A 53,974-nucleotide genomic window follows, 5' to 3' on the forward strand; every position below is an offset into this window, starting at 1 on the left:
GGGCGGTCGAGCCGGGCGAAGACGGGCCCGGGGGCGACGGAGGTCCCCGTCATGGTTCGGCGAGGACGTGAACGCGGTCGGTATCGAGGCCGAGCGAGACTCGCTCGCCGGTCGCGGGGGCCTCGTTCGGGTCGACGCGGAGCGTGACCGACTCCTCGTTCGGCAAGTCGGCCACGCAGCGGACGTGCTCGCCGAGGTAGAACCGCTCGCGGACGGTCGCCTCGAACGGCCCGTCGCCGAGTTCGAACGCCTCTGGGCGGGCGACGACCGTCACCTCCCCCTCGTTGCCGTTCGGGGAGCGCGTCGTCGCGTGCCCAAAGTCGAGTCTGCCGTCGCGGGCGACCGCCTGCAGCCGGTTCGACGTGCCGACGAAGTCGGCGACGAAGGCGTTCTCGGGCGTCTCATACACCTCGTCAGGCGTCCCGACCTGTTCGACGCGGCCGTCGTTCATGACGGCGATGCGGTCGCAGACCGCCATCGCCTCGGTCTGGTCGTGGGTGACGTACAGCGCCGTCACCTCGAGGTCGTCGAGGAGTTCGACCAGTTCGCGCTGGAGTCGGGTCTTCAGCTGGGCGTCGAGGCCGGTCATCGGCTCGTCGAGCAGGAGGATGGTCGGTTCGATGGCGAGCGCCCGCGCGAGGCCGACCCGCTGTTGCTGGCCGCCCGACAGCGTCGTCGGGTCGCGGTCGGCCAGTTCGCCGATGTCGAGCATCTCGAGCAGCTCGGCGGCGCGCTCGCGGCGCTCGGCCTTCGAGACGCCGCGCATCTTCGGGCCGAACTGCACGTTCTCGGCGACGGTCATGTTCTCGAAGAGGGCGTACGACTGGAAGACGAGGCCGACCGACCGCTGTTCGGGGGGGACGCGAGTCACGTCTTTGCCGTCGAACAGCACGCGCCCCTCGGTGGGCGTCTCGAAGCCGGCGATGGTCCGCAGGGTCGTCGTCTTGCCGCAGCCGGAGGGGCCGACGACCCCCAGTATCTCGCCGTCACCGACCGTGAGCGACAGGTCGTCGACGGCGGTCGCTTCGCCGAACCGCTTGGTCACGTTGTCGAGTGTGATCTCTGCCATGGATGTCAGTTCGTCGTGAACGCCCGATCGCCCAGCAGCTGGAGCGCCGCGGTGACCCCCGCGATGAGCAGGAAGAACACGGAGACCGCAGCGGCGGTCGTCAGGAAGGAGCTGTTCGAGATGTTCGCCTTGAGGAACAGGGCCAGCGGCTGCGCCCCGCGGGGATCGACCACGTAGGAGAAGTTGAACTCCGCGGCGGCCAGCGCCCAGCAGATGATCGCCCCCGAGATGATCCCCCGTTTCGCGTTCGGGACGATCACCGTCAGGAACGTCCGCGGCCACGACGCACCCAGCGACCGGGCGCTCTCTTCGAGCTGGCGCAGCGGCATCGACTCGAAGCTCGACTGGACGGCCATCACCATGAACGGCGCCTTCAGCAGCGAGTAGCCGACGATGAGCCCGAAGTCCGTCGACGAGAGCTGGGGGTACGCCCGGAGGAAGGCGACGCCGAGGACGACCCCCGGCGCCAGCGGCAGGACGGCGACCGCGTTGAGGAGGTCCCGCCCGGGGAACTCGTAGCGGGCGACGGCGTAGGCGATGGGCACGCCGACGACGAGGTTGATGAGAACGCCGCCTAGCGCCAGCCACATGCTCCGGAACAGCGGGCTCTGGCCCGGCGCGCCCAGCGGGTCCTGCGGCAGCGTGCGCAGGACGGCCCCGAGTTCCAGCGAGTAGAGCGCCTCGTCGCCGAGGCCGAGCACCTGCTGCCAGTGGGTGAACGTCACGAACCCGGAGGGGAGCACGCCGGTCCACTCGCGGGCGAACGACGCGACGAACGTCGCGACGACCGGGAAGATCAGGAACGCGAACGTCAGCACGAACACGGCCGTCACGAGCGGGCGCCCGAGGACGGCCGACGGCGAGCGGTGCCACGAGTTGACTTCCGCGTGCTCGGTCACACCGCCGTCAGTCCGCGGGGTGTCGGCGGACTGATCCTCGTCGGCAGATTGCCCCTCGTCGGCAGATTGCCCCTCGTCGGGGTCGCTCACATTCCCACCTCCGCGCTGGTGTAGCGCAGGCCGAGCGCCGTGAACGCGAGGACGAACGCGAACCAGACGGCGGCCATCGCCGCCGCGAGCTGGATGTCGAAACCGCTGCCCGTCGAGAGGGCGTAGTCGATCTCGTAGGTCCAGACCCGCAGCGCCTGGAGGATCAGGACGGTACCGAAGATGGCCAGCGCCGTCCGGAGGGTGAGGATGAACGCGCCGATGAGTCCCGGCTTGATCTGCGGGAGCGTGACGTGATAGAAGGTGCGCGCGGGCGAGGCGCCCAGCGAGCGGGCGGCCTCTTCTGTGCGCTCGTTCACCTCCGCGTAGCTCCCCTGCAACAGGAGCAGCGCCCGCGGGATCATCGAGTAGCAGTACGCGACGAACAGCCCGCTCACGCTGGTCGCGATGGCCAGATCGAGGTTGCTCCGGCCGGAGAACCACGCGAACAGGTTCGTGACCAGCCCGCTGTTGCCGAAGAGGACGATGATCATGAACGCCGCGACGATGCCCGGGAGGCTGATCGGGAACGACAGCAGCGTCACCAAGGCGCCCCGGAACGGCAGGTCGTACTTCTCCAGGGCGTGGGCCGTCGCGGTCGCGACGGCGAGGCTGACGACGGTCGTCGCGAGCGAGAACCACAGCGTGTTGACCGCCGAAGCCCGCAGGTGGGGGTCGGCGAGGAGTCGGCGGTAGGCCGACAGCGAGAACCCCTCGGTGACGTACTTCGCTTCGGAGACGCTGATCCGGAACATCTCGGTCAGCGGGTAGAGCCCCGCAACCGTCGCGAGCACGAGGAAGGGCGCACACAGCGCGACGATGCGCCGGCGCTCGCGGTCACGCTCGGTCCGTGGCAGGACGGCCCGCTCGGCGGGGTCGGGGAGCCGCCGGACGCCGTCGCGGGCGACGGTCCCCGCCGTGTCGAGGGCCGGTCCCAGCCGGCCACGGATCCCGTCGGTCGCTTCGTCGGCCGCCATCGGCCTACAGGCCCGCAGCGCGCTCGATCTCGTCGATGATGTCGCTCTGCTTCTCGACCATCGTCCCGTAGTCGACCTGGAACTCCGCCTCGTCGTAGACCGACTGGTCGGGGAACTCGTCGGGCATCTCCAGTTCGGGCGCGCGGATCGGCCGGACGTAGGCGTCGAGGAACTTCCGCTGGCCCTCCTTCGAGAGGACGTAGTCCATGAACAGCTTGCATGCCTCGGGATTCGGGGCGCCGTCGATCATGCCGAAGCCGTACGGCTGGTTGAACGCCCCCGCGTTGCCGTTCTCGCCCTTCAGGAGCGCCACGTCGACTTTCTCCTCGCTGATGTCCTCGTTGTTGTACTTGAGGTTCAGCCCGGAGTAGTCGTAGCGGACGAACGTGGCGTACTCGCCCTTGGTGAACTGCGCGATGAAGTTGTCGGTGAACTCGGCGCCGCCCTCCTGGATCTGCTCGTAGTAGTCGATCACCGGCTGGAGGTCGTCGAGCGACCCGCCGCGGGCGTTGTTGATCGAGAGCGCGGAGGCGAGGCCGACGGCCGCCGTCGGCGTCTGGAGCGCCAGGTCTTTCGTGATGTCGGGGTGGAGCAGGTCCTCCCACGTCTCCGGCGCATCGAGGCCGCGCTCTTCGTAGACGTCCTTGCGGTAGGTGACCGCGGTGGTCATCCGCCGGGTCGCGGTCATCTCCCCGTCGTCGGTCTTGAGCTTCTCGGGGACCTTGTCCCAGTTTTTGGGCTTGTAGTCGGTGAGGAAGCCGTCGTTCTTGGCGGTAATCCCGTAGGTGTAGCCGCCGTTGTACGCCGAGTGGTCGGGGCTCTGTGCGCGCTCTTTCATGTGCTTGAGCGCTTCGCCCGACGAGCGGTCGTCGTCGTTGAGCGCGACGCCGTACTCCTCCTCGAAGGCCTCCATCAACGCCGGCCAGTTCGACCAGTTCGACTGCACGCAGTAGACGTAGAGCGTCTCCGGGAACGACGAGGCGTTCAGGGTCGTCCGGTAGTCGCCGTGACCGACCTCGTACTGCTCGCCGGCGTCGGTGGACTCGCCGTCTCCGCCACCGAGGACGCCGGCACAGCCCGCCAGTCCGCCGGCCGCGACTGCACTCGCTCCGGTCAGGAATCGCCGTCGTGACGTGGTCATACGGGTGAACGCGCGACGACGACGGTTAACACGGCTTATATTTCGGACTCGTTGAGGTATCGAGCGGTACGTTCGCGACTGTCCGATAGGAGTCGCTCCCGACGGCTATTGGCGATATATAGCGGGCGGGTCAGGTGCGGTCGGCGGCGGCCTCGACGACCGCCTCGGCCAGCGCCTCGAACTCGGCGACCTCGGGGACCACGTCGACGGCGACGCCGGCGTCGGCGGCGGTCTCGGCGGTCGGATCGCCGATGACGCCGACGACGGCGTCGGCCAGTCCGTCCAGCGCCTCCTCGCGGATGCCTCGCTCGTCGGCCGCGGCGAGGAAGTGCCGGACCGTCAGCGAGGAAGTGAACACGGCGCCGTCCAGGTTGCCCGCGGCGGCGACTTCCGCCGACTCGCCGGCGTCGGCGGGCCGTTCCAGCCGGTAGAGTACAGTTTCGTGGAGGTACGCGCCGGCGTCTTCCAGGCCGGTCAGCAGGACCGCCGAGCCGTGGTCGCTGCGGGCGACTTCGACGCGGGCGCCGTCGACCTCGTCTTCGAGGGCTTCGACGAGACCCGCCGACGAGAACTCAGCCGGCACGCGGTCGACTTCGTAGCCGTGGTCGCGGAGCGCGTCGGCGGTCGACTCGCCGATGGCGCAGACGGTGGCGTCGCCGGCGTCCCACCGTTCGGTCGGGCCACCTTCGTCCGCGCGCTCGCCGGCGACGAGTTCGACACCGGTCTTGCTGGTGAAGATGACGTAGTCGGCGTCGGTGCGGGGGGCGGCGCCCGTCGGATCGACGGTCAGCATCGGGTCGGCGACGGGGTCGGCCCCGAGCGATTCGAGCAGGTCGACGGCGGCCGTCAGACGGTCGTCGGGCGGCCGGAAGACGGCGATTCGCGGTCGGTCTGCCGCGCTCATCGCTCGGTCACCTCACCGTCGGAGCGGGCGGGCTCGTCGCCGCCGTAGCCTCGCAGGAACTCGACGACGCGCTCGCGCTCGCCGGCGACCTCGCCGACGACGGTGATCGCGGGCGGTTCGATCCCGACCTCGTCGCGAGCGTCGACGATGGTCTCGAGGGTCCCGGTCGCGACCTGCTGGTCCGGCCACGTCGCGCGCTCGACGAGCGCGACGGGCGTCTCGGGGTCCATCCCGGCCTCGCGGAGCGCGGCGGTGTAGTCGGGGAGCTTGCCGACGCCCATCAGGACGACGATGGTGCCGCCGGTGGCCGCGAGCGCCTCCCAGTCGACGGCCGATTCGTCCTTGGTCGGGTCCTCGTGGCCGGTGACGAACGACACCGAGGAGGCGTGGTCGCGGTGAGTCGCCGGAATGCCCGCGACCGCCGGGCCGGCGATGGCCGACGTGACGCCGGGGACGACCTCGAACGGCACCTCGTGGTCGGCGAGATACGCCGCTTCCTCGCCGCCGCGGCCGAAGACGAACGGGTCGCCGCCCTTCAGGCGGACGACCGACTTCCCCTCGCGGGCGAGTTCGACCAGTCGCTCGTTGATAGCCGACTGCGGCGTGCGCTCGCCGCCGGCGCGCTTGCCCACGTCCTCGCGTCGCTCTTCCGGGATCAGGTCGATGATCTCGGGGCCGGGTAGCTTGTCGTGCAGCACCACGTCCGCCTCGTCCAGCAGTCGCCGCGCCTTGACGGTGAGCAGGTCCGGGTCGCCGGGGCCGGAGCCGACGAGGTAGACGGTCCCGGTCACGCGTCATTCCCTCCATCTGTATCGTTCTGGCCGTCCGCGCCATTCTCGCCGTCGATGGCGTCGGGCGTGTCCGGCGAGGCACTGGCCGCGCCGGAGTCCTCGCCGCTCCGCCGGCGGGCCTGCTCGATGAGGTCGGCGGCGCCGTCGTCGGCGAGGTCCGCGGCGAACTCCCGGGCGGCCTGCGGGTGGCGGTCGACGGGCAGCTCCCGCGTCTCGCTGACTTCCTCGTTCCCGTCGCGGTCGAGGACGCGGACGGTCGTCCGAACGACCGACCCCTGGAGCACGGCGTAGATGCCGACGGGGGCGACGCACCCGCCGCCGAGTTCTTCCAGGACCGTGCGCTCGGCGGTCGCTTCGACCCGCGTCGGCGCGTGGTCGAGCGCGCTTCGGATGTCGTCGGCGAGGTCACCGTCGCGGGCGGTGACCGCCAGCGTCCCCTGGCCCGGCGCGGGGACGAATCGGTCGGGGCCGAGTTGCTGGTGCTCGACGTGGTGGAGCAGGCCGGCGCGCTCGAGCCCCGCCTCGGCGAGGACGATGGCGTCGTACTCCACGTCCGGGTCGCGTTCGAGCGCGCGCCGCTCGAGTTCCGAGAGGTCTTCGAACCACTCCTCGACGGTGCGGTCGAACTCGCTGTCCTCGTCTTCGTCCTCGTCGTCGCTATCTTCGTCGCTGTCTGCGCCGGCTTCGGACTCGTCGTCCGCGTCGCCGGGCGTGTTGTACTTGGCGTAGTCGGTGGTCCGGGGCTGGTCCTCGCCGTCGTCGTCGGCTTCGTCGTACGCGGCGAACGACTCCGATTCTTCGTCGACTTCGGCCTCGACGCGGCGCTCGTGTTCGCGGACGAGCGGCGGTGCGAGCAGTTTCTCGATGCGCGTGTCGACGTTGCCCCGGAGCGGCTGGACGTCGAGATCCGGGCGTTCGGCGAGCAACTGGGCACCTCGCCGGAGACTGGACGTGCCGACGGTGGCGCCCTCGGGGAGCCCGGAGAGACTCGTCCCGTCACGGGTGACGAGCACGTCGCGCGGCGCGGCCCGCTCGGGGACGCCCGCGACGACCATCTCGTCGGGCATCTCCGTCGGCATGTCCTTCATCGAGTGGACGGCGGCGTCGCAGTCGCCCTCCAGCACCTCGTCGTCGAGCGCACGGACGAACGCGCCGGTCTTGCCGAGTTCGTGGATGGCCTCGTCGGTGATCTGGTCGCCGGTGGTCTCGACTTCGACGAGCTCCACGTCGAATCGTCGGTCCTCCAGCCGGTCCTTGACGAAGGCGGCCTGGCGCATGGCCAGCGCGGATCCGCGCGTCCCCAGCCGCAACGTTGTACTCATTGTCTCTCAGTGGTCGCGCCGACGTGAAAAGCACACCACTTCCGTCCCCGGGCGACGCTTGGATGAGCGTCGGTACTGGGTCGTCGATTCCGGGTGGCGGGTTGTAGCCGGAGGTTCAGTCGGTGTGGCCGCGAGTACCGAAGGACCGACTGAGGGTTGAAAGTCCTCGGCGCCCGGTGAAACCCGGGCGGGAAAAAGATGGGCTCACCAGGGTTCGTCCTTGGCGCCGATGACGTAGGCGATGCCGTTGGTGACGACGTGGAGGAGCGGGGTCGCCACGAGGACGACCGCGAGCACCGCTGGCGTGAACGTCGAGACGACCCAGTCGAAATCGAACAGCGCGGCGAGCGCGAGCGCGCCGACGACGAAGTCGAGCTGGTCGAGGCCGGGGAAGGGGGCGCCGCGCTCGCGGCCGGTCCGGCGCTTGAGGAACGAGGCGCCGATGTCGCCGCACATCGCACCGAACGCGAGCCCGACGGCGGCGGGGAGCGGGAACTCGACGGCCGCGACACCGAGGGCGTCGGAGATGGCGTCGGCGCCGGCGTTGAGCGCGAGCGCGAGCGCGACGCCGGCGAGGGTTCCGGCGGCGGTCCCGCGCCATGTCTTGCCGTCGCCGAGGATCCGGCGGCCGCCCCAGGTGCGGCCGCCGTCGATGGGGCGGCCGCCGCCGGCCAGCACTGCCGCGTTGTTGGGTACGTACGCGGGCAACATCGCCCACAGCGCCGTCACGATGGCCGCGAACAGGTTCATACCCTCGCCGACAGCCGCCCGCCTCTTAATCGCGGTGTTTCCCGACGTGGCTGCCGGCCGCTCCGGGACGTGGCCGGCAGTTCACCGCTCGCTGTCGATACCACTTTCACACTGGCGGCAAAAATTGCGGCCATGATCCCGCCGATCGCGAGCCGGTTCGTCGCCGGCGAGACGGCCCCGGTGGCGCTCGAACACGCACGCGAGGCGAACGAGCGCGGGCTCGGGGTGATCCTGAATCTACTGGGCGAACACTACCACGAGCGCGGACCGGCCGACGAGGACGCCGCGACCTATTGCCAACTGATCGAAGACCTCGCGGGGACCGACCTGCGAGCCTGCGTCTCGGTCAAACCCTCCCAGCTCGGCCTCGACGTCGGCGAGGACGTCTTCCGGGAGAACCTCGCCAGCGTCGTCGAGTGCGCCGACGAACACGGCCGATTCGTCTGGATCGACATGGAAGACCACACGACGACCGACGCGACGCTCGACGCCTTCGAGCACCACGCCCGCGAGACCGGCGGAAGCGTCGGCATCTGCGTCCAGGCGAACCTCCGGCGGACACGGGCGGACCTCGAACGGCTGGCCGACCTGCCGGGGAAGGTCCGACTCGTCAAGGGCGCCTACGACCCGCCTGCGGAGGTCGCCTACCGGGAGAAATCGCGGGTGAACGAGGCGTACCGGGACCTGCTGGCGTTCATGTTCCGGGCGTTCGACGACGGGGTGGCCGTCGGGAGCCACGACCCGGAGATGATCGATCTGGCCGCGGACCTCCACGACGAACACGGGACGCCCTACGAGGTGCAGATGCTGATGGGCGTCCGAGAGGACGCGCAGGCGGAGCTGGCCGACGATCGCGAGGTCTGGCAGTACGCCCCCTACGGTTCGAAGTGGCTGTCGTACTTCTACCGGCGCGTGCTCGAACGCAAGGAGAACCTGACGTTCGCGCTCCGAGCGGTCGTGAGCGGGTGAACGGCCGAGCGGTCGTGAGTGGGGATCAGGCGAGCGGGTGAGCACTGGCCGTCGAACGGGCCGAGACGCACGTGTTCCCCGTCCGGAAGGAACACGCTTAGTACGCTCCGGCGGGCAGATAGGCGCAGATGACCTCGGCATCCTGGAAGCGCGACTTCGCAAGCGGGTTGATCATCCTGGTGCCGCTGCTCGTGACGGCCTACATCATCCTCTGGCTGTACTTCGCACTCGCGGGCGTGCCGCTACCGGTCACGAACCAGACCGTCTATCTCGGGGGCCAGGAGGTCGACGTCGCGGACCCGCTGCGGGTCCTCCTGACGCTGGTCATCTTCGTGCTGGTCGTGTTCTCGCTGGGGTACCTGATGCGGACGGCCTTCGGCGACATCATCGAGGGGACCATCGACCGCACGATGAACCAGCTCCCGGGGCTTCGCGTCGTCTACAACGCCTCGAAGATGGCCGTCGAAACGGTCGTCTCCGGCGCGGACGAACTCCAGGAACCAGTCAAAATCGAGACCTGGCAGGGGATGCGGATGACGGCGTTCAAGACCGGGAAATCGACCGAGGACGGCCGCGACGTGCTCTTTTTGCCGACCGCACCGAACATCACCACCGGATTCGTGGTCGAAGTCGAACCAGACCAGTACGAGGAGACCAACGAGCGCGTCGAGGAGGCGCTGACGCGCGTTCTCAGCGCCGGGTTCGGTGAGGCCGAGCAGACGTCGATCCCGATGGCGCCGGACGAAGCGGGCGGCGAGTCCGAAGACATGGACGACTGACGGGAGTCAGCTGATGTGTGCGGCGATGTCGGCCTCGGTGATGATACCAACGGTATTGCCGTCGTCGACGACGAGCACGGCGTCGTTGTGGTTGAGGTAGTCGTTGATCTCGTCGATGGTCGCCTCGGGCTCGACGGTCGCGATCGACTCGCGTTTGACCTCGTCGACGGGGAAGTCGCCGACGTTCTCGGTCTCGGCGTCGTCGGAGCGCTGGCGGATGTCCGAGTGGCTGATGAGACCCAGGGGCGTCCCGTCGCGGATGACGGGCACCTGCGAGAAGCCCGGCTCGTCCATCAGCTCCTGGGCCTCGTGGACGGAGTCGTCGGGCTCGACGCTCACGATAGACGAGGTCATCAGGTCCTCGGCACGCAGGATGGCGCCCTCCGCTTCCTGCAGTGCGTTGACGATCCGCCGCAGCGTCGACAGGCGCGGATCGACGTCGCCGCCCTCGATCCGGGCGATCAGCGGCTGAGAGACGTCCGCCCTGTCGGCGAGATCGCTCTGGGTCAACCCCAGTTCGTTCCGCCGCTCCCGCAGATCCGCCGGCGTCGGTAAATCCATGCGTCGGGATAACCGTGGGTAATATAAAAAACCACCGCCGGTCGATCGGGGCCGCGGCGTCGGGCGCGAACGGTCGGTATAAACGGCTGGAGCGGCTAACGGCTGGTATGTCAGAGACAGAGGAGAGCCTACCGGAGTCGGACGAGGAGTGGCGAGAGCGACTCACGGAGGAGGAGTACAAGATCCTGCGCGAGCGCGGAACCGAGCCGAAGTTCAGCGGCGAGTTCCTCGACGTCGACGACGACGGCGAGTTCACCTGCGCCGGCTGCGGCGCGGAGCTGTTCTCGACCGACCAGCAGTTCGACTCGGGCCACGGCTGGCCGAGCTTCTTCGACGTCGTCGAGGAGGGCAACGTGGAGACGCAACTGGACACCAGCCACGGGATGCGGCGGACGGAAGTCGTCTGTGCGTCGTGTGGCGGCCACCTCGGCCACGTCTTCGACGACGGCCCCGAACCGACGGGCAAGCGGTACTGCATCAACTCGGCGGCGCTCGACTTCGACCCCAAAGAGTAACGCCGTCCGGTGGCCGTCGAACTGTAGTCGCGTTGTGCGGAGCGGAACACTCGTCGCTGTCGCCTGCCCGCTGCTGTTCGCGGCACTCGGGGAGTGGCGGGTGTCCTCGAACGGCGGGGGAACTGAGCGGCAGGCTCAGGCGTAGCTCTTGTTCAGGTACTCGACGATCTTCTCGGACTCGGCCATCGTGACGCCGCGGTCGTCGTCGATCAGGACGGGGACGCCGCGCTGGCCGGAGACCTCCTTGACCTCGTTGCGTTCGGAGTGGAGCGCGTCCACCCAGACGGTGTCGTAGTCGAGGTCGAGTTCGTCCATGCGGTCGGCGACCTTCTCGCAGTACGGGCACCCGTCGAGCTGGTAGAGCGTGAACGACATACTCGCGTGTTCGCAACCGACCCGGAAGTGCGTTGCGCCTACTGCGCGGCCCCGACACCGCTGACTTCGAAGCGTGTACCCGACTGATCCCCCGCCGCTCGGTCGCTCGAGTCGGCGAGACCGACCTCCCAGCCGTGAGCGAGCGCGACCTTCTGGACGATGGCGAGGCCCATCCCCGTGTTGTCGTCGGACGTTCCGGTCGAGTATCCAGTCTCGAAGATGTGCTGGGCGTCTTCAGGCGCGATTCCCGCGCCGTCGTCCGCGACGTAGAACCCGCCGGGGACGGTGCCGACGGCCACCGTTTCGGCGCCGTCGGCGTGGTCGACCGCGTTCCGGAAGAGGTTCTCGAACAACTGCGCGAGGAGGCCGGGATCGGCGACGACCCCCTCGCTGTCGACGATATCGAGCGTCAGGCCGTCGGTCTCGACGTGCGACCAGGCGTCGCGGGCGGCGGTGCCGAGGTCGACGCGCTCGGGGTCGACGCCGCGTGATCCGCTCGCGAGCACGAGCGCGTCGTCGACGATGGCGTTCATCCGGTCGAGTGCCGACCGGATCGGCACGATCTGTTCGGCGACCGTCGCCGGATCGATGTCGGAGTCGTCCGCAAGTCGTTCCGCGCGCCCCATCGCGACGTTCAGGGGGTTCCGGAGGTCGTGGCTGAGGACGCTCGCGACCGTCGAGAGCGTCTCGTTGTTGGCCGCGACGCGGAGTTCGGTCTCCTTCCGATCGGTGATGTCGACGTGCATGACGAGGGCGTGGGGTTCCTCGCACTCCGAAAGGGTGATCGCCCGCATCAGGAACCAGCGCCGCTCGTCCGGCGAGTGACAGGGGTATTCGAGCGTGAACTCTCCGCGCTCGCCCCCGAGAACCGACCGGATGCCAGCGGCGGCCTCGCTCGCCGTCTCGTCGTCGTCGGCGTCGCAGACTGCGAGGTAGTCCTCGCCGATCATGCCCGAATCGCCGCGGAGGCCGTTGTCCAGTCCGAACCGTCGCCAGGCGCGGTTGGTCTTCCGGATCACGCCGTCGGCATCGACGACCGCGACCTGCGCGGGGAGCGCGTCGAACGCCGCCCCGACGAGGTCGCTCCCGTCGGTGGCCGTCGGCCGCCCGTCGTCGCAGTCGGTCATCACTGCCCACGCAGACGGGCTGCAAGGGTAAAACACTGCGCACCGAGGGTGGTCGGCTTCGACCGACAACCCGGGCCGAAGCGGTGATTCGGACCCGGCAGCGCGTCGGCTCCGCTGAACCTTATTCGTTCATCAGGCCGTCTTCCTCGACGCGCATGACGGCTTCGCCGTCAGGGAGGTTCGGCGCGTCGACGAGCTTGACGATGCGCTTGTCGCCCTTGGACTTGCGCAGGTAGATGCGGAACGTGGAGGTGTGACCGAGGATGTTCCCACCGATGGGCTGGGTCGGGTCGCCGAAGAAGGAGTCGGGGTTGGACGCGACCTGGTTGGTGACGACGACGGCGGTGTTGTGGAGGTCGCCGACGCGCATCAGGTCGTGGAGGTGCTTGTTGAGTTTCTGCTGGCGCTCGGCGAGTTCGCCGCGGCCGACGTACTCCGCGCGGAAGTGGGCGGTCAGCGAGTCGACGCAGAGCAGGCGGATGGGGAACTCCCCTTCCTGGCTCTCGCTGGCGAGTTCCTGAGCCTGTTCGGCCAGCAGGATCTGGTGGTTGGAGTTGAACGCCTTCGCGACGTGGATGTTGTCGAGCATGGCCTCGACGAGGTCTTCGAGCAGCGCGTCGTCGGTGGCGTCGGCCTGCTCGTCGTCTTCGACCACGCCGTGCAGCACCATCGTGTCCTCCAGCACGTCCTCGGAGAGGCCCCGGACCATCTGGTCGATCCGCTCGGGACGGAACGTGTCCTCGGAGTCGATGAACATCGCGCTGCCCTCGAGACCGCCGTGCTCGCGGGGGAGCTGGACGGTCACGGAGATCTGGTGGGTGACCTGGGACTTGCCGGCACCGAACTCGCCGTACACCTCGGTGATCGACTGGGTCTCGATTCCGCCGCCGAGGAGTTCGTCGACCTCGTCGACGTTCCACGTGAGCTTCCCGATCTGCTCGCGGCGTTCGAGCACCGTCGCGCCGGACTCGAACCCGCCGATGTCGGCGGCCTCGCGAGCGGCGTTGATGATGTCGGCGGCGCTCGACTCCCCGACGTCGGCGGAGTTCGAGAGCTCCCCGGGGCTCGCGACCGCGATGCCCTGGTAGGAGTCGAAGCCGTTGTCTTTCAGCTTTTCCGCGGTGGCCGGGCCGACGCCCGACAGCTCTTCGAGGTCGTCTGTTGCCATACCCATCGGTTGCGCCGCCCATCATATAAACCCTCGTTAACACCAAAGTGAAAGTGAAAACGCGGGACGTGAGCGGCTTCGGATCAGAGGGGTCCGAAAGTTGATACGTGAACGGGGAGTCTGTGGCCAGCGGAGGCAAAGAGAGGCCAGAAGAGGGTGGGCGGCGACGGGCGTCAGCCACCGCGTGCGCCGAGATAGACGACGCCGAGGACGCCGAGGAAGTAGACGGCGGTGAGCACCGGTTCGGGGACCGAGAGTACGCGGTGGCCCTGATGACCCACGACGACGAGCGCGAACGCGGCGAGCGCGGCGAGCGGGTTGGCTCTGAGGCCGCCCGCAAACGCTTGAAGTTGCCAGCGGAGGTCGCCGAGGAACCCCGCGGCAGCTTCGCCGGCCGACCGATTTCCATCGGGGTTGTCCGCGGGTTCGAACCGGTCGAGGTCGTCGCGGTCGACGGTCGTCACGTCGCCCGTATTGACCCGACGGCCGTCGGCGTCGCCCACCCGGAGGAGCGTGACGCTCGACTCGTGGGTACCGACGACGCGGTAGACTCCCGATGCGACCGGGGCGTCCGCGGTGTCGGGATCTATCGGCCGGAGGTGGTCGTAGACCGCGGGATCGCTTGCGTCGGGCATCTGTCGATACGTCCCGGACGCGGCCGCCGCCGGATTAAATCTGTCGCGAGTGGTCCGACCACGGCACCACACCGAGGTGGTTGCCCGCCATCAGCGCGCCGAGGGCGACTAGGGCGACGCCGACGACCAGCGCGGCGGTACCGCCCACCGTCAGCGCGTACGCGACGCCGTAGACCAGTATTCCGGCCGCCAGTGCGACGTTGAACGTCCAGCGGTGGGACAGCGCGGGCCGGACGACGATTGCGGCCGCGAGCGCCGCGATGGCGACCGCCGCCGCCAGCACCGCCGTCGATCCGGTCTGACTCGCTGTCGCCAAAATCGCGACGCCGGCGATCACCCCTCGCACGCGCGGAGAGGCCGTCTCGTCAGTCTCAGCGTCGGGCGCGTCGCCGACGGTGGAGGGCTCGGTCGGAGACACACGTGAAATGTCGGCGGCGACGAAGAAAAGTCTGCTCCCGGAGGCCCGTTGGCGTTACTCCCACGGGTGGCCGCCGGGCCGGTCGGGCCAGAGGGGGTACCAGTACTCCTTGTCGGGCTCGACGGTGAGTTCGCCGTCGAGGACGCTCTGGAGTTTGATCTCCGTCTGGTTGTGCCGTTCGTGGTCGCCCTTCGGCGCGAAGGGGTAGTACTTCCCCCGGCGGAACGAGTACACCCAGTAGGCCCGCTGGCCGTCCTTCTCGAAGCCGAACAGCGCGGCGAGCAGCCGCGAGCCGTAGCCGCGCTCGATGAACTCGTCGGCGGCGAAGTGGATGCTCGTCACCAGGTCCTCGGGGTCGTCGTCCTCCAGCACAACCCACTCGTAGCCGTGGTCGTCGGTCGTGAACTCGGCGTTCGTGCCCGTCTCGACCTCCCCCGCTTCGAGGATGGCCTCGACGTTCTCGACGGCGTCCTCGAAGTCGGTGCTGTCGACCTCGGCGAAACACAGCGCCGCCGTGCCGGCCGCCGCGAAGCCCAGATCGGCCTCCATCGTCATGTAGGCCGTGCTCATTCCGAACAGGTCCTCCGGGTCGGCGTCCCGGGTCGCGTCGGCCTCGGCTTTCATCCCCAGCGCGGACTTCAGGCCGTCCAGCAGTCCCATACCCGAAGTTGGGGCGAACCCCTAAAAGTCGCTTCCCTCGACCGCCCCGAGTCAGAGTGCCAGCGCGCCGAGCGCCGCCAACAGCGCGTAGGTGACCATCGCCACCAGCGCCACGCCGCCGTACCAGGCGACCACTAACGGGAGGACCCCGTAACTGTCGGCCGGCATGGCGTCGCGTCGCCGGAGGACGACGACCGCGGCGGCCAGACAGATCCCCGGGACGAGATAGTTCGCGACCCCGATCCCGTAGAGTCCCGGGTCGCTGACGCCGACTACTGCCCCCACACGGTCTTCGAACGTGACTGCGGCGGCGTAGCCCAGAAACTGCAGCGGGATCAGCACGATCCACAGGAGGACGTAGTTGAGCGACCACCGCTCGGTCGGCCAGCACAGCAGCGCGCGTACTCGCTCGCTCAGCAACAGCGGCGCCGTCCCAACCGGGAGGACCACCACGTAGACGACGACCATCGCACCGAAGGAGGACCAGTCCGGGCTCACGCCCGATAGTGTCACTCAAACAAGTAATGAGTTACGGATCCCCTTCGTCGGGGTCGTCTCAGTCGTCCCAGGGGGCGTTGTCCGGGTCGATCTCCCGCTGGCCGCGGTCGAGGTCGGCGATGCGGTCCAGGTCTTCGTCGTCCAGTTCCACGTCGTAGGTCCGCCAGTTGTCCTCGATGTGCTCGGCGCTCGTCGCCTTCGGGATGGCCGCGACGCCGTCGAGCGACAGGAGCCACGAAAGCGTCACCTGCGGGACGCTCGCGTCGTGTTTCTCGGCGATGTCCTGCAGGACGGGGTCGTCGAGTACCTTCGTCCGTGCCAGCGGCGAGTAGGCGACGACGTTGTGGTCGTGCTCGGCGGCGTACTCGCGCAGCTCCCCCTGCTGGAGGTACGGGTGCATCTCGACCTGGTTCGCGAAGATCGGGGCGTCGAGGGTCTCGCGGGCCTCGTCGAGGTGCTCGGGCTCGAAGTTGGAGACGCCGATATGGCGGATCTTGCCCTCGTCGTAGAGCTGCTGGAACGCCGAGAGCGTGCCCTCGGGGTCGTAGGTCTGGGTCGGCCAGTGGACGTACAGCAGGTCGATGTAGTCGGTGCCCAGCTTCTCGAGGCTCTCCTCGGTCGTCGACAGCACGTCGTCGTGGGCGAGGTTCGAGGTGCTGACCTTCGTCGCGAGGAAGACCTCCTCCCGGGGCACGTCCGCCTCGGCGATGCCGCGGCCGACGGACTCCTCGTTCTCGTAGGCCTGCGCAGTGTCGACGTTCCGATACCCCAGTTCCAGCGCCGTACTGACGCTCTCGGCGCACTGATCGGGGTCTGTGTTCTGCCACGTGCCCAGTCCGAGTCCGTGTAGATCGAGTTCGCTCATGTCGGGTCGTTCTACAGGGCCGTGCGACCCTAACCGCTGGGAAAGCGGTCAGTGTCTCCGTCTGTCCGGTCACTGGATCGTTTCGGTGAGGAAGCGACCGGCACCGCCGTGTCGCGGGCGAGTCGAGTATTCGGCGCCTACGCTCGCTCCATCTCGGCGGCGAGTTCACGCAGCTTCCGGATCCGCTCGTGCGTCGGGGGGTGAGTCCACGGCAGGCCGAAATAGCGCGTCGGGACGATGCAGAAGGCGTTGAACCCGGCCATCGAGCGCATGTCTTCGTCCGGTGCTTTCGGGAGCCCGTGCAACTCGGCGAGCGCCTCGGCCAGCGCGACGGGCTTGCCGGTGATGGCGACAGCGCCGCGGTCGGCGGCGTACTCGCGGTAGCGCGAGAGCGCGAGCGTCCCGGGGAGACTCACGAGCAACAGCGGCAGGCTCAGCATTGCCACGAACACCGCGACGCCGAAGTACCCGAGGAGAATCGCTTTCCCGTCCATGCTGTCGAGGGCGGCACCGAGGAAGGACAGCGCCACCGTCGCGGGGAACCCGGCGACGGTCATCACCGAGGAGTCGCCGTTCTTCAGGTGGGAGAGTTCGTGGGCGAGCACCGCTTCGAGGTGCTCGTCGTCGAGTTCCTTCAGCAGGCCGAGGGTCACGCAGACGACGGTCCGGTCGCCCGCTCCCGCGGACATCGCGTTGGGTTCGTCGCTGGGGATCACGGCCACCGGCGGCCGGGGCATGTCGGCCTGGGCGGCGAGCCGGTCGACGGTGTCGAACAGTTCGGGATGGTCTTCGCGGTCGATGGCGATCGCCCGCGTCGCGACGTAAGCCAGCCGGTCGGCTTCGAAGACGAGCCCGCCGAGGACGGCGAGCACGACGCCGAGAACGACGAGCGCGGCCGACAGCGGGAGAAACAGCACGATCGGGCCGAGGAGGACGGCGTAGCCCACCGCGGCGAGGGCGAGCGCGAGGACCATCCGGTGGGTCAGGCGGCTGTCCGTCTGCCACTCCATACTCGACGTTCATGTCGGACGAGTAATAGGCCTTCGGTCGGACGGGTCGGCGGGGAACGGGCCGCGATCAGGCGGTTTCCTGCCGACCGGCGAGATCCTGAAGGCGTTCGATGCGGCGCTCGGTCGAGGGGTGGGTACTGAACAGCCGCGCGATGACGCCCTTGTCGATGGGGATGATGAAGAACGCGTTCATCTCCGACTGCGAGCGCATGTCCTCCTTCGGAACCTTGTCCATGCGGTTGTCGATGGTCATCAGCGCCGAGGCGAGTGCAGCGGGCTTGCCGGTGATGGCAGCCGCGCCGCGGTCGGCGGCGTACTCGCGGTACCGTGAGAGCGCCCGGATCAGGAAGAAGGAGACGATCCAGACGACCAGCGAGGCGACGACGGCGACGATGACGCCTCCGCCACCGCCCTGTCGGTTCCGGCCGCCGCCACCGCCGAAGAGGAAGCCCCACCGGAGGATGAGCATCGCGATGGTCGAGAGGAACGATGCGATGGTCATCACCATCACGTCGCGGTTCTTGACGTGGGCGAGTTCGTGAGCGAGTACGCCCTCCAGTTCCTCCTGGTCGAGCGTCTGCAGGAGGCCGGTCGTGACCGCGACGGTGGCACTGCTCTTCGAACGTCCGGTCGCGAAGGCGTTGGGCGTCCGCGTGTCGGCGACGGCGATCGTCGGCTTGGGCAGGTCGGCCTGCTGTGAGAGGCGACTCACCGTCGCGTGCAACTCGGGGAACTCGTTCTCGTCGACTTCGCGGGCGCCCATGCTCCTGAGCGCCAGTTTGTCGCTGAAGAAAAACTGGACGAACAGGAAGATCCCCGCGAAGATCGCGACGAACAGCATCGACGCGAACTGCGTGAGTATCGCGAGGAAGACGACGTACACCACGACGAGGAGGAACATCGTGAAGAACATCCGACCACGGAGGCCCCAGTCGGTTTTCCACTCCATACCAAATAGCACGTACGGAGGACATATCAATTACTCGCGTCGCGGTTTCCGGTTCGGTGTCCGTCCGACGTCCCGCGAGCGCAACCCGGGAACGCGGGCCTTATACCCCGCAGGCCAGTACTCCGGGGTAATGAGTCGTTCCGGCGAGTTCTGCCCGCGCTGCGGGGACGCCATCGAAGCGGACCTCGACGCCCGCCCGGCGCGCCCGGGGGCCGAGGGGGTCCGCGACCCCGACAGCGTGCTCTGCGACAGCTGTTACTTCGAGGAGTTCGATCTGGTCGACGCGCCCGACCGGATCGACGTGCGCGTCTGCTCGCAGTGCGGCGCGGTCCACCGGGGGAACCGCTGGGTCGACGTCGGCGCACAGGACTACACCGACATCGCCGTCGAGGAGGTCTCGGAGGCGCTCGGCGTCCACCTCGACGCCACCGACGTGAGCTGGGAGGTCGCCCCCGAGCAGGTCGACGAGAACAACATCCGGATGCACTGCCAGTTCTCCGGCATCGTCCGCGGGACGCTCGTCTCCGAGGAGGTCGTCGTCCCCGTCAAGATCGCCCGCCAGACCTGCGAACGCTGCGGTCGGATCGCCGGCGGCTCCTACGCCGCCATCGTCCAGATCCGCGCCGAGGAGCGCACGCCGACCGACGAGGAGATGGAGCGCGCACAGGAGACCGCCGAGTCGTTCGTCGCCGAGCGCGAGGCCACTGGCGACCGCAACGCGTTCGTCACGGAGGTTTCCGAGGTCGACGAGGGGCTGGACATGAAGATCTCCACCAACCAGCTCGGGCAGGGGATCGCAAAGCGAATCGTCGAGCAGCAGGGCGGGTCGTTCGAGGACTACGAGACCCTCGTCACCGAGGACGGCGACGGCAACGAGGTCTACCGGGTCACCTTCGCCGTCCGCCTCCCCCGTTATCGCCCCGGCGAGGTCATCGACCCCGAGGACGGCGACGGCCCGGTGCTCGTGCGGAGCGTCCGCGGGAACCTCAAGGGCACCCGACTCGCCACGGGCGACCACTACGAGGCGAGCTTCGAGGAGGGCGACGCGCCCGACGCGCGGCGGCTGGGCACCCGCGAGGACGTCCAGCCGACGACGGTCGTCGCCGTCGAGGACGAGAACGCCGTGCAGGTCCTCGATCCGGAGACCTATGCGGCCAAGACGATCCCCCGCCCCGACTACTTCGACACCGACGCCGACGAGGTGCCGGTCCTCAAGAGCCGCGCCGGGCTGCACGTGGTGCCCGAAGACGACCCCGAGGTCGCGGAGTCCGACACCGACAGTTTCTGACCGGCCGAGAGCAACTTTTTTCGCCCAGCAGTCGGTCACACGGCACATGCGCAAGTCCCTCCGTTCGTTCGGTACGGTCCTCCGCCGGTTCGTCGCGCTCGTCCCGGTGTTGATCGCGGTGACGACGCTGCCGATCGCCCTGCTGGCGCTGTTCAACGCCGGCTTCGTGACAGCGCTCGAGATAGTCGTGACCGGCTGGCTGCTGCTGACGCCCGTTGCGGTGTTGCTCACGTGGGTCGTCCTCGGCCTCTCGCCGGTCGACCTGCCGTGGTCGCTGGCCGACCGCGAGGTCGAACTGCCCGGGGTCGCCAGCGACTCCGTCGATTTCGGCCCCGCGTCGGCCACCGGCGCCGACGCCGACGGGGACGACCCCGTCGAGGTCCTGCGCGAGCGGTTCGCGCGGGGCGAGATCGACCAGCACGAGTTCGAGCAGCGCCTCGACCAGCTGCTGGCGACCGAGGACGGCTCTCCCGGCGGCCGTCGTGCCGATTCGGCCCGCGATGGCAGCGCAGGCCGCCGCGACACGGCGGATCCGACCGCATCCGATCGGCGCTCGCAGTCCGGCGGCGAGCGATCCGCCGACCGCGGGTCGACCGTCCGACGCGACCGCGAACCGGAATCATCGTGAGCGGCTGGTGACCGGGCGAGTGATCGGTTCCGATTCCGCTCGTTCGGCCGGCACCGACTCGAAACCGTTTCGGCCGTCGGTCGCCTTTCGACGGGCAGATGGACGAGACCGAGGAGCGCCTCGCGGTCGTCGTGGACAAGCCGCGGACGGAGGCGGTGATCGACGACCTGGAGGCCGAGGGTGTGTACGACGACGACCGGTCGGTCCGCGAGTTCGACGCGGGGAGCGTCTCGGTGCCCGTCACGGCGGTCCCCGAGACGGTCGAGTACAACGAGGTCGTCCGGCAGGTCGGCGAACCGCGACTGCGCGACCTCGCCGACTACCTCCGCGAGCGCGGCTGGACGGACGAGGAGATCGACCGAGCGCCGTCCTCGTGGGCGGTCCTCGGGACCGTCGTTCTCGTGGATCCCGGCGAGGCGCCGCGGCCCGACGAACTCGGCGAGGCGCTGCTCGCCCTCCACGGCGAGGCCGACACCGTCCTCGCCCGCGGCGGGATCTCGGGCGCCCACCGCGAGCCCGACGTGGCCGTGCTGGCGGGCGCGGGCGATACGGAGACGGTCCACCGCGAATACGGCACGGTCTACGCGATGGACCTGGCGGAGGTGATGTTCTCGCCGGGGAACAAGGCCGAGCGCGCCCGCATGGGCGAGGTCGTGGCCGAGGGCGAGCGCGTCGTCGACATGTTCGCCGGCATCGGCTACTTCACGCTGCCGATGGCCCGCGCCGGCGCCGAGGTGACCGCGATCGAGCGCAACCCGGCGTCGTTCCAGTACCTGCTCGAGAACGTGCGGCGAAACGGCGTCGAGGGCCAGGTCCAGCCGTACCGGGCGGACTGCCGGGACGTGCTCGAACAGACCGACTCAGTGACGGACGTGACCGCCGACCGCATTGTCATGGGCTACTACGAAGCCCACGAATACCTCGACAGCGCCCTCGGTGCGCTCGAACCGGGCGGAGTCGTCCACATGCACGAGGCGACGCCGGAGGGACTGGTCCCGGATCGGCCCGTCGGGCGGTTGCGCGAGGCGGCCGCCGAGCGCGGCCGGGCGGTCGAGGTGCTGGAAACCCGGCGCGTCAAGGGCCACAGCGAGGGCGTCGCCCACGTCGTCGTCGACGCGCGCGTCGAGTGATTGGGGCGGTAGCAATTGGCACGACGTGGCGGGGTCGGCGGCCGGCGCCACCACAGTAGTTTTTATCCCATGGGCGGGAAAGGTCCGAGCATGGCGCAGGGGCCCTACGAACGGGTGCTGGAGACACTCGAAGACCTGGACGCTCGGCTAGCGGGGCTCGAGGTCGGCTACAACGAGACCAACGCCGCTGCAGCCGAGGATCTGGTCGCCAGGCTCGGCGAGTTCTTCGAGAGCGACCCCGAGGACTACGTCGCGCTGCGGGAGGCAGTCGAGCAGCTCGTCGATGACGAGGACTCCTCGTACGCCGCGACGGCGAAGGAACACGCCGACGCGCTCAGGGACCGCGTCGAGGCGCAAATCGAGAGCCGGGACTGACACCGAACTGACGCTGCCCCTGAACGCTCTACTCGCCTTATTACACTTGATTGTCCGACCGTGCTCGACTCGCACATCTCACCTTTCCCCACTCCACTTCGTCTCATCTCCCCAGCGGAGCGCGACTTCTTGTTGCGTCGAAATAATGTGCCGAGAAAATGAGGGGAGACAGTCTCGGGTGCGCCCCGACGCGTCGGGCTCGCCGAGTCGCTCGCCGGCCACTGGCGAGTGCGCGAGGTAGGGCGCGAAGCCGGCTCTCGATTCACCATCGCGCCTTTGGCGACCTCCATCTTGTCGAATAGATAATGTATTTGTACGATCGACCCGTCCATAGTGCCAACGATGGGTGATAGTAGTGGCGCTCCCCCAGAAGTCACGGGGCGATTTTCGGTACGCGCCGCCGGGAGGGAGCTACGGACGCCGAAGGCGATCCGTCTGTCCGCACGACTCGACGATGGGCTCGTTCTTTCGCTCAATCCGGAGACCGACTCACCCGACCGCGGCGACTTCGCGATCGGTTCCGACTCACAGCCCCTCGTTGCGGTATCGCCCGATGGAACGGTGGTGTGGGTCGCCGACGCAGAAGACGGGCTCGCAGACGCCGTCCACGAAGAGGTACACGTCCAAGGGGGCCGCGTAATCACGCGAACCGACACGGACCAATACGTCGAGTTCGACCCGGAAACGGGTTCGGTGGTCCGCTCGTGGTCGAACGAGGCGTTCGTAATCGATGGACACCACCACCGGTTCGATCGCGCTATCGAGTCGTTCAGGTTCTCCGAGGGGACGTGGGTACTACAGACCGATCGCGGTCTGTACTGGTTCGATAGTTCCGGACGGCGACTCGCCGAGTGGTCGCTCGACGAACTCAGCCGACCGGACCGCTGGGACGATCTGTTCCCGGGAGTGTACCAACTCCACGGGGGGAAGACGCTCCTCGCGATTCAGGAAGACCAGCGAGGAAGTGGCGGTATCTCCGTGCTGTATGGGTTCGACGAAACAGGGGAGCAACACTGGAGGCGGCAGTTTCGGCGCCGGTGGGTCTTCCACCCGGAAGAAGACCGGCAGTGCTGCGTCTCTACGCACCTGCGGCGGAACACGTACGCCACCGTCAAAGTCGACATCGAAACGGGTGAGTTCGTTCGAGCGGTTCGCGGTCCGGAAGACGCCGTGCAACGGTTTCTCGACACCTGAGGCTCCCACTGCCCGATATCCGCCACCCCCTCGTGACGTAGCCGACGCGGGGGTCGTTCACAGCCAGTCGACGAACGACCCGTCCAGCAGCGTCGCTTTCTGGTTGTCGACGTAGGCCGACTGCATCCCCCAGATCGCTTCGGCGAGCGGGACGTTCTCGTCGACGGCAGCGGCGACGTGGTCGTGCTTCCAGCGGGCGGGCGTCACGCCGCGGTCGGCCCGCTCGCGCAGCGGCCGGACGTATCGGCGGGCGGCTTCCGTCGGGAGCCCCTGCGTTTCGAGGCCCTGCCGGGCCGCCTCGAAGAGTTCGCCGTAGATGCGGTCGTGGCTCGTCGTCTCCGCGCCGTCGCTGGTGATCCACGTCAACTCGGCGTCGAGTCCGTCGCGACTCGCCGCGTAGAAGTTCTCGCGTGCGGTCTCCCAGTCCATCCCCCTGACCGGGTGCTCGATGCTGGTGAGCGAGGTCAACAGGCCGGCGAAGGCCGCCTGGAAGCTGACGGCGTCGCGCACCGTCGGCTGGGCGGGCAGCGGGCGGAACTCGATGCGGGCGTTGGCAGACGAGCGGGAGGCGCCGTCGAAGACCGGACGGACCCACCGCCAGTAGCTGCCGTGTTTGTGCCGGAGGTGGGCGAAGGCGTCGTCGAAGCGCTCGCCGCCGGCCACATCCATCGGGACGATGGTCTCGTCGGCGACGATGTCGTCGATGGCCTCCTCGACCGTCTCGAAGTCCGGGGGGAACCGAACCTTGTCGGGCGCGTCGTCGCCCGCGGGGTTGAGGACGTCCTCGAAGACGCCGATCCGGTGTTCCATCCAGGCGTCCGCGACGATATCGGCGTCGTCGTCGTCGTCGTAGAGATCCGGTGGGAAGAACGGCGCGTTGACGCCGAGCGCGAGCAGCGGCCCGGCGATCCGCAGCGCGTACCGGAAGTACTCGGGCAGGTCGGGGGCGTGGGGGATCTGGTAGTGCGGTTGGATGGAGGTGATGAGGCTTTCGGGCATGACGGTGTCGGCCCGCAGTGAGACGTGCGGGGCCTCGATCCGCATCCCCGTCGGGTAGTCGGTGTTGGCCATCGCGTGGTAGCGGGCGGCGTCGGACATGTTGGTCCCGATGCGGACGCCGCCCTGCTCGACGGAGTCACAGAGGTAGTCGGTCGCCGTCTCGCCCGTCGGGGGGACCGTCCACATCCCGTCGCTGACCAGCCGGATGTCGTCGCGGTCGGTCCGCTTCAGCGCGGGGACGAGGTTGGCCTTGAGCTCCTGCTCCTGTGCGGCGAGGCCGTGCTCGTTGAGCGGCTGGGGGCTGGTCTGCATCTCGGCGTTGTGCAGCCCCAGCTCCTTCTCGAAGCCGATGAGCCCGAGCAGGCCCCGGGGGACGCGCCGGAGCGACCCCGAGCGCGCGTCGACGGCGTACAGTTCGAGTTCGAGGCCGACGATGGCCTCCGTGTTGTCGAAGGTGCCGTCGCGCACCTCCGCTTTGAGCCGCTCGGCCTCCTCGGCGGCTCGTCGGTCGAACTCCTCCGCGTCGACGGACAGCGCCGCACGGACGCGCGCCGCGAGTTCGGAGCCGGACATACCAGCCCGTTCGACCGCCACGATACTTGAAAGGCGTGGGGACTCGCCGACGCCGGCCCGACCCTTCGATCCGCCGTCAGTTTCAACTCGCCGCTGTGCGAAGCGGGTGGTATGTCAGGGACTGGCTCGATCCTCGGGCGCCTCCGGAAGCCGGCGTACACGGGTGAGAATCGCTGTCTCCCGTGTACTATCCTCAACGTCGCCATCGCGTCGGCGGGGACGACGCTGATCGCCGTGTGGCTCACCGCGGCCGGGTACCCCACCGTCGCGCTGTGGGTCGGGACGGCCGTTCTCGCCGTCTCGCTGGCCGCCATCTGGCTGCGCGGGTACCTCGTGCCCGGGACGCCCACGCTGACGAAACGCTACCTCCCCGACTCGGTCCTCGCGGCGTTCGGCAAAGCGCCGCCGGACTCGCCTGACGGCATCGCCGCGGGCGCGGGACAGGAGAAATCGACGGGGAGCGAATCCGCGTACAATTCGACCGAGGCGACGGCCGCCGCGGAACCGGCCGAGTCGCTCGACGTCGAGGCGCTGCTCGAACGCGCCGGCGCCATCGAGCCGTGCCGCGGCGACGACCGCTGTCTGACCGAGGAGTTCGGGCGGGCGTGGCGCGACGAGATCGAGGCCGTCGGCGACGCGGACGACCTGTCGCCGTGGCTGGAGCATCTCGGGCTCGAAGGGGGCGAGGTGTCGACGAGCGAACGCGCCGGCGCGTTCACGGTCAGCGTCGACGGCCGGCGCGTCGGCACGTGGGCGTCCCGTCCGGCCTTCGAGGCGGACCTCGCGGCCGGGTCGCTGCTGGCAGAGGGCGTCGCGACGTGGGACGGACTCGACGCGCACGCGCGCGGACAGGTCTGCAACGGGCTCCGGATCTTCCTGGAGACGTGCCCGGGGTGCGGCGGTCCGGTCTCGTTCGGGACCGAGACCGTCGAATCGTGCTGTTCGAGCCGCACCGTCGCGGCGGTCACCTGCGACGACTGCGAGGCACGGGTGTTCGAGTCGCCCGTCGACGAGGACCAGGCCGCGGCCTGACCGACGCGGACAGTCCCAGCGCTCGTCCGGTCACGCCGGCGCTTCGATCGGATCTGGTGGATCCGCATCTCGCTTCTCTTCCAGAAACGTCCGCTCTTCCTCCGAGAGTTTCGGGGCGTCCGGGTCGTCATCGCGCTGGCGGTAGACGTCGAGACCAGCCTGATAGGTCGCTCGCGAGTCGTCGCTCCCGTCCCCCTCGCCTTCTTCGTCCGGTTCGCCGAGCGGTCGGTCGAGGACGAGTTCGGCGACGCCGGTCTCCTCGCCGGTGAACCGGAAGCCGGCGCGGTACAGCGCCTGGTAGGCGAAGGGGTTGTTGACGGCGATGCGGGCGCGGTCGTAGCCCCGGCTGCGGGCGCGCTCGGCGACGAACGCGGCCAGTCGGGGGCCGATGCCGTCGCCGCGGCGGTCCTCGCGGACGGTGACGTAGCGGATCCAGCAGGTCCCGGCGTCGGTGCGGTCCTCGTTGAACGCGGCGGCGGCGACGACGTCGTCCGCGGCGTCGCCGTCGGCGGTGACGGGCGGTCCCGGCGTCGCTTCCTCGTCCGATTCGCCGTCCGTCTCGTCCGCCCGCTCCGCGGGGTCGCGGACGAGCGCCTTCCCCGTGTTCGACATCACGAACTTCCCGGCGTAGCTGAACTCCCGGTAGTCGAGCGTGAACGTCGGGCCGTCCGCAGGCCACCCCAGCAGGACGTACTCCATTGCGTGGATCTATCGGACCCGATCCCTTGTACCACGCGATGGCTCTCTCCCGTCGAGCGCGTCGTGGCTGTCTGTGGCCGCACCGAACCAGTGAAGGGGCGAGGCGCCCTTGGTTCGGCCGATGACATCCGTGGGGAGAGCGGTCCGACACCGGGTCGATCCGGCGCCGTTCACGGCGGTGGTCGCACTGGGCGATCTGGTCTGTATCGCGGCGTTCGTCCTGCTGGGCGTGACGGCCGGCCACGAGGGCATCGACCCGCTGGCCCGACCGGGCCGCGTCGCGCTCACGTTCCTCTCGTTCGCCGCCGGGTGGGCGGTCATCTCGCTCGCTGGCGGGCTATATACGGCCGACGCCCGCACGTCGGCGAAGGCGGCGATCGCACGAACGATCCCGGCGTGGATCGGCGCAGCGGTGATCGCGCAGGGGTTGCGAGCGACATCGTTCTTCCCGGGCAACGCCGCAGTGACGTTCTTCCTGGTTTCGGTCGGCGTCGTCCTCGCGCTGTTAGTGCCGTGGCGCGTCGTCGTGAGTCTCCTGCCGACCGACGGCTGAGCGCGAGCCACCGGCCGTTCGAGAATCGAAACCGACGGGTCAGCGTGGCGTGTGCCGCGCCGCTGGCGGCGTACCGAACTGCGTCCAGTAGAAGGGGGGTGGGTGGTGAAAGGGGTGGGTCGCAGAGGGTGGGGGTGGAAAGAGAGTGGTGGGGTGGGTGAATCGGGGGTGGGTGGTGAATGCGATCAGGCTGTCTCGCGACTGCGGAGGGACCGCTCGCTCCCCGGTCGCGCGGTCCGTCGGCTCGTCGTCAACACGACTCTTCGACCGGGACGGCTTCCGTAGACTGGATCCACGCTTCGTGGTTCTCGCGGTCGTAGATGACGAACTCCTCGTCGCCGATGCTGAGTTCGGCGTACCGCGACTGCTCCTCGCCCGTTGCCTGCCGTTCGTCTCCGTCGTCCGTTGCGTTTGGCGTCATGGTATCTCGAGTCGGCTCGCGCCGTCTCGCTGTCCCTCCGGCCCCCACTTTCCAGTCGGGTACCATAAGCACACCTCCTTAATTATCACTTCGTATAATGGTGTGCTGGGGCGTGGGGACGTATTTTGGGAGTCGAGAACGGTATCGAACCGTGGGCTGGTTCGTCTCTTCTCTCTAGTTCTCCGTATTGACAACAGGGCGTTCTCCGTCCACTCGCTGCTTTTGCTGTCGACCGGATCGGCTGTCGAGTGGAGTCGTCCGCGCCTGGCGCGATCGATGCCCGATGCTCTGTTGCTGATATCGGGACGATGAGTGAGTACGCGCGCCCGATCTCGGGAAATAACCATTCTATACGTTATGGGAATTATCTGCAATGGCGACAGAGCGAATATACAGTGGTAAAGAAAAATGCTAGCGGAAGGATTTGAGAAACACTTATGTATTACTGTCCTGTAGTTTATGATAGATTATGACGCGATACTACGACCTCGTTCTCGGCCTGATCCCGCTCGCACTCGGTGGCATCGCGGCGCTGCTCACCGTCTTCGGATTCGCGCTCACGACCGCCGTTCCGCTGGCTTCGGTCGTCGCCGTCGGTCTCATCGGTCACGCGATGTTCGTCAACGGCCCCGTCGACGAACCCCGCCCCGCGGCCGACGACGCCGGCTTCCAGCCCGCCGACTGAATCGGTTCGTCTCTCTGCGGCGATTCTCTCACTCTCTGTCCGTTCCTCGCGTGGTTTCCCCGTCCGCTCCCGCCGTCTCTCGGAAGTCCCCCACGCATTTACTCACGGTTCCCCTACCGACTGGTATGACGGACGGAACTGCGCTGTTCCTGTCGAGCGAGGACGTATCGGGTCTCGCGACGCCTGCTGAGTACGTCGACGCGGTCCGGGACGGGTACCGCCAGCGCGGCGAGGGCGCGCCAGCCCGCCCGCGAACGAAATTGATGGGCGGCGACCCGCCGGGGATGCTCACCGGCTACACCGCGATGCTCCCCGACACCGGGGCGATGGGCGGGTACATGTACACCGGCGGCTTCGGCTCCGGCGACGCCCACTTCGTCCTCCCGCTGTTCGACGCCGACTCCGGCGCGCCGCTGGCCGTCTTCGACGGCGCGAGCCTGAACCCCTTCAAGACGGGCGCGACCGGCGCAGTCGGGATCGACGCGCTCGCGCGCGAGGACGCCACCGAACTCGCCCTGATCGGTAGCGGCTCGCAGGCCCGCGGGCAACTCCGCGCAGCCGTCACCGTTCGGGACTTCGAGACGGTGCGGGTCTTCTCGCCAACCCGCGAAAACCGCGAGACGTTCGCCGACGAGATGGACGGACGAGTCGATCCGACGGTCCGGGCCGCCGAATCGAGCGACGCTGCGGTCGAGGGGGCAGACGTGGTGATCACCGCGACGAACGCCTCCCAGCCGGTCTTCGACGGCGACGCGCTCGCCGACGGCGCCCACGTCACCTGCATGGGGCAGTACCACCCGGAGAAACGGGAGGTCGACGCCGAGACGGTCGCCCGCGCGAAGTACGTCCCCGACCTCCGCGAGCGCGTCGAGCGCGACGCCGGCGCCTACCTGCTCGCCCGCGAGGAGGGCGCGATCGGCGACGACCACGTCCACGCCGAACTGGGCGAGGTGGTCGCCGGCGTCGAACCCGGTCGCGAGGCGGCCGACGAGGTGACGCTGTTCGACAGCGGCGGCACCGCCATCGAGACGGTCGCCGCCGCGTACATGTGCTACGAGCGAGCGCGCGAGGCCGACCTCGGCAGAGAGATCGAATTTCTGCCCGCGAGCCAGGCGTTCGATTCGTAGCTCGGTGGGTCGTACCGAGAACTGAGGTACAACCGTAGTCGGACACCCATCGGTCGTTTACTGGGTTCGGCGTACAAGATGTGGAGTGTGGATGCAGCAAAAACCGCATAGTGAATCCTGTCCCTGAATCAGAGACTGAACGGTGCCAATCCAGAGACACTCAATCTGTTAAATTAAGGGTGGGTATAAGGCCCCCGGCCGATCTGTTTGGTCATAATGAGCGGGGGCGAGACGAGAAAGCGCATCGAGGATATCATCTCGAAACTGGAGAGTGGGGTGCGTCTCGCCACTGACGATGTCATATTCATCTTTGGTCACGTCCCGTCGCTCTCGGATTACGGGGAGTTGGAACAATACCGGAATGAAATCGACTACGCGATACCCAGCGGAGTCGGTCACGGAGCGTACGTGGAAATTCTTCGGAGACTCGAGAAAGTGGGGGTCATCGATGAACTGCGCCCGGATTTGGTAGATCCGTCGCTCCATCCCGATGGCTTCGAACGAATTGAGGGGAACGGTGAAATTCGCTATCGGGGTGTTACGGTTGGAGAAGGGGCATCTGAAGGTGTCGGGCGGATCCACCCACCTGACAAACGACCGACCAGTCTTTGGCGGCTCAAAATGTCCGTCCTCGAGTACCTGTTCTGTATCGAGAAGGGATTCCGTTTCGATCCCGAGATGATCTATGACTTCGAGACGGATTACCGGGAGTTCCTCCGTGCTGTCATCAGCTGCACGGCCCTGAACGAGTACCAACTCGCGGTTACTGCCGAGGGAAACACACCTCATCTGACAGTCCGCGTGTCCCTCTCCGTAGGTGGACGATCGTATACGACAGCATTCGAGCCGGTAAGTGATTGGATCAGATTCGACGCTCTCGAACCGGTTCAGGAGGCACTTGACGAGCAAACCTCACAGACGGTACACCACCACAGCGCGGCCAACGATGGGTGGATCCTGATACTTGCAGATGAACACGAAGAGTTAGTTGTACAACTTCCTGACGACTAAGCGGGGTTTCTGCCTGACCATCAAAACCGTCTCAAACTGCTGTAAATCCCATTAGAGAGGTGTCAAATATCTGGTCTGTGTCTTTCACGACTCCGGGATCGGTTACCGTCTCTGGTGAGAGTTATACTGATAACTCTGCATTTGGTACTGTGTGGTTCTTTTACGCCTGTTCGACCGAAATCGAGTTCGTGTCTACCGAGGCTAGCCCACGATCACCTCAGTAGTCCGGCGGGACGTAGAGGTTGAGCGTCTCGAGCGGTTCGTCGCCGTCGTTTTCGATCTCGTGGGTCTCGCCGGCCTCGACGACCAGCAGGTCGCCGGCCCCGAACCGCACGTCGTCGCCGTCGACGGTCGCACGACCCTCGCCCGACACGACGTACAGCCACTGGTCGCTGCCCTCGTGGAGGTTGTCCGGACCGCCGGTCGACTGACCCGGCGAGAGGGTCATCTGGGCGGCCTGCGCGTCGTCGGTCGTCAGGCGGACGTCGAAGAAGCCCTCGAAGTCGAGGCTGGTGCGCTTCATGGTCGTCCAGCGGTTCGTGAGCCTGCCCCGTCAGTTCTCCGGGTCGCCGTCGTTCCGCTGCGCGCAGTTCGGCGCTCCGGGACCGTCAGTCGTCGCCGGCGTAGGCCGCGGGTTCGCGGTCGTCGACGATCAGGTCGCCGGCGACGAACTCCGCGAGCGCGTCCCGCATCCGGCGGCTGGCGTGTTCGGCGCCCAGCGTCACCTGGTACATCCGGGCGCCGACGAGCGCGGTGTAGATGGCCTCGCCGGTGGCCTCGGGGTCGACCTCGCGGAAGACGCCCTCCTCGATGCCGTCGGCGACGATATCGGCGACGGTCTCGATGTTCTTCTCGTAGTGGGTGGCCAGCCGCTCGCGGAAGTCGTCGTTGTGGACGGCCTGGACGCGGAGTTCGAGCAGCGCGAGGGCGAACGTCTCTCGGTCTTCCTCGCCCGGTTCGATCACGAACCGGTCGATGAACTCTTCCAGCCGCTCTAGCGGCTCCTCGGTCTCGGACTCGGCAAGGCGGTCGCCGATCCAGCCGACGATGTCGTCGACGAACGCGAGCAGCAGTTCCTCTTTGGTGTCGTAGTGGTAGTGCAGTAGCGAGCGGCTCTTGTCGAACTCGTCGGCGATGTCCTGCATCGTGAGGTGGGCGTACCCGTGCTTGCACAGTGCGCGGTACGTCGCGCCCATGATCGCCTCGTGCGTGTCCCCCTCTACGTCCACCTCCTGGGCCATATCCACGAGTTATCCGGCCGAGCCAAAAATCTTCCGCGGGCCCGGATCCCGCCCGATCGATCTGATGGGACTAACAGGAGAGTCAGTCTTATGTGTGATAGACTGATACGGTGTGGCATGCCACCCGGCGGTCCCGACGACGACGAGTTCGAGGAGTTGCGCGCGGAGGAGTCGAACGCGATGGTTCGGCTGTTCGGCGAGTACGGGCGCGGCCAGCGGACGCGCTTCGTCGTCGGCGGCCTCGCTAGCGTCTTCTCGACGCTGATGGAGCTGGTGCCCGCGTTCCTGCTCGGGCGCGCCATCGACTCCTTTCTCACCGCCGACCGCCCGTTTCGACTCCCGTTCGTCCCCCAGTCGTGGCTTCCGTCGGTCCCTGTGGAACAGTTTCTCTTCCTCATCGGACTGCTCGCGGGCTCGCACGTCCTCGGGGCGGCGCTGGGCTGGCTCAACTCCTGGGCGTGGAACGGCTTCGCCCAGCACTTCCAGCACGAGATGCGGGTCGACGCCTACGACGCGATGCAGCGCCGGGAACTCTCCTTTTTCGACGACAAGCAGACCGGCGAGGTGATGTCCATCCTCAACAACGACGTGAACCAGCTCGAGGGCTTCCTCACGAACAGTCTCAACCAGGGCATCGGTATCGTCTTCCGGGTCGGTGGGATGGGTGCGGCGATGCTCCTGATCAACTGGCGACTCGGCATCGTGCCGACGGTCATCATCCCCGCGCTGGGCTACGCGAGCTACGTCTTCGTCAGGCGCATCCACCCGAAGTATCAGGAGGTGCGCTCGTCGGTCGGGCAACTCAACTCGCAACTGGAGAACAACCTCGGCGGCATCGAGGTCGTCAAATCCTACACCACCGAGCGCTTCGAGACCGACCGCGTCGAGGAATCCTCCCGGGAGTACCTCGACGCCCAGTGGGACGCCATCACGACGCGGATCGCCTTCTGGCCGACACTCCGGTTGGTGACCGCCGCCGGCTACACCGCCACGTTCCTCGTCGGCGGCTACTGGGTGATGGTCAACCGCGGCATCGTCGCGGAGCCACTACCGTTCTTCAACGGTGCGCTGACGGCCGGGACGCTCGTCGTCTTCCTCTCCTATTCCCGCCGGTTCGTCTACCCGATGCGCCAGTTCGGCCAGATCATCAACGACTACCAGTACGCCGAGGCCGCCGGCGAGCGCATCGTCGGCCTGCTGGATACCCCGTCGGGGATCACCGACAGCTCCGACGCGATCGAACTCGACGGACTGGATGGCGCGGTCGAGTACGACGACGTCCACTTCGCCTACGACACCGAGGACGGCGAGGAACAGGTGCTCGACGGCGTCTCCTTCGACGTCGAACCCGGCGAGATGGTCGGTCTCGTGGGCCCGACCGGCGCGGGCAAGACGACGCTGATGAAGCTCCTCCTGCGGCTCTACGAGGTGGACGAGGGCGCCGTCCGCGTCGACGGCCACGACGTGCGCGACGTGACCCTCCACAGCCTCCGCCAGCACATCGGCTACGTCAGCCAGGAGCCGTACCTGTTCTACGGGACGGTGCGGGAGAACATCGCCTACGGTATCCCGGACGCCGCCGACGAGGACATCGAGGCGGCCGCGAAGGTCGCCGGCGCCCACGAGTTCGTCGTCGACCTGAAAGAGGGCTACGACACGAAGGTCGGCGAGCGCGGCGTGAAGCTATCGGGCGGCCAGCGCCAGCGCGTCTCCATCGCGCGGGCGGTCCTCAAGGACCCGGACATCCTCGTCCTCGACGAGGCGACCAGCCACGTCGACAACGAGACCGAGGCCGTCATTCAAAATAGCCTCGACGACCTCATCGAGGACCGTACCGCCTTCGCCATCGCCCACCGACTCTCGACGGTCCGCCACGCCGACACCATCCTCGTCATGGACGACGGGGAACTCGTCGAACAGGGCACCCACGAGGACCTGCTCGCCGAAGACGGGCTCTACGCGACGCTCTGGCGCGTGCAGGTCGGCGAGATCGACGCGCTCCCGCAGGAGTTCCTCGAACGCGCCGCGGGGAGCAACCCGCAGCCGAGCGATCTGGACTGAGCGGGGTAGTTCGCCGGATCAGCTCTTTTCGCGGTTCAGTTCCCTGTCGATGGAGTCGGGCTCGACCCCGTCGAGTTCGAGTTCCAGCCGCCGTTCGAGTTCCGCTTCGGAGATCTCGCCGCTGGCGTAGCGCTCGCGCAGGCGCGAGATCCGGTCTTCGCCCGTGTCCGCGCTCCTCGTCGAACCGGTATCACTCCCGAACGGGTTGGTGTCCGCCGAATCCTCGTCCGAGAGCAACGAGAACAGGCGGAATCCGCCGTAGAGCAGTCCGCCGAGGACCAGGAGCGTGACGACGGTGGTTACGATCGCCCACACGAACCCCACGAGCGCGAACACGGTAGAGAGGACGACGCTGACGAGGAACAGTGCGAAGACCGCCAGGGCGGTGTACTTCAGCAGCTTCCAGAGGGCCATGTTCGACAGTGAGGCCGCGTCGGCAAAATGTCTGTCTCCTGTCGGCTCACCGACGGTGGAGGCGCCGACGGCCGGTCCGCCGCGCTCCCCGCCCGCTGGCAACCGACGAAATGAAACGTCTCGGCGGGATAGGAAGCGCCGATGGACGTTCGGTTTCTCGGCGGTGCGCGCGAGGTCGGCCGGAGTGCTATCCTCGTCAACGACCGACTCCTCCTCGACTACGGCCTCATGACCGGCAACCCACCCCGGTTTCCGGTCGAGCGCGTCGACCCCGACGCCGTCGTGGTCAGCCACGGCCACCTCGACCACGTCGGCGCGGTCCCCTCGCTGTGCTCCGGCGACCGCAGACCGCCAATCCACTGGACGCCGCCGACCCGCGAACTCGCGCTGACGCTCGCCCGCGACACGCTCAAACTCCACGGCGGTACCTACGACTGCCCGTTCACCGAGACCGAGGTCCGCCGGGTCACGCAGGTCTCCGAGACCCACGGCTACCGCGAGTCCTTCGAGGCCGCGGGCCACGAGATCACCTTCTACAACGCCGGGCACATTCCCGGGAGCGCGCACGTCCTCGTGGACGACGGCGAGACGCGACTGCTCTACACCTCCGATTTCCACACCGACGACCAGCGCTTGGTATCCGGAACGACGGCCCGCCCCGACGCCGACGTGGTCATCTGCGAGAGCACGTACTCGGACGTCGAACACGAGGACCGCGCGACGATCGAGGAGCGCTTCGCCGAGAGCGTCCGCACCACGGTCTGGCAGGGCGGCACCGTCGTCGTCCCCGCGTTCGCCATCGGTCGCACCCAGGAGATGCTGCTCGTCTGTGAGGCCCACGATATCGACTGTTACGTCGACGGGATGGGAAAACAGGTCACGCGGATGCTCGGGCGCCACCCCGAGTTCCTCCGCGACGCCGACGCGTTCCAGCGGGCGAAGTCGGCGGCCCGCTTCGTCGACGGCCGCGACGGACAGCGCCGGCGTATCGCCGAGCAGAACGCGGTCATCGTGACCACGAGCGGGATGCTCTCGGGCGGGCCGGCGATGACCTATATCCCCGCCGTTCGCCACAGCCCGACCAACAAGATCGCGATGACGGGCTACCAGGTCGAGGGGACGCCCGGCCGCGACCTGCTCGACACCGGCAGCGCCGAGATCGACGGCCGGCGGATGCCGGTCAGCGCGCAGGTCGAGTCCTACGACTTCTCCGCGCACGCCGACCGCGACGGCATCCTCGACTTCCTCGATGCCTACCGCGACGCGGAGGTGCTCGTCAACCACGGCGACCGCTGTGAGGCGTTTGCGACCGAACTCCGCGAAGACGGGTTCGAGGCTTCGGCCCCGACGGTCGGAGAGACGGTCGAGATCTGACCGCTCGCGTCGCTCACCCGAGGACGCCGAGTTCGGCGAGCAGGATCAGCCCAGTTACGATCGGGAGGCAGCCGAGGATCGTGAGGAACACCACGGTACCGACGTAGTCGGCGGTCGAGACGGCCGTCTCGCCGTCGTCCACGAACTCGATGGAGAGGACGAGCGGCGTCACCGCGGCGGGGCCGGCCGCGAGGACGACGAAGGCGGCGGTCACCGTCGGGTCGCCGACGTTCACCAGCAGGGCGACCGCGAGCGCGACGACGGGGGCGACGAACAGCTTGAGGCCGACGGTCGGCAGCGTCTCCCGCACCGTCGCCGACAGGTCCATCGACTCGACCTGCAGCCCGAGGATCAGGAGGAAGACGGGGATCGAGGCGTTGCCGAGCAGCCGGAGCGTCTCCATCGCGGTCCCGTCCTCCGGAGGGACGAGACCGAGACCGGTGGTCAGGCCGGCGGCGACCAGCGCCCAGACGACCGGTTGCCTGAGGACGCGTCTGAGTCCGTCGACGTACGCCTCCTCGTCGCCGCCGGTCGAGAGGAGGTAGATCCCGAGGGTGTGCAGGAGGACGTTCTGGACGAGGACGAACAGCACCGCGGTCGAGCGGCCGACGGCACCGAAGGCGAAGGAGGTGACGGGAATGCCGAAGTTCCCGGCGTTGGGGACCGCGGCGGCCATCGCCGCGCCGTAGGCGACGGGTCCGCCCTGCCCCCGGAGCCGACCCATGCCGAGCGCGAGTGCGCCCATTCCGAACGTGAACACGACCATCGCGGCGACGGCGGCGGTGACGGTCCCGAGGTCGGCGGTCAGCGTCACGAGCGTCTCGAAGACCAGCGCCGGCAGGAGCACGTAGATGGCGGCGGCGCTCAGCCCGTCAGTGTCGACGTCGCGGACGCGGCCCAGCAGGTAGCCCACGAATGCGATCGAGAGCGGCGGCGCGACGGAGGAGAGGAATATCGACGGGAGCGAGCCGATCACCTCGAGTGCCTGCACGGTATCGGCTACGGGGACGCGATCGCTCCGGAAAATCCTGACGACTCTGGCTCGTGCGTCGGTGCGTTCGCGGGCCGCCGCCGAGCGTCGTGCGAGCCGAGGGATGGTGGCGGCGATCAGTCTGTCACGAGCCTGCACACCCCAACCGGAGCGTCCGACCGGAGTCTAAACGGTTTTCACCGTCCAGTCGAAAACCGGGGCGTGGTGTCCTGGTCCCGATACAACCCCGTTCGAGCGGTCCTCCTCGCAGTCGGCTCGCTCGTCGCGCGCTTCGGCATCATCGACCGCGAGCGCGTCGAGCGGGCGACCGACCTCTCGTGGCCGCGGATCGTCACCGGCCTCGCGCGGATGTCCCGCTCGACGGTCGACGTCGCGATGGTCGGCATTGCGCTCGGCCCCCCGGCCATCGCCGGCGTCGGCTACGCCAGCCCCTTCTGGGGTCTCGCGTTCGCGCTCGGCGGCGGGGTCGCCGGCGGGACCATCGGCCTCGTCTCCCAGCGGTTCGGCGCCGAGGCCTACGAGGAACTCGCCCTCTCGGTGAAGGTGAGCGCCCTCCTCGCGGCCGCGCTCACGATCCCGCTGGTCGCCGTGTACGGCGCCTTCGCCGAACCGCTGATCGCGCTCATCGGGTCCGGCGACGAGGCGGTCGGCTTCGGCGCCGACTACCTGCGGGTCGTCGCGCTTGGCGTCCCCTTCGCAGCGCTGAACCTCATCGGGAGCCGCACGCTCGTCGGCGCCGACGACGCGTGGACGCCGATGATCCTCCGCGGCGGCGGCGCCGTCGTCAACATCCTCCTCAACGCGGTGCTCATCTTCGGGCTCGGCTGGGGCGTCGCCGGCGCGGCCATCGGGACGGCGCTCTCGAACGTACTCGTCACGGTCGCGTTCGCCGTCGGACTAGCGCGGGGCGGCCTCCCGCTCGTCGGCGACTTCCCGGTACAGGTTCCCCTCTCGGGTCCGCACGTCGACCGGTCGCTGCTTTCGGACCTCGTGGAGATGGCGACGCCGCTGATCGGGACCAACCTCGCCCGGAGCGGCGGGCAGTTCCCGAAGCTGTACATCGTCGGGCTGTTCGGCCCGAACGTCGTCGCGGCGTACGTCGTCGCGATGCGCGTCCGCGGGCTGATGGACACGCCCAACTGGGGCTTCAGCATGGCGTCGTCGTCGCTGGTCGGGCAGGCGCTCGGGCAGGACGACGAGGACGACGCCGGCGCCTGGGCGCACGACATCGTCCGCTTTTCCATCGCGGTCTACGCCATCATCGCCGTCGGCGTGTTCGTCCTCGCCCGCCCCATCGGCCGCGTGTTCGTCGACGAACCCGCCATCCTCCCGACGGTGGTCACGTTCATCCGCGTCGCCTGTCTCGGCGTCCTCTTCAGCGGTGTCTACGGCGGGGCGACCGGCCCGCTCCGGGCCAGCGGCGACACGCGCTGGCCGCTATACGCACAGCTCGCGGGACTGTACGTCTTCGCGCTCCCCATCGCGTACCTCGGGGTCGTGGTTCCCGAGATCGGGTCGGACGCGCTCTACGCCGCCGTCCTCGCGGAGATGGCGATCCCGGCCTGTATCGCCTACTACCGCTACCGGTCGGGCGCCTGGAAGATCGTCAGCCGCGACTACCGTCCCGACGCCTCGCCGAGCGACTGACCGGGGTCGGGTCTCTCTGGACGGGCCGCCGGTCGCGGGGCGTGAGAGACCGACCCAAAGGCACTTGTCGGAGTCCTCCTCACTGGAAGACGTGTCTCCCTCCACCCGTCGGGCCTTCCTCGCAGCCGCCGGCGTCGCCGGGGGCGCCGCCGTCGCCGGCTGTTCCGGTATCGACGCCCTCTCGAGCGAACAGCACCTCACCTACACGCTGAACGCCGACCGGCTAGACAGCTCGATCACCGAGCTTGCGCTCCGGGATCCCCCCGAAGAACCGCGGCCGTGGACCGCCGACTACGCGGAGACGATCGACGCCGCGGTCGCCGGCGAGCGGCCGACGACCTACGGCTACCCGCCGGTGCCCGCCGACGAGTACGTCGAGCGCGACGGCACTTACTACCAGCTACAGGTCGTCACTACGGGGCTCGAACGCATCGAGCGGCCCGTCCTGACGCTGGAGTGGGTCGGGCAACTAGACGACCTCGACGACCCTCCCGAGCGGGTTCGGTTCCCCGCGCTCACTCGACTCGACCAGCACGCGGTCAAGGCCGCGTTCGTGGCGGCCCGCCACCGCGAGATGGGTGGACAGCCGCCGAAGGGCATCGCCGAGGAAGGCGGTTACGTCTACCGTCGGGGCTACGACGGCCCCCAGAGCGCGTTCGCGCCCGAACCGCTCCACGACCACGTCGAGTTCAGCGGGGTCGTCCTCGCCGTCTCGGTCGAGCAGCGCGAACTGGCCGAGCCCGCACGGACGGGCGTCGCGATCCCGGTCGCCGACTCCCCGGCGCAGTTCGAACGCGCCGTCGACGGCGAGACGGTCGATACGCGCCTCGACCCGTCGACCCTCTCGGATAACCAGCGGTCGATGCTCTATCGCGACCAGTACGAGGAGACGACGCCGCTCTCGGATGGGTTCCGGTCGCTGCTCGTCGACCTCGGACTGGGCGAGTACCTCGACGCGGTGCCCGAGGAAGCCCCCGAGGCCGACAACGGCCTGCGGTTGGCCTTCGGTGAGGAGTACTACCGCTACGGGCTGTACGTGAATCCGGCGGACTGAACGCGGGCGCGGCGCGATGCCGTGGGGCCCGTTTTCCGTTCTCAGTTCGCGTCGGCCCACTCGACGGCGTTGCGCAGTAGCGCGACGACCGAATCGTGTTCGAACGCCTCGTCGGTGTGGCCCAGCGAGATGTAGGCGACGCGGCCTGCCGATTCGTTGGTCCAGACGACGGGGTACGTCTCCTCGAGATCGGCGTGGTCCATCCGCGCGAGCACCTGCAGGTCGTCGTCCCACTCGACCTGGTAGGGTTCGTCGAAGACGGTGAAGTCGTCGACGCCCTCTGTGATGGGGTGGTCGGCGACGACGTCGACGCCGAACTCGGAGCTCTCGGGGTGGGTGAGGAAGTGGCCGCCGATCAGTTCGCGCAGTTCCGGGAACGGCTCGTCCATGTGTTCGATGACCTCGTCGGGGTCTTCCGGGGCGATCGAGGTCAGATCGGAGGCGGAGTGGACGCCGACGTAACCGCCGCCGGACTCGACGTGCCCCAGCAGGGCGTCGAGTTGCTCGTCGGTGAGCGTCGAGTCGGTGAGGTAGTCGACGAGCACGTCGTACTCGCCGGTGAGGGCGTCGCGGTCGTCGGTGATCGTCACGTCGTAGCCGTCCAGCGCTTGCTCGAACCAGGGGCGCTTGTCGTCGATCGCGTGGAACGGGAAAGTGTTCTCCCCGAGCACGAGGATCTGTGTCATGCCCGATGGGTCGACCGTTCGCCGGATAGCTCCACCGGTCCCGGAAGTTCGCGAGATGCTCTGTGTGGGGTGTTCACACGGACCGCTTGGTCCGTCAACGCATACCGGGTAAACAATTATTAACGTCCGGTGCGTAGGGATCAGTATGGCAACACGCCAGTCCACGTCGGAGCCGACTCCGACATATCACACGTGCAGCTGTGGGAAACAGTTCGAAACCACAGAGGAGCTTCTCGAGCACGCACGGGAATCGCACGGGCTGAGCGTATTCTGAATCGGCGCGCCGGTTCGGGCTGGGCCGGCGCGTCAGTAAGTTCGTACCTGAAACTGCTCGTAGCCACCGTGAGAGTGTTCTAACGAGCCGATCCACCAGTTCCACCGCTCGACGAGCGTGTGGTCCACGGGCGCGTCTTCGAGGTTGTCGAGCACCGCGTCCACGTCGAGTTCGAACCCCAGGTCCTCCTCGACGAGCCCCGAATCCGCGAGATCGCGGGCCTGTCGGGCGACGACGCGACGCGCGCCGGCGTCGCCCTCGAAGCGGTCGAGCTCCCGTTCCAGCCGATCCCGGTTCACACCTGCTTGTACGCGGCGAACGCCTTGAAACTCCGTATCCACCTTTTTCCGCTCGGGTTTCTTCGGTCGCCGTCGGCGACCTTCGGGAACCGCTCGCGCAAAAACGTGGGCGAAAAAGCGCGAGTGGCGCGGAACGAAGTTCCGCGGACCGTTCGAGCGGGCCGTGCCCGCGAGAAGACGGCGAAGCCGCTCGCGTGAACCAGCGCCTTCGGCGCCGGACGTTATTCCAGCCAGGCGTCTTCGATCTGCAACGTCCCGCGCGTGCCGTCCCACTCGGTCTCGTAGTCCAGTCGGATCGCCCGCTCCATGTGCGGGCCGTCGGTCACCAGCGTCTCGAACTCGCCGCCCTCCCCGAGGATGTGAACGCCGTATTTCTCGCTCAGAGACTCCAGTTCGTCCAGCGCGTCGGCGTCGAGCCGGCGGCCGAGCCACGACTCGTCGAGACCGCCCGCGGCGACGCGGATGATCCGGATCTCGAAGCCCGCCGCGAGCATCTCGTCGGCGAGTTCGCGCGGTTCGCGCTGCCAGAGCGGGGCGAAGACGTCGGCTCCGAGGCGGTCGGCCATCGCCTCGATGCGGGAGGTCTGGTACTCGCTTTCGACCGCCCCGGCGGTGACGCCCGCGAGTCCGCCGGGAAGTTCGTCGGCGAGTTCCTCGAGCGCGGCCTCCAGCGGTTCGAGTTCGGCGTCGCCCTGCGCGCCGGAGTCGACCGTCTCGCTCGCCGCGAAGTCGTCGGGCTCGACCTCGACGAGCGGGATCCCGATGCTCTCCGCAGCGAGGCTTGCCAGCCGCGTCGCGGGGACGTGGTACATGTAGGAGTCGCCCTCGGGGTGGACCGTCGCGAGTCGCTCGACGGGGAGGCCGCGTTCGAGCGCCCGGTACAGCGCCCACGAGGAGTCCTTCCCGCCCGAGAAGAGCGAGACCCAGCCCCCCGCGTCGCCGTCGTCGTCTGTCATACCCGCAGGTAGGCGTGCTCGCTCATTTACGCTCTCTGATCCGAACGGTCGCTCCGATCCGGCGGCGACGGGATGGCCTCGTCCGGTCAGGTCGCCGGGCGACGCCTAATCGCCGCCTTCGCGCTGGTGCGCGAACTCCTGCTCGACGGTGGTACCGCTGAAGTAGGCGGCGAAGCGGACGCCGGCGAGACTCACGAGGACGCCGGCGAGGATGAACAGGGCGAGGCGGGCGCCCGGGGGAGTGATCTCTGCGCCCTGGAAGGCGAGGGGGCCGACGTCGAACGCCGGGATGTCCAGCGCGTGCTCCTTCTCGGAAAGTTCGAGGAAGTACGCGGAGAACCCGCGGACGACGAGGCCGACGGCGACGGCGCCGAAGGGGAGGTTGAGGTAGGCGCTGCGGACGCCCTCGCGGCGGATGAGTTCGTCGAGGAGGCGGCCGGTACTGGCGGCGAGCGCGGCGCCGGTCAGCCAGGGGATGGCGTCGAAGGCGAAGCGACTGGCGAGGACGAACGGGCCGACCGTTCCGGCCGCGGAGACGCCGATCACACCCAGGAAGACGCCGACCAGCGAGAGGCCGGCGGCGACGACGTAGGTGACCAGCGCGACCTGGCCGGAGTACAGCGCTTCCTGTATCTGGCCGGGGAGCGTGGCGAGGTAGGCGTCGACGCCGAGGCCCTTGTAGAGGAGGAACAGGCCGACGACGGCGACGATAGCGCCGGTGGCGACCCCCGGGCTGGTGATGGACCAGAGGACCGGGTAGGCGATGAGAGCGACGCCGAGCGGGACGAGGACGGTCTTGCGGAGTTCCTCGTCGGCGAGGAACTGCTTGAGCAGGTAGTAGGTCGACTCGATGTCCCGCGCCTGCCGGACGACGACGCGGTCGACGGCGTCGACGGTCAGCCGCGACTCGACGATGGGGACCAGCCGTTCGTCCTCGGCGCTGTCGACGACGACGACGGCCGAGTCGGGGTCGTGGTCGTCGATGAGCCCCTCGACCTGTCGGGCGATGGCCCTGTCGGCACTGATCGTATCGTCGGTGCCGGCCAGCACCGCTACGACCGTCTCGTCACCGCCGGTATCGAGATCGCGCGCCACGCGGAGGGCTTCGAGCAGACAGTTGACCTGACTGTCTTCGGGGTCCTCGACGCCGACGTCGACGACGAGGGACTCGACGGCGTCCCGTCCGACGACCGGGGGGTCCGTTCCCTGCACGAGGTCGCCCGCGCGATCGATACAGACGACCAGCGTTGTCACAGTTCGAGGGAAGCGCGGCCGGGATAAAAATCCTCGCGACCGTTCGCGCCCGATCCGCCGCGGGCCGCCCGCCGTCCCGCGGTCGATCGCGGCGGCTGCAGCGACCGTAGCGGCGCGTTCGGCTCAGTTCCGCTCGTCGCGGACGGTGTCGACGACCCCGCGGAGGTAGCCGACGGTGAACCCGCGGGCGCGGTGGCGCCAGTCGGTGTCGCCCTCCATCGCCGGGACGTGGTCGGGGACGACCACGCCGTCGAAACCCACGTCGTGGAGCGTCCGGACTGCCGCGACCGTGTCGAAGTTGCCCTCGTCCACGAACGTCTCGTGGAACTGCGGGACCGTCCCGACCACGTCGCGGAAGTGGACGAAGACGATCTCGTCGCGCTCGCCGAAGGTCCGCAGGACCTCCGTCACGTCCTCGCCCATCTGCGAGAAGCAGCCGAGACAGAGCTTCAGGCCGTGGTTGTCGCTCGGGACGAGTTCCATCGCCTTCTCGAAGTTCTCGACGTTGCGGAACAGCCGGGGGATCCCCCCGAGCGATTCGAGGCTCGGCGGGTCGACCGGATGGAGCGCCAGCTCGACGCCCGCTTCCTCCGCGACGGGGAGGATCCGCTCGAGGAAGGCCTCGTAGTTGTCCCAGAACTCTTCCTCGGTGTACTCCCGATCGAGGCCCGGCGCGAGTTCGTGGGGGTCGTCGATGTCCTCCAGATCGAAGGCCGTGCCCTCGGCGCCGCCGCGGATCTCGACGGGTTCGGTCCGCATCGGGACCACACCGCGGGGGTTCCACTGGTAGCCCAGGATCGGGACCCCGGCCTCGCCGAGGTTGCGGACGAGCCGCTCGATCTGGTCGAGGCGCTGGTCCTTGCCCTCGCGGTCGAACATGATGTCGCCGTACAGCGAGTAGGGGAGCGACTGGATGCCCGCGAGGCGGAGGCCGTGGGACTCGACCTGCTCGCGCGCGGCGACGAGTTCCTCGACAGTGGGGATCGAGTCGGGGCCGACGGCCACGGTGTGGGTGGCCTCGCGGTCGTTGAACTCGTCGGGTTCCTCCTCGGTGTCGGCGTGGTCGACGAACACGTCAGTCGCGCCTAGCTGGCGGAGATAGCGGAGTCGCTCGTCGGAGAGGTTTCGACTGCGGACGCCGACGCGGACGTTCGCGGCGTCTTCGCCGCGACCCTCGCGTTCGCCGTCTCGCTGGCGTGGCTCGCTCATGGCCGGACGTGGACCGCCGGCGGCAAAATACCCACCGGCCGCGGTCGAACTCGCTCGGAACTGGACGATTGAGAACGCGCTTTCGGACCGCTACCGGCGGAATCGAAGCCCCTCGGCGTCGCCGTCGAACGCGCTGGCGAGACCGGCGCCGAACGCGTAGGTCGCCCGCTCGGCGCCGAGGCGGATCCGCTCGCGGAACGGCCGGGCGGGTTCGAACTCCCGGACGACCACCGATTCGTCGAGGCGCTCGGCGAGGGCCGCTTCGACGTCGTCTGCGGTCCCGAGGTGGTCGGCGAGGTCGCGGTCGAGCGCCTCGGGGCCGAGGAACACACGTGCCTCGGTGTCCTCGACGGCCTCGCGGTCGAGACCGCGGCGCTCGGCGACGGTGTCGACGAACTGGTCGTAGTAGTCGTCGACGATGCCCTGAAGATATTCGCGCTCGTGGGGCGGCAGATCCTTCAGGGGCGCGCCGGCGTCCTTGTACTCGCCGGCGGTGAACCCCTCGTAGGAGAGCCCGAGGCGCTCGGCGAGTTCGCTGGCGTTGACGCGGGAGCCGATGACGCCGATAGAGCCGACGAGCGTCCCCTCGCGGACCCACAGCTCGTCGCAGCCGGCGGCGATGTCGTAGCCGCCGCTGGCGCAGGTGTCCGTCGCGTAGCCGACGGTCGGCCCGTTGAAGTCCTCGACCGCCAGCCGGATGTCCTCGCTGGGGACGATCTCTCCGCCCGGCGTGTTGAGTTTCACCAGCAGCGCCTGCGCGTTCGGGTCCGCGTCGGCGCGCTCGATCTGTTCGACCACGTCGTCGGCGCTCGCTCCCATCGGCGATCCGGGGACACCGCGATTGCTCTCGCGGGTGATCGGTCCCTCGACGGCGACTTCGGCGACGTTGTAGGGCGTGACGAGCGAGCCGGCCAGCCGGCTGCCGAGCCACAGCGCGACCAGGGTGGCGAGCCCGACGACCAGTACGCCCGCCAGATCGAGGAGCGATCCGGGGTAGCGGACGAACGCGTACCACGCGCCGACGAAGCCGACGGCGCCCACCAGCCCGGTGACGGCGAGCGGGACGACCGTCCCCTCCACGACGCCGACGGGTTCGCCGTCGTTCGGTTTGCTGCTCACGTGAATTGCCTCCGTGGGGGACTCTCTCGGTCAACGGGAAAGTCTATCGGCGAGTCGCGGCGCGGTCGGTCGCCACCCCGGAAGAACCCGCCCTCAGAACGTGACGTCGTCGAAGTCGCTCCAGATCTCGTAGTCGGTCAACTCGTCCAGCTCGGCGGTGTGGCGTTCGAGCATGTGTTCGGAGACGTTCGTCGTGACGACCCGGTCGGCGTCGAAGCGCTCGGCGGCCGCACGCAGTTCCGCGGCGTCGCCGTGGTACTCCGCGCCCAGCACCGACCCGTCGAAAAAGAGCAGATCCGCGCCGATGCAGTAGTCGGGGACGGTCCCGACGCTGTCCACGTCCGGCGCGTAGACGACGGTCGTCCCCTCCGCGGAGACGGCGTACCCCTGCGTCGGGAACGAGAGCGTGCCGTGCTCGATCTCGAAGGCACGGACCGTGATATCTCCGATCCGGACGTCCTCTCCCGGACCGAGCGGTTCGTACTCGACGTGATCGAGGATGTGGGGGAACGTGTCCTCGGTGAACGTCCTGACGGGGCGGCTGCCGTAGACGGTGACGTCCTTGCCGAAGGTGGCGTGGTCGAAGTCGGCCTCGTTGCGGACGTGCCGGCGCATGGCCGCCTGGTCGAGTTCGTTGATCCCCCAGTAGTTGTCGAAGTGCGCGTGCGTCGCGAAGAAGCCGTCGACGTCGTAGACCTCCTCCTCGTGGAGCTGCCCGGCGATGTCGGGACCGATGTCGAGGACGACGGTCCGGTCTGCGGCCTCGACGAGGACGGCCGGGCGGCGACGACGCTCGCTCTCGGCGCAGTACTCGCAGTCACAGAGCGGCGCGGGGATGCCGACCGCATCCCCGGTCCCCATGAGCGTGGCGCGCATGCGAACGTTTGGGCCGAGCGGCCGAAACGGGTTTCGCCTCTCAGAATTCGAACGTGTTCGCTCGTCGCGCCGCCCGGACGGGACCGAGCGCGGCCGCGGATCCGCTGGCGTTCAGTCGCCGAACGGGCCGCCACCGCCGCCCATACCGCCCATGCCGCCCATACCGCCACCGCCGCCGCCCTGCATCTGCTTCATCATCCGCTCCATATCGGCGTCGCCCATGCCCTGGAACTGGTCGAGCATCTGGCGCATGGCGTTGTACTGTTCGAGCAGTTCCCGCACACGTTCCTCGGGCTTGCCGGAGCCGCGGGCGATGCGCTCGATGCGGCTCTTGCCGACGGTGCGGGGGTTCTCCAGTTCCTCGTCGGTCATCGAGTCCATGACGACCTCGAAGTCCTGCAGGCGCTCCTGAGTGACGTCCATCGCGTCGTCGGGGAGCTGGTCCATGAGCCCGCCGCCCATCCCGGGGATCATGTCCATCACCTGATCGAGCGGCCCCATCTTGTTCATCGTCTCCATCTGCTTGCGCATGTCGTAGAGGGTGAACTTCCCCTCCATCATGTCCTCGGGCTCCCAGTCGTCTTCGTCCTCGCCCGTCTCCTCCATCGCGCGCTCGACGCGCTCGGTGAGCTGTTTCAGGTCGCCCATGCCGAGCAGCCGGGAGATGAAGCCCGACGGCTCGAAGCGCTCGATGTCCTGGACCGTCTCGCCGGTCCCGAGGAAGGCGATCGACGAGCCGGTCTCGTTGACGGCGGCGAGAGCGCCCCCACCTTTCGCCGTCCCGTCGAGCTTCGTGATGACGACGCCGTCGATGCCGATGGAGTCCTCGAACTCCTGAGCCTGGTCCTTGGCGGACTGGCCCATCGCCGCGTCGAGGACGAGCAGGTCCCGGTCCGGCTGGACTTCTTCCTCGATGTCCTCGATCTGGTCGATGAGCTCCTCGTTGAGACCGTCGCGGCCGGCCGTGTCGACGATGCGGATGTCGGCGTCTTCGGTCGCCTCCAGCCCCTCGCGGGCGATGGTGACGGGGTCGTCCTCGTCAGGGTCGCCGTAGAAGTCGACCTCGGCGCGCTCGGCCATCTCCTTGGACTGGTCGTAGGCGCCGGGGCGGTCGGTGTCGGTCTGGACGATCGCCGGGCGCAGGCCCTTCTTGGAGAACCACCACGCCATCTTGGCGGCGGTGGTGGTCTTCCCCGACCCGTAGAGGCCGGCGAGCATGATCGTCTGCGATTCGAGCGGGAGTTCGGTCGACTCGCCGACGAGGCCGACGAGTTCGTCGTAGACGACGCGGAGGACCCAGTCGTGGGCGGAGGTGCCCGCGGGCGGCTCCTCTTCGAGCGCGCGGGTCTTGATGCTGTCCGACAGGTCCATCACCAGATCGACGTCGACGTCGGCCTGCAGCAGCGAGCGCTGGATGTCCTTGACGACCTCCTCGACGTCCTCTTCGGAGATGCGGGACTGTCCCCGGAGGTCGTTGAGGGTGCTCCGGAGCGACGTGCCCAGATCGTCGAGTACCATTTGCAGGCGAGTACGCGGCCGGTCCGTTAAAGACTTTGTACTCCCGCGGGCGCGCTGGTTAGCTCAGGATCGAACGGTGAGGGACGGCATTTTCTGCGTGTTATATGCCCGAAAACGCCGCCCTTAACGGTTTTTTGGACGAAGTAAACTCTCACCAGACTAAAGCATATTTGATGAGAAAAACCAATTGATAACTATGGATTCGCTGTCCGACCCTGCTGCCCTTTTCGAACGGCAGGACGTACCTTCCGGTGAACTGACGAAGTCGTTCCCCGACGAAAAATTCGAATCGGTCCGGAAACGCTATGAGGGGCTTGATGGCGTCGCGATGGTCGGGATCGGCGCCGATAATCAGGTCCTCCTGATGGGTAAGGGAGCGTGGGCGCCGCTCGGCGCAGACGTTACCGAAGGCGACGATTGGGTGGCCGCCACCCGAAGTGGTATCGAGAAGTTGGCCGGTGTCGAGATCGAAGTCGACTCGCCCGAACTCGTTGAGTCGGTCACGTTCTCGCGTGATGGATCGACGGACGATTCGCTCGAATCGACGGTCGTGCACTTCAGCGCCTCGCTCGCCAACGATGTCCCCGAATTCCGAAACGATCCGACGGTCAGTGAGGAACTCCGTACGAGTCACGACGTGTCCGAGCTCCCGGAGTTCGCCTGGTTCGGTCAGGTGCCCGAGAACACGCATCCAAATCACGAAGAGCACGTTCGCGTCTTCTTCGAGTAAAATGCTCTGGGGTGTTTAGAGGGCCGTAGATCCCCCAGTCGGCGGCATCTGGCGGCTGGGGGAGACCAGCCAGCGGTCGTTCGGGCGGCGTGGAACTAAGAGGCCGGAGGGCGGAGTCGAAAGTATGATTCGGGCCCGTAGGCGCCGCGATCGGTCGTGACCCGGGAAGGCCGCGGCGACCCGACCGACCGCGTGGAGTACGAGCCGGTCAGCGTCGTCGAGCTGCTCGGCGAGATGAAAGACATCGCCGAGCTGCTCATCGACCTGTCCTATTCCTCCGTCCTCTTCGACAGCCGGGCGCTCGCCGAGGAGGTCCTCGAACTGGAGTCGGAGATGGACGTCCTCCAGCTGCAGGCGCGGATGAGTCTCGTGATGGCCGGCCGTTCTCCGGACGAGGCGGAGGAACTGGCCCCGATCTTCGGCATCGTCGGCGCCGCCGAGAAGATCAGCGACGCCGCCGGCGACATCGCGAAGGTCGTCCTCGACGACGTCGGGCTGCCGGCGTCGCTGCGGGCGGCGCTGCCCGACCCCGTCGAGACGCTGGCGCGGGCGGAACTGACGGCCGAGTCGACGTTCGCCGACCGGACGCTCGCGGACATCAACATGGAGACGGAGACGGGCGTCCGGGTGCTGGCGATCCGCCGCGGCGACGACTGGGTGCTCAACCCCGACCGCGAGACGACGCTGCGAGCCGGCGACGTGCTGCTCTGTCGCGGGCCGGACGACGGCATCCAGGGCGTCTACGAGACGCTGACCGGCGAGGCCTTCGAGCGGCCGGAGATGGGCGAGTCGGCGATCGACGACCTCGACCGGGCGGTCGAGACGGTCGTCCTGATGAAGAACGTCAGCGAACTCGCCGTGGACCTGGCCTACGGGAGCGTGCTGTTCGACGACCCCGAACTCGCGCGGGAGGTGAGCGAACTGGAGGTCGAGGTCGACGGGCTCAAATCGCGGTTCGAGGCGTGGGCGCTCCGGGCGGCCGCCGAGGTCGAGGATCCGGTGACGATCCGCGGCCTGCTCCACCTCGCCGCCAGTACGGAGGTCATCAGCGACGCCGCGCTGGAGATCAGCGAGGGCGTCCTCCGGGGACTGGGGAGCCACCCGGTCGTCCAGGCCGCGGTCGAGGCCTCCGACGAAGTGCTCGTCAGCGTCCGCGTCGAACCCGGCAGCGACCTTGACGGGGCGACCATCGCCGAGGAGGCGCTCCGGACCACGACTGGAATGCTCGTCATCGCGATCCGTCGTGAGTCCGACGGCGGTGGCGCGGTCGTCGACGCGGACCACGGGGCAGACGAGGGCGCGGCCGGCGACACCGAGCCCGAGTGGCTGCTGACGCCCGACCCGGAGACGACGCTCCGGGCGGGTGACAACCTCATCGCGAAGGGGACGCGTACGGGCGCCGACCGCCTGCGGGATCTGGCCGGATGAGCGCCGCGAGCGACTGGTCGGTCGGCGGGATCACCCGCCGGTTGTTCCCGATCCTGGTCGCGCTCACGGTGCTGGAGCTGCTCGGCGGGCTCACGTTGGGCAGCTTCGAGTCGACGCTGCGCCGGTACCCCTCGCTGCTCGTGCTCGTCCCGGTGACCATCGGCACGGCGGGCAACCTCGGGAGCATCCTCTCGGCGCGCCTGTCGACAGCCTTCCACCTCGGCCTGCTCTCGTTCGACGCGAACGACCCGGAGCTGCTGGGGAACGCGATCACGACCGTCCTGCTGGCGGTGACGGTGTTTCCGGTCGTCGGCGTGGGCGCGTGGGTCCTCGCGCTGGCGACTGGCGGGACGCGGCTCCCGATGCTGACCGTCGTGGCCGTGGCGTCGCTGAGCGGCGTCGTCCTGGCGGCGCTGGCCATCGTCGTCACCGTCACGGCCGCCTACGGCGCTTACCGCTTCGAGGCCGACCCCGACGACGTGGTGATCCCGGTCGTGACCAACGTCTGTGACGTGCTCGGCGTCCTCGTGCTGTTCGGCGTCGTCCGGGTGGTCGTCGCGTGAGACCGAGCGGTATCGGCGCCGGGTCGGTCACCGAGACCGTCAGGGAGGCCTACCGCAGCGCGCTCCCGACGCTGCTGGTCAGCGCGCTCGGCGGCCTGCTCGCCGGCGGTATCCTCGGCGGGATGGAGTCCCAACTGGAGGCGGTCCCGGGACTGCTCGTCGTCGTCCCGGCCTTTCTGGCCATCCGCGGGAGCGTCTACGGATCGCTGGGATCGCGGCTGTCGAGCGCGCTCCACCAGGGGCTGATCGAGGCGCGGTTCGAGGCCGACGACCGGCTGGTCAGCGCCGTCGCCGCGGCGCTGATCAACGGCGTCGCGGCCAGCCTGATCGCCGCGGTGCTCGCGTTCGTCGCGCTGGTCGCGCTCGGCCAGTCGGTCGCGCCGCTGTGGACGCTCGCGGCCATCGCGCTCATCGGCGGGGTCCTCTCGGGGATCGCGCTGACGGTGGTGATCGTCGTCGTCGTCTTCGGTGGCTACCGTCGCGGGATGAACCCCGACGACCTGGTCGGCCCGGCGATGACCACCGCCGGCGACATCTTCGGCATGGCCTCGCTCTACCTCGCGACCCTGTTCGCGCTCGGCCTGACCTGAATCGTGAGTGGAGGGTGGCTCTCGCGCCGTTCGCGCTCGCTGCGGTCTCCGTCGGAGCGCCGAGTCCGCCGTCGAAACTGAACGCGCACGTGACCCGCCGCAGCGATACGCACACGAAACGTCGAAGTACGGGGGGTCCAAACGTCCGCGCATGGCAGACCTCGCAAGTTCGGCGACGCAACTCGTCGAGAGCATCCTCGAAATGCCGGGCCACTTCCAGGACGTCGCGATGCACGACCCGCTGAACGTCGTGCTCATCGGGCTAGGCGCGCTGTTCGTCACGCTCCCGGTCATCGCGATGGGCTACCTCTCGCTGGGCGCGTTCTTCTCGCTGTTCACCGGCGCGAGTTCGCCGCCGCCGGAAGCGCGATAGACCAGGCGCGCGACACTCCCGGATTACGTCGTGGCCGCCGCTCCGAGTAGCTCGATGGCCCGCTCGACGTCGGGGCCGAGCGGCGCGGCGGCGACGAAACTGTCCGCGTACTCCAGCACTGCGTCGATCTCCGCTTCGACTTCTCCAGGTGTCCCCGCGATGCAGAAGGCGTCGAGCATCGCCTCGGTGACCCGCTCGGCAGCTGTGCGGAACTCGCCGGCCGAGACCGCGTCGCCGACCGCCTCGGCGGCCTCGTGGTCGATGTCGTGACGCTCCAGTACGGGCGGGGGCGCGCCGCCGGCGACGAACGCGACGGGGAAGCGTGCGGCTTCCCGGGCCGCGTCGCCGTCTTCGGCGACGCTCACCGACGCGTAGGCGGCGAAGTCGAACTCGCCGCGCTCGTCGGGACGGTCGGCCAGCCCTTTCGCGACGCGGTCGCTCGCCCACTCGTAATCGCGGGGGTGAGCGCCGTTGAACAGCACGCCATCGGCGTGTTTGGCGGCCATGCTGGTCATGTGCGGGCCCTGCGCGCCGACGTAGACCCGGATCGACCCCACGTCGTAGTTGAGGCCGGCGTCGTCGGCCCGGAAGGTGCCGTCGTGGTCGACGCGCTCGCCGTCCCAGAGCCGCTTCGCGACTTTGAACGACTCCAGCACCCTGCGGAGCGGCCGGTCGGGGTCGATGCCGAGGTTGGCGAGCGTCGAGGCGTCGCCGGGACCGATCCCGAAGACGCCGCGGCCGTCGCTGTACTCGTCGAGCGTCGCCATCTGCGAGGCGAGCGTTACCGGGTGCGTCTCGAAGGGGTTAGCGACGCCCGGGCCGACGAGGATGTCGTCGGTCGCGGCGGCGAGCGCCGTCAGCGCCGCGAACTGGTCGCGGTTGTTGTAGTGGTGGCTGACGAACGCGGCGTCGAAGCCCGCCTCCTCCGCAGTTTCGCCGAACTCGGCGAGCGTCGAGACCGGGTGCTCCGGGGTGAGTTCGACGGCTCTCATCGATTCTCGTCCTCACCGTCGCTTCCGCCGTTACTGTCGTCGTCTCCGTCGCTCCCCTCGCCCCGCAGTCGGTCGCGGTCGTAGTCCCACTCGCGGAGCGCGTCGCGGACGTAGTCGGCGTTCTCCGACCGGAAGAGGCCGTCGTGGGGCTCGTGGTCCCCGAACTCGAAGTCGCGGACGACGGCGACGGGCAAGCCGTCGTCGCCCTCGCCAGTCAGGAGGTTTGCGGCCGCGGCGAGTTCGTCGACGACGGCCTCGACGGTGACGCCCAGTTCGCGGCCGTCGCGGTCGTGTTCGCCGCGCCAGTCACGGGCCGCGGGCATTCCGGCCCAGCCGATGGCGACCCCGCGCTGGCCCTGCCTGAAGGGCCGGCCCGAGGTGTCGGTGACGACGACCGGGACGTCGAGGGTCTCGTGGATCCGCTCGGCGCTGGCCGAGGGGTCCTCGGGCAGCAAGAGCAGGTCCGCGTCGGGGACGTTCGAGCGGTCGATGCCCGCGTTGACGGAGATGTGACCGAAGCGCGTCACGGCGAGCAAGAGCGGCTGTTCGGTGAGCAGCTCTCGGCTCTCGTCGATGACCGCCTGCGCGAAGCGGGGGTCTTTCTCCTCGCCGGCGAGGGCGCCGATGCGCTCGGCGATCCGCTCGGCCTGCGGACCGGGGTCGAAGTCGCTCAGGTCGGCCTGTCGGCCTTCCGCCTTCGAGACGATAGAGTGGGAGACGCAGACGACGTCGCCCTCCCGTAGGTCGACGCGCTCGGCGATCAACTCGCCGACGTCGTCGCCGGGGCGAACCTCGGGGATGTCCTCGACCGCAAATAGTTCCATACCCGCCCTGCGGTACGCCCGGGCAAAAACACCCCGCTACGAGCAGGCTTCGCCCGGACCGGTGACGAACGGCCCCGTCGCGCGGAGGCCAGTACGTCGACGGACGCGGCCAGCCCTCAGAGGGTCTTTGACAGACAGGTCGCCGACGACGGACAGAGATCGGCGAACTGGGTGGTCTCGCGGATGGCCGCCGGCGCGTCGGTCCGCTCGATCTCCTCGTACCCGCGGGCGGCGAAAAACGCCGCCGCCGTCGTCGTGAGCAGGTAGAGCCGGTCGACACCGTCGGTGCGCGCTCGTTCCTCCAGCGCGTCGCAGACGGCCGAGCCGACGCCCTCGCCCCGCGCCGACTCGACGACGACGAGCGACCGGAGGAGTGCGTCCGCGCCGTAGGTCTCCAGTCCGCCGACGGCGACCGGGTCCCGGGCTGCCGTTTCGGCTGGAACGGGCTCGCCGTCACCGTCGAGGCCGTCGGCGTACCCGAGGTAGAACCTGCCCCGGCCGGACCGCACGTCGCCCGACGGGAGGTCGTTGCGGTCGAGCAGCGATTCGACGGTCGAGAGCGCCGCTCCGTCGGCGCGGCGGAGGCGGACGGACGGGCCACCCATGCGTCGCTGTTCCGTCGCGACCGGCAAGTAGGTTTGCCGGTGCGGATCGGCCTGATCCGGTCGGCCGCGGCCGTGCCCGATCCGTAACGCTGGTGGTCGGGCCCCGCACAGGGATGCTCATGTCCGAAACCCCCGCACGCGACGAGGTCGGCGACCTCGCGGACGTCGCCGTCGAGGCGGTCGAGTCCGCCGGTGAGTACCTCCGCGAAGCCTTCCGCGACGGCGGGACTCCCGCAGACTACACCGCGACGGACGTCAAAGCCGAAGCCGACCGCGAGGCCGAGCGGCGGGTCCTCGATGCGATCTCCGCGGTCTACCCCGACCACCGCATCTCCGCCGAGGAGTCGGGCGACCACCCCGGTGACGGCGAGTACCGCTGGGTGGTCGACGCCCTCGACGGGACGAACAACTTCACGGTCGGCGTCCCGACGTTCGGCGTCGCCGCGACCGTTTGCGACCGGCAGGGACCGGCCGGTCCGGAGGACGATCCGGTCGCGACCGCCGTCCACGTCCCAGTTCTCGACGACACCTACGTCGCCGAGCGCGGGGGCGGCGTCCGGTACAACGGGACCACCGTCGAGGTCACCGACGGCGTCACGCTGCCGCCCGAGAAGGCGACGGTCGGGCTGATAATCGGCCAAGAGGTCGTCTCGGGCGGCGCCGAGCGCCGCGAGTGGGACGCCATCGCGGAGTCGGTACGCGGGGTCTGCAA

The 53,974-nt window shown here is 68.4% G+C and carries 61 protein-coding genes (2 of these 61 only partly in view); 23 read left to right on the forward strand and 38 right to left on the reverse strand.

What is annotated here, in order from left to right:
* The 9 genes from AB2U09_RS11870 to AB2U09_RS11910 form a co-directional block, all read right to left on the reverse strand.
* On the reverse strand, positions 1–53 hold the beginning of the coding sequence (locus AB2U09_RS11870) for a metallophosphoesterase family protein (protein ID WP_459192934.1). 913 nt of this gene lie to the left of the window's left edge; the window shows 53 of its 966 coding nt (coding positions 1–53); the start codon lies at positions 51–53; its stop codon lies off the left edge, out of view.
* The gene (locus tag AB2U09_RS11875; RefSeq protein ID WP_459192935.1) at positions 50–1,069 is read right to left on the reverse strand and encodes an ABC transporter ATP-binding protein; all 1,020 of its coding nucleotides are present in this window, start codon (positions 1,067–1,069) and stop codon (positions 50–52) included. The genes AB2U09_RS11870 and AB2U09_RS11875 overlap by 4 nt, the downstream gene beginning before the upstream one ends.
* A 5-nt stretch (positions 1,070–1,074) precedes the next feature.
* On the reverse strand, positions 1,075–1,902 hold the full coding sequence (locus tag AB2U09_RS11880) for an ABC transporter permease (protein ID WP_459193273.1): 828 nt from the start codon (positions 1,900–1,902) through the stop codon (positions 1,075–1,077).
* A gap of 152 nt (positions 1,903–2,054) precedes the next feature.
* Positions 2,055–3,032 carry an ABC transporter permease gene (locus AB2U09_RS11885; RefSeq protein WP_459192936.1) on the reverse strand — a complete coding sequence of 326 codons (978 nt, stop codon included), beginning with the start codon at positions 3,030–3,032 and terminating at the stop codon, positions 2,055–2,057.
* A 4-nt stretch (positions 3,033–3,036) separates the two neighbouring features.
* Positions 3,037–4,173 carry an extracellular solute-binding protein gene (locus tag AB2U09_RS11890; RefSeq protein ID WP_459192937.1) on the reverse strand — a complete coding sequence of 379 codons (1,137 nt, stop codon included), beginning with the start codon at positions 4,171–4,173 and terminating at the stop codon, positions 3,037–3,039.
* A gap of 130 nt (positions 4,174–4,303) precedes the next feature.
* Positions 4,304–5,077 (reverse strand): uroporphyrinogen-III synthase, encoded by a 774-nt coding sequence (locus AB2U09_RS11895; RefSeq protein ID WP_459192938.1) that lies wholly within the window; start codon positions 5,075–5,077, stop codon positions 4,304–4,306.
* Positions 5,074–5,868: a uroporphyrinogen-III C-methyltransferase gene (cobA, locus tag AB2U09_RS11900; RefSeq protein WP_459192939.1), complete on the reverse strand. Its 795-nt coding sequence runs from the start codon at positions 5,866–5,868 to the stop codon at positions 5,074–5,076. Before cobA ends, AB2U09_RS11895 begins: the two co-directional genes overlap by 4 nt.
* Positions 5,865–7,190 (reverse strand): hydroxymethylbilane synthase, encoded by a 1,326-nt coding sequence (gene hemC, locus AB2U09_RS11905; protein WP_459192940.1) that lies wholly within the window; start codon positions 7,188–7,190, stop codon positions 5,865–5,867. Before hemC ends, cobA begins: the two co-directional genes overlap by 4 nt.
* Before the next feature lie 204 nt (positions 7,191–7,394).
* A complete protein-coding gene (locus AB2U09_RS11910) occupies positions 7,395–7,940 on the reverse strand; it encodes a CDP-2,3-bis-(O-geranylgeranyl)-sn-glycerol synthase (protein WP_459192941.1) in 546 nt (181 codons plus the stop codon).
* A 132-nt stretch (positions 7,941–8,072) separates the two neighbouring features.
* Here AB2U09_RS11910 and AB2U09_RS11915 point away from each other — a divergent pair, with 132 nt between their 5' ends.
* Both AB2U09_RS11915 and AB2U09_RS11920 read left to right on the forward strand, forming a co-directional pair.
* A complete protein-coding gene (locus AB2U09_RS11915; protein ID WP_459192942.1) occupies positions 8,073–8,909 on the forward strand; it encodes a proline dehydrogenase family protein in 837 nt (278 codons plus the stop codon).
* Between the two features lie 128 nt (positions 8,910–9,037).
* Positions 9,038–9,688, forward strand: coding sequence for a DUF502 domain-containing protein (locus AB2U09_RS11920; RefSeq protein ID WP_459192943.1), 651 nt, complete (start codon positions 9,038–9,040; stop codon positions 9,686–9,688).
* A gap of 6 nt (positions 9,689–9,694) precedes the next feature.
* Here AB2U09_RS11920 and AB2U09_RS11925 read toward each other — a convergent pair whose 3' ends face one another.
* Entirely contained in the window at positions 9,695–10,249 is a 555-nt protein-coding gene (locus AB2U09_RS11925) for a CBS domain-containing protein (protein WP_459192944.1), read from the reverse strand.
* A gap of 107 nt (positions 10,250–10,356) precedes the next feature.
* On the opposite strand from AB2U09_RS11925, the gene msrB reads away from it, so the two are divergent.
* Positions 10,357–10,764 (forward strand): peptide-methionine (R)-S-oxide reductase MsrB, encoded by a 408-nt coding sequence (msrB, locus tag AB2U09_RS11930; RefSeq protein ID WP_459192945.1) that lies wholly within the window; start codon positions 10,357–10,359, stop codon positions 10,762–10,764.
* Positions 10,765–10,899: 135 nt separating this feature from the next.
* On the opposite strand, the gene AB2U09_RS11935 is transcribed toward msrB, so the two are convergent.
* The 10 genes from AB2U09_RS11935 to htpX form a co-directional block, all read right to left on the reverse strand.
* Positions 10,900–11,139 carry a glutaredoxin family protein gene (locus AB2U09_RS11935; RefSeq protein ID WP_459192946.1) on the reverse strand — a complete coding sequence of 80 codons (240 nt, stop codon included), beginning with the start codon at positions 11,137–11,139 and terminating at the stop codon, positions 10,900–10,902.
* Between the two features lie 38 nt (positions 11,140–11,177).
* Positions 11,178–12,266 carry a sensor histidine kinase gene (locus AB2U09_RS11940; protein ID WP_459192947.1) on the reverse strand — a complete coding sequence of 363 codons (1,089 nt, stop codon included), beginning with the start codon at positions 12,264–12,266 and terminating at the stop codon, positions 11,178–11,180.
* Between the two features lie 121 nt (positions 12,267–12,387).
* A complete protein-coding gene (radA, locus tag AB2U09_RS11945; protein WP_459192948.1) occupies positions 12,388–13,434 on the reverse strand; it encodes a DNA repair and recombination protein RadA in 1,047 nt (348 codons plus the stop codon).
* Positions 13,435–13,607: 173 nt separating this feature from the next.
* Positions 13,608–14,069: a hypothetical protein gene (locus tag AB2U09_RS11950; RefSeq protein WP_459192949.1), complete on the reverse strand. Its 462-nt coding sequence runs from the start codon at positions 14,067–14,069 to the stop codon at positions 13,608–13,610.
* A gap of 34 nt (positions 14,070–14,103) precedes the next feature.
* Positions 14,104–14,487, reverse strand: a complete 384-nt coding sequence (locus tag AB2U09_RS11955) for a hypothetical protein (RefSeq protein ID WP_459192950.1) — start codon at positions 14,485–14,487, stop codon at positions 14,104–14,106.
* Positions 14,488–14,541: 54 nt separating this feature from the next.
* Complete coding sequence (pspAB, locus tag AB2U09_RS11960) at positions 14,542–15,147, reverse strand: PspA-associated protein PspAB (protein WP_459192951.1); 606 nt, start codon at positions 15,145–15,147, stop codon at positions 14,542–14,544.
* A gap of 51 nt (positions 15,148–15,198) precedes the next feature.
* A complete protein-coding gene (locus tag AB2U09_RS11965) occupies positions 15,199–15,645 on the reverse strand; it encodes a hypothetical protein (RefSeq protein ID WP_459192952.1) in 447 nt (148 codons plus the stop codon).
* Between the two features lie 58 nt (positions 15,646–15,703).
* Complete coding sequence (locus AB2U09_RS11970; protein WP_459192953.1) at positions 15,704–16,510, reverse strand: aldo/keto reductase; 807 nt, start codon at positions 16,508–16,510, stop codon at positions 15,704–15,706.
* A gap of 137 nt (positions 16,511–16,647) precedes the next feature.
* Complete coding sequence (locus AB2U09_RS11975) at positions 16,648–17,520, reverse strand: M48 family metalloprotease (protein WP_459192954.1); 873 nt, start codon at positions 17,518–17,520, stop codon at positions 16,648–16,650.
* A 67-nt stretch (positions 17,521–17,587) separates the two neighbouring features.
* Positions 17,588–18,469: a zinc metalloprotease HtpX gene (gene htpX, locus AB2U09_RS11980; RefSeq protein WP_459192955.1), complete on the reverse strand. Its 882-nt coding sequence runs from the start codon at positions 18,467–18,469 to the stop codon at positions 17,588–17,590.
* Between the two features lie 130 nt (positions 18,470–18,599).
* Here htpX and AB2U09_RS11985 point away from each other — a divergent pair, with 130 nt between their 5' ends.
* The 5 genes from AB2U09_RS11985 (at position 18,600) to AB2U09_RS12005 (ending at position 23,084) form a co-directional block, all read left to right on the forward strand.
* Positions 18,600–19,757 carry a 60S ribosomal export protein NMD3 gene (locus tag AB2U09_RS11985; RefSeq protein WP_459192956.1) on the forward strand — a complete coding sequence of 386 codons (1,158 nt, stop codon included), beginning with the start codon at positions 18,600–18,602 and terminating at the stop codon, positions 19,755–19,757.
* A 46-nt stretch (positions 19,758–19,803) separates the two neighbouring features.
* The gene (locus AB2U09_RS11990; RefSeq protein ID WP_459192957.1) at positions 19,804–20,385 is read left to right on the forward strand and encodes an SHOCT domain-containing protein; all 582 of its coding nucleotides are present in this window, start codon (positions 19,804–19,806) and stop codon (positions 20,383–20,385) included.
* Between the two features lie 98 nt (positions 20,386–20,483).
* Positions 20,484–21,515 (forward strand): class I SAM-dependent methyltransferase, encoded by a 1,032-nt coding sequence (locus tag AB2U09_RS11995; RefSeq protein ID WP_459192958.1) that lies wholly within the window; start codon positions 20,484–20,486, stop codon positions 21,513–21,515.
* A 90-nt stretch (positions 21,516–21,605) separates the two neighbouring features.
* Positions 21,606–21,890 (forward strand): hypothetical protein, encoded by a 285-nt coding sequence (locus AB2U09_RS12000; RefSeq protein WP_459192959.1) that lies wholly within the window; start codon positions 21,606–21,608, stop codon positions 21,888–21,890.
* Between the two features lie 342 nt (positions 21,891–22,232).
* Positions 22,233–23,084, forward strand: coding sequence for an outer membrane protein assembly factor BamB family protein (locus AB2U09_RS12005; protein WP_459192960.1), 852 nt, complete (start codon positions 22,233–22,235; stop codon positions 23,082–23,084).
* 57 nt (positions 23,085–23,141) lie between these two features.
* On the opposite strand, the gene AB2U09_RS12010 is transcribed toward AB2U09_RS12005, so the two are convergent.
* Entirely contained in the window at positions 23,142–24,656 is a 1,515-nt protein-coding gene (locus AB2U09_RS12010; RefSeq protein WP_459192961.1) for a glutamate-cysteine ligase family protein, read from the reverse strand.
* Positions 24,657–24,767: 111 nt separating this feature from the next.
* Here AB2U09_RS12010 and AB2U09_RS12015 point away from each other — a divergent pair, with 111 nt between their 5' ends.
* Positions 24,768–25,688, forward strand: a complete 921-nt coding sequence (locus tag AB2U09_RS12015; protein ID WP_459192962.1) for a DUF8054 domain-containing protein — start codon at positions 24,768–24,770, stop codon at positions 25,686–25,688.
* Between the two features lie 30 nt (positions 25,689–25,718).
* Here the strand turns inward: AB2U09_RS12015 and AB2U09_RS12020 are convergent, their stop codons facing one another.
* Complete coding sequence (locus tag AB2U09_RS12020; RefSeq protein WP_459192963.1) at positions 25,719–26,387, reverse strand: GNAT family N-acetyltransferase; 669 nt, start codon at positions 26,385–26,387, stop codon at positions 25,719–25,721.
* Positions 26,388–26,508: 121 nt separating this feature from the next.
* On the opposite strand from AB2U09_RS12020, the gene AB2U09_RS12025 reads away from it, so the two are divergent.
* A complete protein-coding gene (locus AB2U09_RS12025; protein WP_459192964.1) occupies positions 26,509–26,940 on the forward strand; it encodes a DUF3054 domain-containing protein in 432 nt (143 codons plus the stop codon).
* Between the two features lie 250 nt (positions 26,941–27,190).
* On the opposite strand, the gene AB2U09_RS12030 is transcribed toward AB2U09_RS12025, so the two are convergent.
* Complete coding sequence (locus AB2U09_RS12030) at positions 27,191–27,361, reverse strand: DUF7331 family protein (protein ID WP_459192965.1); 171 nt, start codon at positions 27,359–27,361, stop codon at positions 27,191–27,193.
* Positions 27,362–27,830: 469 nt separating this feature from the next.
* Here AB2U09_RS12030 and AB2U09_RS12035 point away from each other — a divergent pair, with 469 nt between their 5' ends.
* The 3 genes from AB2U09_RS12035 (at position 27,831) to AB2U09_RS12045 (ending at position 30,184) form a co-directional block, all read left to right on the forward strand.
* The gene (locus tag AB2U09_RS12035; protein WP_459192966.1) at positions 27,831–28,046 is read left to right on the forward strand and encodes a DUF8015 family protein; all 216 of its coding nucleotides are present in this window, start codon (positions 27,831–27,833) and stop codon (positions 28,044–28,046) included.
* A 125-nt stretch (positions 28,047–28,171) separates the two neighbouring features.
* Positions 28,172–29,173, forward strand: a complete 1,002-nt coding sequence (locus AB2U09_RS12040; RefSeq protein ID WP_459192967.1) for an ornithine cyclodeaminase family protein — start codon at positions 28,172–28,174, stop codon at positions 29,171–29,173.
* 216 nt (positions 29,174–29,389) lie between these two features.
* Positions 29,390–30,184: a hypothetical protein gene (locus tag AB2U09_RS12045; protein WP_459192968.1), complete on the forward strand. Its 795-nt coding sequence runs from the start codon at positions 29,390–29,392 to the stop codon at positions 30,182–30,184.
* A 217-nt stretch (positions 30,185–30,401) separates the two neighbouring features.
* Here the strand turns inward: AB2U09_RS12045 and AB2U09_RS12050 are convergent, their stop codons facing one another.
* On the reverse strand, positions 30,402–30,707 hold the full coding sequence (locus AB2U09_RS12050) for a cupin domain-containing protein (RefSeq protein WP_459192969.1): 306 nt from the start codon (positions 30,705–30,707) through the stop codon (positions 30,402–30,404).
* Positions 30,708–30,792: 85 nt separating this feature from the next.
* Complete coding sequence (locus AB2U09_RS12055; protein ID WP_459192970.1) at positions 30,793–31,425, reverse strand: TetR/AcrR family transcriptional regulator; 633 nt, start codon at positions 31,423–31,425, stop codon at positions 30,793–30,795.
* Positions 31,426–31,542: 117 nt separating this feature from the next.
* Between AB2U09_RS12055 and AB2U09_RS12060 the strand changes: the two genes are divergently transcribed.
* Positions 31,543–33,486 (forward strand): ABC transporter ATP-binding protein, encoded by a 1,944-nt coding sequence (locus AB2U09_RS12060; RefSeq protein ID WP_459192971.1) that lies wholly within the window; start codon positions 31,543–31,545, stop codon positions 33,484–33,486.
* Between the two features lie 18 nt (positions 33,487–33,504).
* On the opposite strand, the gene AB2U09_RS12065 is transcribed toward AB2U09_RS12060, so the two are convergent.
* Entirely contained in the window at positions 33,505–33,900 is a 396-nt protein-coding gene (locus AB2U09_RS12065) for an SHOCT domain-containing protein (protein ID WP_459192972.1), read from the reverse strand.
* A 141-nt stretch (positions 33,901–34,041) separates the two neighbouring features.
* Between AB2U09_RS12065 and AB2U09_RS12070 the strand changes: the two genes are divergently transcribed.
* Positions 34,042–35,274 (forward strand): MBL fold metallo-hydrolase, encoded by a 1,233-nt coding sequence (locus AB2U09_RS12070; RefSeq protein WP_459192973.1) that lies wholly within the window; start codon positions 34,042–34,044, stop codon positions 35,272–35,274.
* Positions 35,275–35,287: 13 nt separating this feature from the next.
* Here AB2U09_RS12070 and AB2U09_RS12075 read toward each other — a convergent pair whose 3' ends face one another.
* Positions 35,288–36,265, reverse strand: a complete 978-nt coding sequence (locus tag AB2U09_RS12075; protein WP_459192974.1) for an AEC family transporter — start codon at positions 36,263–36,265, stop codon at positions 35,288–35,290.
* A 204-nt stretch (positions 36,266–36,469) separates the two neighbouring features.
* Between AB2U09_RS12075 and AB2U09_RS12080 the strand changes: the two genes are divergently transcribed.
* Both AB2U09_RS12080 and AB2U09_RS12085 read left to right on the forward strand, forming a co-directional pair.
* On the forward strand, positions 36,470–37,912 hold the full coding sequence (locus tag AB2U09_RS12080) for an MATE family efflux transporter (protein ID WP_459192975.1): 1,443 nt from the start codon (positions 36,470–36,472) through the stop codon (positions 37,910–37,912).
* Between the two features lie 91 nt (positions 37,913–38,003).
* Entirely contained in the window at positions 38,004–38,966 is a 963-nt protein-coding gene (locus AB2U09_RS12085; RefSeq protein ID WP_459192976.1) for a twin-arginine translocation signal domain-containing protein, read from the forward strand.
* Positions 38,967–39,007: 41 nt separating this feature from the next.
* Here the strand turns inward: AB2U09_RS12085 and AB2U09_RS12090 are convergent, their stop codons facing one another.
* The 8 genes from AB2U09_RS12090 to AB2U09_RS12125 all read right to left on the reverse strand — a co-directional run bounded on the left by AB2U09_RS12090 (position 39,008) and on the right by AB2U09_RS12125 (position 47,157).
* Positions 39,008–39,652: a ThuA domain-containing protein gene (locus AB2U09_RS12090; protein WP_459192977.1), complete on the reverse strand. Its 645-nt coding sequence runs from the start codon at positions 39,650–39,652 to the stop codon at positions 39,008–39,010.
* Between the two features lie 306 nt (positions 39,653–39,958).
* Positions 39,959–40,267, reverse strand: a complete 309-nt coding sequence (locus AB2U09_RS12095; RefSeq protein ID WP_510172077.1) for a WNWW family protein — start codon at positions 40,265–40,267, stop codon at positions 39,959–39,961.
* 179 nt (positions 40,268–40,446) lie between these two features.
* Entirely contained in the window at positions 40,447–41,181 is a 735-nt protein-coding gene (locus AB2U09_RS12100; protein ID WP_459192979.1) for a diphthine--ammonia ligase, read from the reverse strand.
* Between the two features lie 105 nt (positions 41,182–41,286).
* On the reverse strand, positions 41,287–42,435 hold the full coding sequence (locus AB2U09_RS12105; protein ID WP_459192980.1) for a DUF373 family protein: 1,149 nt from the start codon (positions 42,433–42,435) through the stop codon (positions 41,287–41,289).
* Positions 42,436–42,558: 123 nt separating this feature from the next.
* The gene (locus AB2U09_RS12110) at positions 42,559–43,644 is read right to left on the reverse strand and encodes a mannonate dehydratase (protein WP_459192981.1); all 1,086 of its coding nucleotides are present in this window, start codon (positions 43,642–43,644) and stop codon (positions 42,559–42,561) included.
* 90 nt (positions 43,645–43,734) lie between these two features.
* Positions 43,735–44,763: a signal peptide peptidase SppA gene (gene sppA / locus AB2U09_RS12115; protein WP_459192982.1), complete on the reverse strand. Its 1,029-nt coding sequence runs from the start codon at positions 44,761–44,763 to the stop codon at positions 43,735–43,737.
* Between the two features lie 93 nt (positions 44,764–44,856).
* Positions 44,857–45,639: an MBL fold metallo-hydrolase gene (locus AB2U09_RS12120; protein ID WP_459192983.1), complete on the reverse strand. Its 783-nt coding sequence runs from the start codon at positions 45,637–45,639 to the stop codon at positions 44,857–44,859.
* A gap of 111 nt (positions 45,640–45,750) precedes the next feature.
* Entirely contained in the window at positions 45,751–47,157 is a 1,407-nt protein-coding gene (locus AB2U09_RS12125; RefSeq protein WP_459192984.1) for a signal recognition particle protein Srp54, read from the reverse strand.
* 196 nt (positions 47,158–47,353) lie between these two features.
* On the opposite strand from AB2U09_RS12125, the gene AB2U09_RS12130 reads away from it, so the two are divergent.
* From AB2U09_RS12130 to AB2U09_RS12150, 5 genes are all read left to right on the forward strand, one after another.
* The gene (locus AB2U09_RS12130; RefSeq protein ID WP_459192985.1) at positions 47,354–47,887 is read left to right on the forward strand and encodes a hypothetical protein; all 534 of its coding nucleotides are present in this window, start codon (positions 47,354–47,356) and stop codon (positions 47,885–47,887) included.
* Between the two features lie 234 nt (positions 47,888–48,121).
* On the forward strand, positions 48,122–49,315 hold the full coding sequence (locus AB2U09_RS12135) for a potassium channel family protein (protein WP_459193274.1): 1,194 nt from the start codon (positions 48,122–48,124) through the stop codon (positions 49,313–49,315).
* Entirely contained in the window at positions 49,312–49,878 is a 567-nt protein-coding gene (locus AB2U09_RS12140; protein ID WP_459192986.1) for a magnesium transporter, read from the forward strand. Before AB2U09_RS12135 ends, AB2U09_RS12140 begins: the two co-directional genes overlap by 4 nt.
* Complete coding sequence (locus AB2U09_RS12145; protein WP_459192987.1) at positions 49,875–50,468, forward strand: magnesium transporter; 594 nt, start codon at positions 49,875–49,877, stop codon at positions 50,466–50,468. The genes AB2U09_RS12140 and AB2U09_RS12145 overlap by 4 nt, the downstream gene beginning before the upstream one ends.
* 151 nt (positions 50,469–50,619) lie before the next feature.
* The gene (locus tag AB2U09_RS12150; protein WP_459192988.1) at positions 50,620–50,841 is read left to right on the forward strand and encodes a DUF8024 family protein; all 222 of its coding nucleotides are present in this window, start codon (positions 50,620–50,622) and stop codon (positions 50,839–50,841) included.
* Positions 50,842–50,864: 23 nt separating this feature from the next.
* On the opposite strand, the gene AB2U09_RS12155 is transcribed toward AB2U09_RS12150, so the two are convergent.
* From AB2U09_RS12155 to arsN2, 3 genes are all read right to left on the reverse strand, one after another.
* Positions 50,865–51,833, reverse strand: coding sequence for a 5,10-methylenetetrahydromethanopterin reductase (locus tag AB2U09_RS12155; protein WP_459192989.1), 969 nt, complete (start codon positions 51,831–51,833; stop codon positions 50,865–50,867).
* Positions 51,830–52,657: a coenzyme F420-0:L-glutamate ligase gene (locus AB2U09_RS12160; RefSeq protein ID WP_459192990.1), complete on the reverse strand. Its 828-nt coding sequence runs from the start codon at positions 52,655–52,657 to the stop codon at positions 51,830–51,832. The genes AB2U09_RS12155 and AB2U09_RS12160 overlap by 4 nt, the downstream gene beginning before the upstream one ends.
* Positions 52,658–52,773: 116 nt before the next feature.
* A complete protein-coding gene (gene arsN2 / locus AB2U09_RS12165; RefSeq protein WP_459192991.1) occupies positions 52,774–53,262 on the reverse strand; it encodes an arsenic resistance N-acetyltransferase ArsN2 in 489 nt (162 codons plus the stop codon).
* 119 nt (positions 53,263–53,381) lie between these two features.
* Here arsN2 and AB2U09_RS12170 point away from each other — a divergent pair, with 119 nt between their 5' ends.
* Positions 53,382–53,974, forward strand: the 5' portion of a protein-coding gene (locus tag AB2U09_RS12170) for an inositol monophosphatase family protein (protein WP_459192992.1). The gene runs 226 nt beyond the window's last position; the window shows 593 of its 819 coding nt (coding positions 1–593); the start codon lies at positions 53,382–53,384; the stop codon falls past the right edge of the window.

The organism is Halosimplex yunnanense (assembly GCF_054504345.1).

Bases quoted from the DNA above. Each gene is read 5' to 3' on its own strand.
- AB2U09_RS12040 (WP_459192967.1), top strand. From the start codon at position 28,172: ATGACGGACGGAACTGCGCTGTTCCTGTCGAGCGAGGACGTATCGGGT.
- htpX (WP_459192955.1), bottom strand. From the start codon at position 18,469: ATGGAGTGGAAAACCGACTGGGGCCTCCGTGGTCGGATGTTCTTCACG.
- AB2U09_RS12010 (WP_459192961.1), bottom strand. From the start codon at position 24,656: ATGTCCGGCTCCGAACTCGCGGCGCGCGTCCGTGCGGCGCTGTCCGTC.
- AB2U09_RS12110 (WP_459192981.1), bottom strand. From the start codon at position 43,644: ATGAGCGAGCCACGCCAGCGAGACGGCGAACGCGAGGGTCGCGGCGAA.
- AB2U09_RS11920 (WP_459192943.1), top strand. From the start codon at position 9,038: ATGACCTCGGCATCCTGGAAGCGCGACTTCGCAAGCGGGTTGATCATC.
- AB2U09_RS12050 (WP_459192969.1), bottom strand. From the start codon at position 30,707: ATGAAGCGCACCAGCCTCGACTTCGAGGGCTTCTTCGACGTCCGCCTG.
- hemC (WP_459192940.1), bottom strand. From the start codon at position 7,190: ATGAGTACAACGTTGCGGCTGGGGACGCGCGGATCCGCGCTGGCCATG.
- AB2U09_RS11915 (WP_459192942.1), top strand. From the start codon at position 8,073: ATGATCCCGCCGATCGCGAGCCGGTTCGTCGCCGGCGAGACGGCCCCG.
- AB2U09_RS11940 (WP_459192947.1), bottom strand. From the start codon at position 12,266: ATGACCGACTGCGACGACGGGCGGCCGACGGCCACCGACGGGAGCGAC.
- AB2U09_RS12135 (WP_459193274.1), top strand. From the start codon at position 48,122: ATGAAAGACATCGCCGAGCTGCTCATCGACCTGTCCTATTCCTCCGTC.
- AB2U09_RS12045 (WP_459192968.1), top strand. From the start codon at position 29,390: ATGAGCGGGGGCGAGACGAGAAAGCGCATCGAGGATATCATCTCGAAA.
- AB2U09_RS12150 (WP_459192988.1), top strand. From the start codon at position 50,620: ATGGCAGACCTCGCAAGTTCGGCGACGCAACTCGTCGAGAGCATCCTC.
- AB2U09_RS12160 (WP_459192990.1), bottom strand. From the start codon at position 52,657: ATGGAACTATTTGCGGTCGAGGACATCCCCGAGGTTCGCCCCGGCGAC.
- AB2U09_RS11975 (WP_459192954.1), bottom strand. From the start codon at position 17,520: ATGGAGTGGCAGACGGACAGCCGCCTGACCCACCGGATGGTCCTCGCG.
- AB2U09_RS12125 (WP_459192984.1), bottom strand. From the start codon at position 47,157: ATGGTACTCGACGATCTGGGCACGTCGCTCCGGAGCACCCTCAACGAC.
- AB2U09_RS12130 (WP_459192985.1), top strand. From the start codon at position 47,354: ATGGATTCGCTGTCCGACCCTGCTGCCCTTTTCGAACGGCAGGACGTA.
- AB2U09_RS11970 (WP_459192953.1), bottom strand. From the start codon at position 16,510: ATGAGCGAACTCGATCTACACGGACTCGGACTGGGCACGTGGCAGAAC.
- AB2U09_RS11890 (WP_459192937.1), bottom strand. From the start codon at position 4,173: ATGACCACGTCACGACGGCGATTCCTGACCGGAGCGAGTGCAGTCGCG.
- AB2U09_RS11990 (WP_459192957.1), top strand. From the start codon at position 19,804: ATGCGCAAGTCCCTCCGTTCGTTCGGTACGGTCCTCCGCCGGTTCGTC.
- AB2U09_RS12015 (WP_459192962.1), top strand. From the start codon at position 24,768: ATGTCAGGGACTGGCTCGATCCTCGGGCGCCTCCGGAAGCCGGCGTAC.
- AB2U09_RS12020 (WP_459192963.1), bottom strand. From the start codon at position 26,387: ATGGAGTACGTCCTGCTGGGGTGGCCTGCGGACGGCCCGACGTTCACG.
- AB2U09_RS11875 (WP_459192935.1), bottom strand. From the start codon at position 1,069: ATGGCAGAGATCACACTCGACAACGTGACCAAGCGGTTCGGCGAAGCG.
- AB2U09_RS11925 (WP_459192944.1), bottom strand. From the start codon at position 10,249: ATGGATTTACCGACGCCGGCGGATCTGCGGGAGCGGCGGAACGAACTG.
- AB2U09_RS11985 (WP_459192956.1), top strand. From the start codon at position 18,600: ATGAGTCGTTCCGGCGAGTTCTGCCCGCGCTGCGGGGACGCCATCGAA.
- AB2U09_RS12155 (WP_459192989.1), bottom strand. From the start codon at position 51,833: ATGAGAGCCGTCGAACTCACCCCGGAGCACCCGGTCTCGACGCTCGCC.
- AB2U09_RS12140 (WP_459192986.1), top strand. From the start codon at position 49,312: ATGAGCGCCGCGAGCGACTGGTCGGTCGGCGGGATCACCCGCCGGTTG.
- AB2U09_RS12035 (WP_459192966.1), top strand. From the start codon at position 27,831: ATGACGCGATACTACGACCTCGTTCTCGGCCTGATCCCGCTCGCACTC.
- AB2U09_RS12005 (WP_459192960.1), top strand. From the start codon at position 22,233: ATGGGTGATAGTAGTGGCGCTCCCCCAGAAGTCACGGGGCGATTTTCG.
- AB2U09_RS12090 (WP_459192977.1), bottom strand. From the start codon at position 39,652: ATGACACAGATCCTCGTGCTCGGGGAGAACACTTTCCCGTTCCACGCG.
- radA (WP_459192948.1), bottom strand. From the start codon at position 13,434: ATGGCAACAGACGACCTCGAAGAGCTGTCGGGCGTCGGCCCGGCCACC.
- AB2U09_RS12065 (WP_459192972.1), bottom strand. From the start codon at position 33,900: ATGGCCCTCTGGAAGCTGCTGAAGTACACCGCCCTGGCGGTCTTCGCA.
- AB2U09_RS11935 (WP_459192946.1), bottom strand. From the start codon at position 11,139: ATGTCGTTCACGCTCTACCAGCTCGACGGGTGCCCGTACTGCGAGAAG.
- AB2U09_RS12055 (WP_459192970.1), bottom strand. From the start codon at position 31,425: ATGGCCCAGGAGGTGGACGTAGAGGGGGACACGCACGAGGCGATCATG.
- AB2U09_RS11895 (WP_459192938.1), bottom strand. From the start codon at position 5,077: ATGAGCGCGGCAGACCGACCGCGAATCGCCGTCTTCCGGCCGCCCGAC.
- AB2U09_RS11910 (WP_459192941.1), bottom strand. From the start codon at position 7,940: ATGAACCTGTTCGCGGCCATCGTGACGGCGCTGTGGGCGATGTTGCCC.
- pspAB (WP_459192951.1), bottom strand. From the start codon at position 15,147: ATGGGACTGCTGGACGGCCTGAAGTCCGCGCTGGGGATGAAAGCCGAG.
- AB2U09_RS11995 (WP_459192958.1), top strand. From the start codon at position 20,484: ATGGACGAGACCGAGGAGCGCCTCGCGGTCGTCGTGGACAAGCCGCGG.
- AB2U09_RS11885 (WP_459192936.1), bottom strand. From the start codon at position 3,032: ATGGCGGCCGACGAAGCGACCGACGGGATCCGTGGCCGGCTGGGACCG.
- AB2U09_RS12025 (WP_459192964.1), top strand. From the start codon at position 26,509: ATGACATCCGTGGGGAGAGCGGTCCGACACCGGGTCGATCCGGCGCCG.
- AB2U09_RS12060 (WP_459192971.1), top strand. From the start codon at position 31,543: ATGCCACCCGGCGGTCCCGACGACGACGAGTTCGAGGAGTTGCGCGCG.
- AB2U09_RS12120 (WP_459192983.1), bottom strand. From the start codon at position 45,639: ATGCGCGCCACGCTCATGGGGACCGGGGATGCGGTCGGCATCCCCGCG.
- AB2U09_RS12000 (WP_459192959.1), top strand. From the start codon at position 21,606: ATGGCGCAGGGGCCCTACGAACGGGTGCTGGAGACACTCGAAGACCTG.
- AB2U09_RS12030 (WP_459192965.1), bottom strand. From the start codon at position 27,361: ATGACGCCAAACGCAACGGACGACGGAGACGAACGGCAGGCAACGGGC.
- AB2U09_RS11950 (WP_459192949.1), bottom strand. From the start codon at position 14,069: ATGCCCGACGCAAGCGATCCCGCGGTCTACGACCACCTCCGGCCGATA.
- arsN2 (WP_459192991.1), bottom strand. From the start codon at position 53,262: ATGGGTGGCCCGTCCGTCCGCCTCCGCCGCGCCGACGGAGCGGCGCTC.
- msrB (WP_459192945.1), top strand. From the start codon at position 10,357: ATGTCAGAGACAGAGGAGAGCCTACCGGAGTCGGACGAGGAGTGGCGA.
- AB2U09_RS12100 (WP_459192979.1), bottom strand. From the start codon at position 41,181: ATGACAGACGACGACGGCGACGCGGGGGGCTGGGTCTCGCTCTTCTCG.
- AB2U09_RS12070 (WP_459192973.1), top strand. From the start codon at position 34,042: ATGGACGTTCGGTTTCTCGGCGGTGCGCGCGAGGTCGGCCGGAGTGCT.